Below are 57,671 nucleotides of genomic sequence, written 5' to 3' on the forward strand. Positions count from 1 at the left end.
AAGGCCAAAGCCCCAAGAACACGGACAACAAGCGCCAAGCAGACCAAAACCCTCGCCAAAAATCCGCCGAGCAGGCACCAAACCCCAAATCCCCGCCCATAAGGCGCAACTACTTTGACGTCGTCAACTCCCCCCATCAGCGGCCTTCAAACCAAAACAGAAACCACCTGCCGCGAACAGCACCCAACCCCATCGCCGAAGGCAAAAACCACCCCTCACCCCCTAGTGCACAGCGAGAAATAAACCGCTAATCTCGACCCCGCAAGCCTCCCCAAAGGCCGCGCGCAGCGCAAGAAACAACCCGCGCCGCGACTGAAATGGCCCTAAAAAAGCCAGCCGTGCAACGGCAAAAAAGCACCTCGGAGTACCTTTTGGAAAAGTCAGCATCCCCTGAAGACTGGATCACCCGCAGCCTGCGTGCCGTCTGGCACCCCTGCACCCAGATGAAACATCACGAACGTCTGCCGCTCATCCCGGTCGCGCGTGGTCAAGGCGCGTGGCTCTACGACCGCGCGAACAACCGTTATCTGGACGCGATCAGCTCCTGGTGGGTCAACCTGTTCGGCCACGCCAATCCGCGCATCAACGCGGCATTGAAAGATCAGCTCGATACCCTCGAACACGCAATGCTCGCCGGCTGCACGCACGAGCCAGCCATCGAACTCGCGGAGCGCCTCGGCGCGCTCACCAACAACACGCTCGGTCACGCGTTCTTCGCATCAGACGGCGCATCCGCCGTTGAAATCGCGCTGAAGATGAGCTTCCACTCGTGGCGCAATCGCGGCTTCGCGGACAAGCAGGAATTCGTCTGCATCGCCAACAGCTATCACGGCGAAACCATCGGCGCGCTCGGTGTCACCGATGTCGCGCTCTTCAAAGACGCCTACGACCCGCTCATCCGCAACGCGCATGTCGTCGCCTCGCCCGATGCGCGCCTCGCACAAGCAGGCGAAACCGCCGCCGACGTCGCGCGCCGCGCGCTCGATCAGGTTCGCTCGTTGTTCGAAGCACGCGCGACGAAAATCTCGGCGCTGATCGTCGAGCCGCTCGTGCAATGCGCGGCCGGCATGGCAATGCACGACGCCTCGTATATCGCCGGTTTGCGCGCGCTGTGCGATCAGTACGGCGTGCATCTGATCGCCGATGAAATCGCTGTGGGTTGCGGTCGCACCGGTACGTTCTTCGCGTGCGAACAGGCCGGCATCTGGCCGGACTTCCTGTGTCTGTCGAAAGGGATCAGCGGCGGCTATCTGCCGCTCTCGATCGTGTTGTCGCGCGATGAGATCTTCGACGCCTTCTATCACGACGATACCGCGCGCGGTTTTCTGCACTCGCATTCCTACACGGGCAATCCGCTCGCCTGCCGCGCGGCGCTCGCCACGCTCGATCTGTTCGCGAGCGACAACGTGCTCGCCGCAAACGTACAGAAATCCGCCAGGCTGAAGGCCGCGCTCGCGCCGCTCGCCGAACATAAGCACGTGCGCAATCTGCGTCAGTGCGGCACGATCTTCGCGTTCGATGCCGTGATCGACGATGCTCAGCAAGCCAAAACATTCTCGCGCCGTTTCTTCGAAAACGCGTTGCGGCGCGAACTGCTGCTGCGCCCTATTTCGACCACGGTGTATCTGATGCCCCCCTACATCCTCGACGACGAAGAAATCGCGCTGCTCGCCTCGCGCACACGCGAAACGTTTGAAGCCACGCTCGCGGAGACCCGCTAATGCATCTGCTCGACACACTCACCGAAGGTCTCAAGGAAATCGATGCGCGTGGTCTGCGCCGCCATCGTCGTACCGCTGACACGCCGTGCGCCGCGCACATGACAGTCGACGGCCGCGCGATCATCGGCTTCGCCAGCAACGACTATCTTGGCCTCGCCGCGCATCCGAAACTGATCGCCGCAATCGCTGAAGGCGCGGAACGTTATGGCGCCGGCAGCGGCGGTTCCCATCTGCTCGGTGGCCACTCGCGCGCGCACGCGCAACTCGAAGACGATCTGGCCGAATTCGTCGGCGGCTTCGTCGACAATGCGCGCGCGCTCTACTTCAGCACCGGCTACATGGCGAATCTCGCGACGCTCACTGCGCTCGCTGGCCGCGGCACGACGCTCTTCTCCGACGCGTTGAATCACGCGTCGCTGATCGACGGCGCGCGTTTGTCCCGCGCTGACGTGCAGATCTATCCGCACTGCGATACGGAAGCGCTAAGCGCGATGCTCGCTGCCTCGGACGCCGAAGTCAAAGTAATCGTCTCCGATACGGTCTTCAGCATGGACGGCGACATCGCGCCCCTGCCGCGTCTGCTTGAACTTGCTGAGCAGCACGGCGCATGGCTGATCGTCGACGACGCGCACGGTTTCGGCGTGCTCGGCCCGCAAGGCCGTGGCGCGATTGCAGAAGCCGCGCTGCGCTCGCCGAATCTGATTTCGATTGGCACGCTCGGCAAGGCCGCGGGTGTGTCGGGCGCATTCGTCGTCGCTCACGAAACCGTGATCGAATGGCTCGTGCAGCGCGCGCGTCCGTACATCTTCACGACTGCGTCGGTGCCGGCTGCAGCGCATGCGGTGTCGGCGAGCCTGCGCATCATCGGTGGCGCAGAAGGCGATGCGCGCCGTGCGCATCTCAAGAAACTGATCGAACGCACGCGCGCGATGCTCAAAGCGACGCCGTGGCTGCCGGTCGATTCGCACACTGCCGTGCAGCCGCTGATCATCGGCGCGAACGATGCCACGCTCGACATCGCGGCCACGCTCGATCGTGCAGGTCTCTGGGTGCCGGCGATCCGTCCGCCGACCGTGCCCGCGGGTACGTCGCGGCTGCGTATTTCGCTTTCCGCCGCGCATTCGCAAGCGGATCTGGATCGGCTCGAAGCAGGCTTGCAACAACTCGGGGCGAAGGCCGCATGAGTAGCTCGAGTCAAAGCGCCCTGTCTCTATTCGTCACCGGTACAGATACGGAAATCGGCAAGACCTTCGTCTCCGCAGCGCTGCTGCGCGGTTTCGTTCGCGAAGGCCTGCAAGCCGCCGCGATGAAGCCGATCGCCGCGGGCGCGTTCGAAGTGAACGGCGTGCTGCACAACGAAGACGCCGATCAACTCGACGCCGCGTCGAGCGTTCTGCTGCCGCCGGAGATTCGCACGCCGTATCTGCTGAAGGAACCGGCCGCGCCACACATCGCCGCCGCACTGGAAAACGTCACGTTCGATATCGATCACATCGTTGATTGCCATGCGCAGGCTTTGAAGCAAGCCGAGATCGTCGTGGTGGAAGGCGTCGGCGGTTTTCGCGTGCCGCTAACCGCAACGCAAGATACCGCCGACCTCGCCGTCGCGCTGAAGCTGCCGGTCGTGCTGGTGGTCGGCATGCGCCTCGGCTGCATCAGCCATGCACTGCTCGCTGCCGAAGCGATCGCCGCGCGTGGCCTCACGCTCGCCGGCTGGGTAGCGAACCGTATCGATCCGGACATGACGTTCCCCGACGAAAACATCGCTTCGATTCGCGAGCATCTTGCGCGTGAATACGATGCCCCCTTGCTCGGTATCGTGCCGCATTTGAGCCCAGCTTCGCCCGAGCTCGCGGCGGATCAACTCGACATCAACCGACTCCTGCAGACGCTGCGCCACGCGCAGCGCTGAAAACCCATTACATCCATCCATGAGGATTGACGACATGACGCAACTGAACATCGCTCCGACGCCAGCCGACACGGCCGCCGCCAACAACAACGCTGCAGCAGGCGCCAAGCCGATGGCCAAGTGGCGCGTCGCCGACATCGTCGCGTTGTATGAACTGCCGTTCAACGACCTGATGTTCCGCGCGCAACAAACTCATCGCGAACACTTCGACGCCAACACCGTGCAGCTGTCGACGCTGCTGTCGATCAAGACCGGCGGTTGCGAAGAAGATTGCGCGTACTGTCCGCAGTCGGTGCATCACGACACGGGCCTGCAAGCCGACAAGCTGATGCCGGTCGATGAAGTATTGGCCGCCGCCAAGGTCGCCAAGGAAAACGGCGCGACGCGCTTCTGCATGGGCGCGGCATGGCGCAACCCGAAGGACCGTCACCTCGAGCCGATCAAGGACATGATCCGCGGCGTGAAGGCGATGGGCCTCGAAACCTGCGTGACGCTCGGCATGCTGGAAACGCATCAGGCGCAAGGTCTGCGCGAAGCGGGCCTCGATTACTACAACCACAACCTCGATACGTCGCCGGAGTTCTACGGTCAGATCATTTCGACGCGCACGTATCAGGACCGTCTCGACACGCTGGAACGCGTCCGGGATGCGGGCATCAACGTATGCTGCGGCGGGATTGTCGGTTTGGGCGAATCGCGCCGTGAGCGCGCCGGCCTGATCGCGCAACTGGCGAACATGGAGCCGTATCCGGAATCGGTGCCTATTAACAACCTGGTGCAAGTGGAAGGCACGCCGCTGACCGGCACCGAAGCGATCGATCCGTTCGAATTCGTCCGTACGATTGCAGTTGCACGTATCACGATGCCGCGCGCGATGGTGCGTCTGTCGGCAGGCCGCGAGCAGATGGACGAAGCGTTGCAGGCGCTGTGCTTCCTCGCCGGCGCGAACTCGATTTTCTACGGTGACCAGTTGCTGACCACGAGCAACCCGCAAGCCGAAGCGGACCGCAAGCTGCTCGAACGCCTTGGCATTCGCGCAGAAGCAGCGCAGCAGATGCCGTTGGATCAGAGCGGTTGCGAGCATGGCTGCGCGCATGAGCAAAACGCGCACGCTGCGCCGAACTAAAGAACTACGCGTATGAAGCGCGTGCGATAAATCGCACGCAATTTAAAAAGGCCACCTCGTTTCCGAGGTGGCCTTTCTACTTCCGGGCAAAGATTTACTTCTTGTCGACGATGATCTGATCGAACGTCCCGCCATCGGAGAAATGCGTTTGCTGCGCTTTCTGCCAGCTACCGAACATCTCTTCAACGGTGAAGGTCTTGATCGGTTTGAACTCGCCCGCATGCTTCGCGAGCACATTCTTGTCACGCGGACGCAGGTGGTGTTGCGCAATGATTTCCTGCGCGGCCGGCGACCACAGATAGTCGAGGTACGCTTGCGCTTCCTTGCGCGTGCCGCGCTTGTCGACCACCTTGTCGACGATCGACACCGGCGGCGCAGCCAGCAGGCTCACCGACGGATACACCGCTTCGAAATTGCCCGCGCCCACGCCCGTGTCGATCAACGACACTTCGTTTTCGAATGTCACCAGCACGTCGCCGATACCGCGTTGCGTGAAAGTCGTCGTCGCACCGCGGCCGCCTGTGTCGAGAATCGGCACGTTCTTGAAGATGGCCTTTTCGAAATCGATCGCCTGCGCATCGGTGCCTCCGTGTTGTTTGCGATAACCCCATGCGGCCAGATACGCGTAGCGGCCGTTACCCGAAGTCTTCGGATTCGCGATCACCACTTGCACGCCGGGTTTGGCGAGGTCGTCCCAGTCCTTGATATGCTTCGGGTTGCCCTTGCGCACGAGGAACACCATCGTCGTGGTGTACGGAGCGCTGTCGTCCGGCAGGCGCGCACGCCAGTTGGCGGGCACCAGTTGGCCCTTTTCGGCGAGCAGGTCGATATCGTTCGGCTGGTTCATCGTCACGACGTCAGCCTGCAGTCCTTGCAGCACCGACAGCGCCTGCGCGCTTGACGCGCCATGCGACTGGCGAATCGACACGGTCTCGCCGCTCTTCTCTTTGTATGCCGTGATGAAGCCCGCGTTGATGTCCTTGTACAGCTCGCGCGTCACGTCGTACGACACGTTGAGCAGCGACGTGTCCGCGTGCGCCGTCGAGATGCCGCCGAGCGCGAGCGTCATTGCCGTCATGCCGGCTGCCAGCCAGCGCGATGTCCCCGTCTTGCCTGCCATCTTGTCCCCGCCTATCGATGATGAAAACCGGTGGCCGCACAAACGTGCAGCGTGAAGCGGGATTCTAACGGATCGCTTACTGGTTCACTCGCGCTCATCTGCGGGCTCAACTGCGCGCTCAACTACGTGTTCAAGTCCTCCCTCACTCAGACATACGCGTGCTGCGCGACCTCGAACGTCTCTTCACGAAACCGCAGCGGCGCCGCGCAATGCACCAGCGTATCGACGAAATACTTGGCACGTGGCCACGGGCCGAATCCCGCCGCCGTATTGATATGTCCCGCGTCGCCGAGATTGACGAACGCGCTGCCGAAACGCTGCGCGAGATCGCGCGAACCGGCGAGCGGCATCCACGGGTCGGTTTCACTGCCGATCAGAATCGACGGCACGCCGAGACGCCGCGCGTCGAACGGTCCGGCGAAGGCGAACTTCTCCGGGCTTGCAGGTGCGACGAACAGCACGCCGACCACATCGTTCGCATATGACGCCTGCTGCAACGCGTGCGCAGTCGCGAGGCAACCGAAGCTGTGGGCGGCCAGCACGAACGGCCCGCGTTCGCGCGCGAGCAGATCGCGCAGCGACTTCGCCCAGACGGCGACGTCCGGGGCGTCCCAGTCGGCCTGTTCGACGCGCAGCGAACGCGCGAATTGCCGTTCGAGCCATGTTTGCCAATGCGCGCCCTCGCTGCCGTGCAGGCCGGGAACGGTGACGAGCCGCGGCGGCCATGTCGATTTGGTGCATGAAAGCATGTCTGTCCCTCGCTGCCGGAATCCGGGAAATGATTGTCCCGCCGGGCGTCGCAAGGGCGAACCAAGTTTTTGTGCTTTGTTTATGGGGCAAACGCGCGGCCATGTAGTAGCGGCAAATCGCACGCCCGTGCGCAAACGCGCGCGATTCGCGGCGAAAAAGTAGAATGAAGCCTATCCGTAAAAGGAGGAGGCCCATGCCGCAAGCGTCGTGTGAAGTGCCGCGGGCGTTGCAGCCGTTCTACCGGGCCTCTCCCGTCATCCGACTCGACAAAGCACGCGCCTTCCGGACCGTATGAAAATCCTCTTCTACATGCCGCATTCCGACGCCGCCGCGTGGCTTCACGACTTCGCCCATGCGCTGCCGGAAGCCGATCTGCGCGAATGGCAGCCGGGCGACACCGACCCAGCCGATTTCGCGGTCGTGTGGCGCCCGCCGCGCGAGATGCTGGCCGGCCGCGACGGTCTGCGCGCGATCTTCAATCTCGGCGCGGGCGTCGATGCGATCCTCGGACTCGAACACGAGCAACCCGGCACGTTGCCGCGCAGCGCCCAGTTGATCCGGCTCGAAGACACCGGCATGGCCCTGCAGATGGCCGAGTATGTGACGCATGCGGTGCTGCGCTACCTGCGCCGTTTCGACGAATACCAGACGCTGCAAAACGAACGCCGCTGGGAAGTGCTCGATCCGCATCCGCGCGAGACCTTCACGGTTGGTGTGCTTGGCCTCGGCGTCCTCGGTACGCATGTCGCGCAAGCAGTCGCGGCGTTCGGCATGCCGGTGCGCGGGTATAGCCGCAGTGCGCGGCAAATCGACGGCATCACGACCTTCGCCGGCGAAGCACAGTTCGACGCGTTTCTCGACGACGTGAAAGTGCTGGTCAATTTGCTGCCGCATACGCCGGATACGGGCGACGTGCTGAACACCCGCACTTTCTCGAAGCTTGCGAAGGGTGCCTATCTGATCAACGTCGCACGCGGCGGGCATCTGGTCGAACAGGATCTGCTCGAAGCGCTGGCAAGCGGCCAGGTCGCCGCCGCGACGCTGGACGTGTTCCGCGAAGAACCGTTGCCGCCCGATCATCCGTTCTGGCAGGAGCCACGCATCACGATTACGCCGCATATTTCCGCGCTGACCTTGCGCGAAGAGAGCGTCGCGCAAGTCGCGCGGAAAATGACGGCGCTGATGCGTGGCGAAACGGTGAGCGGTGTGGTTGATATTGAGCGTGGGTACTGAGCGCGGATACTGAGCAAAATATCGAGCACGGGTTTTGCACACCGCCGAATTCATCTGAAGGAGCGCCGCCACGCGCGGGCTCGTTGCATGGGAGACACATCATGGCCTTGCCCCAACGCGTCAAAATCGTCGAAGTCGGTCCGCGTGACGGACTGCAGAACGAGAAAGAATTCGTCCCCACCGCGATCAAGATCGAGTTGATCAATCGCTTGTCGGCAGCCGGCTTTCGCAACGTCGAATCCGCCTCGTTCGTCTCGCCGAAATGGGTGCCGCAGATGGCCGACGGCGCCGAGGTGATGGCCGGCATCGAGCGCCGCGCCGGCACGATCTACTCCGTGCTGACGCCGAATCTGCGCGGTTTCGAAGGCGCACTCGCCGCACGGGCGGACGAGATCGTGATTTTCGGCGCCGCCAGCGAAGCGTTCTCGCAGAAGAACATCAATTGCAGCATCGCGGAAAGCATCGATCGATTCGCGCCCGTCGCGCAGGCGGCGAAGGAACATGGTCTGCGGATTCGCGGCAGCGTGTCGTGTGCGCTCGGCTGTCCGTATCAAGGCGAAGTGCCGGTGGCGTCGGTGGTCGATGTGGTCGAACGTTTCGCGGCGCTCGGTTGCGACGAGATCGATATCGCCGACACCATCGGCGTCGGCACGCCGAAGCGCACGCGCGAAGTGTTCGAGGCAGTCACCAAGGCGTTTCCGCGCGAACGTCTGTCGGGGCATTTCCACGATACCTACGGTCAGGCGCTCGCGAACATCTACGCGGCCTTGCAGGAAGGCATCGAGATCTATCACGCGTCGGTGGCGGGGCTCGGCGGCTGCCCGTATGCGAAGGGCGCAACCGGCAACGTCGCGACCGAAGACGTGCTGTATCTGATGAACGGCCTCGGCATCGAGACCGGCGTCGATCTCGCGCAAGTCGTCGCGATCGGTGATTTCATTTCGACGTCGATCGGCCGGCCCAATGTCTCGCGCGCCGGCAAGGCCTTGCTTGCCAAAGCACGCAGCGAACAGGCCAACTGCGTTTGACGCAGGCCACACACTTAGCCAAATCATTCAGGACCTGAAACAATGACGGATCACGCTTCCCTCGACGCCGACGATCTCGCCGCATTGCCTGACTCCGCACGCCGCGTCGCGCTTTTGTTGCGCGAACGCGGCCACGCTGGACGGATCGTGATGTTGCCGGAAACTGGCAAGACTTCCGCCGAAGCCGCAGCCGGCCTTGGCTGCTCGGTTGCGCAGATCGCCAAGTCGATCCTGTTTCGCCGCCGCGAAGACGACGCGCCGGTACTGGTGGTCGCGAGCGGCGCGAATCGCGTCGACGAAAAGAAGGTAGCGGCGCAAGTCGGCGAGATCGGCCGTGCGGATGCGAAGTTTGTCCGCGAGAAAACCGGTTATGCGATCGGCGGTGTCTGCCCGATCGGCCACGCTACGGCGCCCGTCACACTGATCGATGCCGACCTCCTGGAACTCGACAGCCTGTGGGCCGCCGCCGGTCATCCGCATGCGGTGTTCAATCTGACGGCGCAGGAACTGATTGCGTTGACGGGCGCGCCGGCGCTCGACGTGGCGCTGCGCGAGACAGTGTGAAGCAATGACAGCGGGCATCGATAACGAAGACGACGAGGCTGCCGTGCCGTCACCGTGCATCAGCGTGTGCAGGATGGACGCTTCGACCGGTTGGTGCGAAGGCTGTTTGCGCACGATCGACGAGATCGCCAGCTGGTCGTCGTTCGACGACGACGCGAAGCGCGCCGTCTGGGACGCGATCGAGGAACGCCACGCGGAGTTCATGGCCAGGCAGGCAAAGGTGCAGCGGTGAACGCCGCGCCGCGCATCGTAACGATCGGCGAGACGTTCAGCTCGACGCTCGAGCTATCGGCGGAATCGGTGAAGTCGTTCGCCACGCTCGTCAACGACTTCAACCCGCTACATCACGACGACGCCTACGCCGCGCAAAGCCGCTTCGGCGGATTGATCGCGTCCGGTACGCAACCCACCGCACATTTCATGGCGCTACTGGCGACCTATTTTTCGACGTACGCGCAGCCGCTCGGCCTCGAGTTCGATATCAAGCTGAAGAAAGCCGTCCACGCGAACGATACGCTGACGATCACGTGGCGCGTGCGCGACGCGTACTGGAAGCCGAGTCTGAACGGCGATCTGACGCATCTCGAAGGAAGCGTGGTGAATCAGCGCGGCGACACCATGTTGATCGGCACGTCGACAATCCTGGTGATGCCGAAACCCGAAGCATCGGCGATTGCCAACGCGAGCACAAACTCGGACACAGGCGCACCATGATCAACCTACCGGCATCGGTCAGAGTGTTCGAACGCGGCTGGCTTTCGTCGAACAATGTGCTGCTGGTCGACGACACATGTGCCGCTCTTGTCGATACCGGCTACGCGACACACGCGCCGCAAACGGTCGCGCTCGTGCGGCAAGCGCTCGGCGCGCGACCGCTCGATCTGATCGTCAACACGCATCTGCATTCGGATCACTGCGGCGGCAACGCGCTGTTGCAGTCGACGTGGCCGTGCCGTACCGCGATTCCCGCATCCGAAGCCGACGCGGTGCGCGATTGGGACGAAACCCGTCTGACGTTTCGCGCCACCGGCCAGACCTGCGAACGTTTCACCTTCACCGAGACAATCGCGCCCGGCGCGCAACTGCGGCTCGGTGCGCTCGATTGGCAAGTGCTCGGCGCGCCCGGTCACGATCCGCATTCGCTGATGCTGTATTGCCAGGATGAACGCATCCTGATCAGCGCGGACGCGCTGTGGGAAAACGGCTTTGGCGTGATCTTTCCCGAACTGGAAGGTGAAAGTGGCTTCGCTGAAGAACAGGCGGTACTTGAAGCCATTACGAAGCTCGACGTGCGACTCGTGATTCCCGGCCACGGCTCACCCTTCACGAATGTCGAGCAGGCGCTGGAACGGGCATTTTCACGCGTCGCCTGGCTACGGGCCGATCCGGCACGTAATGCGAAGAATGCGTTGAAGGTGCTGATCGTGTTCAAGCTGCTCGAAGTCCGCGCGATGAGCTTCGACACCTTGCTGCGGATGCTCGACGATGCCGCGGCAATGCGCGCCGCCGCGACCATGCTCAAGCCGCGTGGCGAATGGTCCACGTTGGTGCACACGATCGTCGAGGAGTTGGCGGCCAAAAACGGGCCATTGGAGATCGATGGCGAGCGCATCATCGCCCGCCAGGCTTGATGTACAGGGGCCCGTGGCCGCGCGGCAAGCACAACACCAAAACCGTCGCCCCAAAAAGAAAGCCGCTCGACCATTACGGCGAGCGGCGGAAATTCTGTCGGACGTGATCAGCGTCGATATGAATGATACGCGTGCCGGTTTTTTGACCGCATCAGTGATTTCCCTACAGAAGCTTGACACTGCCTTTTAAACCCGCATACAGACAGCATTACGAAGCTTCGTAGCCGCGCGCGTTGGGCGTCATTGGTCCGTCCATATGAACAATTGAACGCGCCGATTGCTCCGGAATCCGTACTATTGCCGGCTGATCCATCGGCATCTCAGCCATTCCATCAGGTCGAAGACAGGCGTTTCTGCGGCACGATCCGCCAGCCGAGATTCACACCGGCGGCCGCGAGCAGGATCAGCACCGCACCGAGCACCTGAATCCACGCGAGTGTCTGCCCGAACGCAACCCGGTCGACGATGATCGCCACCACCGGATAGATGAACGACAACGCGCCGGTCATCGAAGTCGGCAGCTTCTGGATTGCGCCGTAGAGCAGCACGTACATGAGCCCCGTGTTGACGATACCGAGCACGATCAATTCGAGCCACTGCACGCCGTTGGTCGGTAGCGCATCGAAGCGCACGAACGGCGCCAGCATCACGACGCCGAGCGACACCTGGATCAGCGCAATCAGATGCGGCGGCGTACCCTTCAGGCGCTTCGTGATAATCGACGAGACCGCGTACATTGCCGCTGCGCCCACGGCATAGGCGACCCCGACCAGATACTGGCCCGGCACCGCCAATACCGCGGGCTCGACCTTCACCACGAACACGAGGCCGATAAACGCGACCACCAGCCAGGCCACCGCCGACGCGCTGATGCGCTCGCGAAACACCAGCGCGCCAAGCGCGACCAGCATGAACGGCTGCGTGTTGTAGACGGCCGTCGCCATCGAGATCGACGCGCGTGAATAGGCCGCGAACAGCAGCACCCAGTTAATGACGATCGCCGCGCCGCCCAGCAGCGCGAGGCCGAGCATCTTCCAGGAAAAGAGCTTGCGTCTGAACAGGCCGAGCACGGCGCACACGAGCGCCAGCGTCGCGCCACCAAAAATACAGCGAAAGAACACCACGTTGAACGGACTCTGCTGCGACGACACCACCAGCCAGCCGATGGTGCCGGACATCAGCATGGCCATGGTCATTTCCGCCGCGCCGCGGCGAATCTCATTTGACGCCATGATTCGATCCTCGAATTGATTCCTGCATGAGAAGCAGTGTAATTAATCCGATCGCCCGAATACAGGGCTAAACTTAAGTCTTCCCGCGAAGAAACCTAATAATCGAAGGCCGTCATGACGAAACGCCTTGCTCCTGCCACACCCGCGACACTCGATGAAACCGACCGCGCGCTACTCGCCGCGCTGGCGGCGGACGCCCGCCAGCCGGTCAGCGAACTGGCGCGCCGGGTTGGCCTCTCGGCGCCAAGTACGGCCGAGCGCGTCCGCAGGCTCGAAGCGCAAGGCGTGATCGAGCGCTTCACCGTGCAGATCGATCCGCGCGCGCTCGGCTTCACGCTGCAGGCAATCGTGCGCGTGAAGCCCCTGCCCGGGCAGCTGCATCTGGTGGAAGACGTGATCCGGCGAATTCCGGAGTTTGTCGAATGCGACAAGGTGACCGGCGACGACTGCTTCATCTGCCGCCTCTACCTGCATTCGATCGAGCAGCTCGACGAGATTCTCTCGAAGGTGACCGAGCGCGCGGAGACCAGCACCGCCATCGTCAAGTCGACGCCGGTCGCGCGCCGCTTGCCGCCGCTAGGCTGAGCGGAGCGCGCGGCGGTGCCGCGCGCTGAACGAAACCACTTACTGCTCAACCGCCTCGAAGAACGACAGCATTTCCGTGACCAATTCCTCCGACGCCTCTTCGGGAATGTAATGGCCGCACGGCAGTGAGCGCCCGCTCACGTCCCGCGCAACGTGACGCCATTCCGCCAGCGCGTCGAAGCACTTCTCGATCACCCCCTGCTCGCCCCACAACACACGCAGCGGACAGCCGATCTTGTGGCCGCGCTCGATGTCGGCACGGTCGTGTTCAAGATCGATGCTCGCCGACGCCCGGTAGTCCTCGCACATCGCATGCACGGCGCCGGGCTGCGCCAGCGCGCTGCGATACGCGTCAAGCGCTTCGGGCGCGAACGGCGCAAGGCCCGCGTGACGGCTCCCCATCACCGCATCGACATAGGCGGCCGGGTTCGCGCCGATCAGCGTTTCCGGCAGCGGCTCCGGCTGGATCAGGAAGAACCAGTGGAAGTAATGGGTCGCAAAGGCGCGGTCGGTGGCTTCGTACATCGCGAGCGTCGGCGCGATGTCGAGCAGCATCAAACGCTCGACGGCGTCGGGATGATCGAGCGCCATCCGGTGCGCGACGCGGGCGCCGCGATCATGAGCGCACACGAGAAATCGTTCGAAGCCGAAGTGGCGCATCACGGCGACCTGGTCGGCCGCCATCGCGCGTTTGGAATACGGCCTGTGGTCGGCGTCGCTGGGCGGTTTGCCCGAGGCGCCGTAGCCGCGCAGATCGGTGGCAATGACGGTGAAGTGCTCCGCCAGTTGCGCCGCGCACCGCTGCCAGATCAGATGCGACTGCGGGTGACCGTGCAACAACAGCAGGGGCGGCCCTGACCCGCCCTTCACTCCGAAAATATCGACGTCGCCCACGGCGACACGAAAGGGCGTGAAATCCTCGAAGGCCATAGCGGGTCTCTTGTCGTTTGGGAGTCAAACCATTGTAGAAGCGCAATGTGTCGATGCGGGGTGGGATAGCCCACGCAGGCATAGAACCTGAACACTCCTTCCAACTGTTCTAAACGGACACGATGCGGCCGCTTCGCCTATAATCGAACGATCGTTCTTAAATTTTTGAGCGGTCATGACAAACGCATGGCAAATGCGGAGCGGGGTCGTGGCGGCAGCACGGCTGCTGGCCAGTCTCGACGCACCACAGGTCATGTGCCGCTAAACTCATTATCGCCGGGCGCTCTACACCGCACCGGCCCGTTTATCAGGAGACTCGCACCATGGCATTGCCCGCCGTCCTGCAAAAACTCGCGCTGCCCGTCGTCGCTTCGCCGATGTTCATCGTCAGCTATCCCGAACTCGTGTTGGCTCAATGTAAGGCTGGCATCGTCGGCTCGTTCCCCGCGCTGAACGCTCGCCCGGCCGAACTGCTCGACGAATGGCTCACGCAGATTCAGGCGCAGCTCGCCGAGCACAAGGCGGCCAATCCCGATGCGATCATCGGGCCGATCGCCGTCAACCAGATCGTCCATCAGTCGAATACGCGGCTCGAGCACGACGTGCGTGTGTGCGTCGAACACAAGGTGCCGATTTTCATCACCAGCCTGCGCGCACCGGCGCGTGAGATTGTCGACGCGGTGCATAGCTACGGCGGCATCGTGCTGCATGACGTGATCAACCTGCGGCATGCGCAGAAGGCCCTGGAAGCAGGCGTCGACGGGCTGATCCTGGTGGCGTCGGGCGCCGGCGGCCATGCGGGCACGACCTCGCCGTTCGCGCTGGTCGGCGAAGTGCGGCGCATGTTCGACGGCCCGATCGTGCTGTCCGGTTCGATCGCCAACGGCGGCTCGATCCTCGCCGCGCAGGCCATGGGCGCGGATCTCGCCTACATGGGCACGCGTTTCATCGCGACCAAAGAAGCACATGCGGTCGACAGCTATAAGCAGGCGATCGTCAATTCCACGGCCTCGGACATCATCTACACGAACCTGTTCACCGGCGTGCATGGCAACTACATCCGCGAAAGTATCCTGAACGCGGGGCTGGATCCGGATGCGTTGCCGGAATCGGACAAGACCGCGATGAACTTCGGCAGCGACAAGGCGAAGGCGTGGAAAGACATCTGGGGTGCAGGCCAGGGCGTCGGCCTGATGGACGACGTGCCGAGCGTTGGTGAGCTGGTTCAGCGTCTGACGAAGGAATATGACGACGCGAAAGCGCGGCTGGGGATCGCCCGGTAAGTGGCTGGTTAAGGTGTTTTGCTGCGGCTCCCGGTTTTGGAGCCGCAGCATGTCCGGCCCCTACATATTGCGGCGGTATTGCCCGCCCACTTCAAACAACGCGTGCGTGATTTGCCCTAGCGAGCAGACGCGCACGACGTCCATCAGCACCGCGAACACGTTGTCATCGTCGATCACTGCGCGCTTCAGGCGTTCAAGCGCCGCGGGTGCGTCGTCACGATGCTGTGCCTGAAAATCGCGCAGACGCTTCAACTGGCTCTGTTTTTCTTCGTCGGTGGAACGGGCGAGCGCGATCGGCTGCGGCGCTTCATGCGGATGCGCGCTCAAGAACGTATTCACGCCCACGATCGGATATGAGCCATCGTGCTTGCAGTGCTCGTACAGCATCGACTCGTCCTGAATGCGCCCACGCTGATAGCCCGTTTCCATCGCGCCTAGCACGCCGCCGCGCTCAGTCAATCGATCGAATTCCGCCAGCACCGCCTCTTCCACCAGATCCGTCAGTTCCTCGATCACGAAGCTGCCCTGATTCGGATTCTGATTCTTCGCGAGCCCCCATTCACGGTTGATGATCAACTGGATTGCCACCGCACGGCGCACCGAATCCTCCGTGGGCGTGGTGATCGCTTCGTCGAATGCGTTGGTGTGCAACGAATTGCAGTTGTCGTAGATCGCGATCAGCGCTTGCAGCGTGGTGCGGATATCGTTGAAGTCGATTTCCTGCGCATGCAGGCTGCGGCCTGAGGTTTGCACGTGGTACTTGAGCTTCTGGCTGCGTTCGTTCGCGCCGTAACGCTCGCGCATTGCAATGGCCCAGATGCGTCGCGCGACACGGCCGAGCACTGTGTACTCCGGGTCCATACCGTTCGAAAAGAAGAACGAGAGATTCGGCGCGAAGTCGTCGATCGACATGCCGCGCGCGAGGTAGGCCTCGACATAGGTGAAGCCATTCGCGAGCGTGTAGGCCAACTGCGAGATCGGATTCGCGCCCGCCTCGGCGATGTGATAGCCGGAGATCGACACCGAATAGAAATTGCGCACGCCGTGGTCGACAAAGTACGCCTGAATATCGCCCATGACTTTCAGGCTGAACTCGGTTGAAAAGATGCACGTGTTCTGGCCTTGGTCTTCCTTCAGGATGTCGGCCTGCACCGTGCCGCGCACGTTTTCCAGGGCTGTGCGGCGCGCGGCGGCGAGTTCTTCGCTGGTGGGTTGGCGTCCTGCCTGTTGCAGCCTGTCATTTAAACGCGCGATCTGCTGATCGATCGCGACGTTGAAGAACATCGCGAGAATCGTCGGCGCCGGGCCGTTGATCGTCATCGATACCGACGTCTCTGGCGCGCACAGATCGAAGCCGTCGTAGAGCGTTTTCATGTCGTCGAGCGTCGCGACGGAGACGCCTGAATTGCCCACCTTGCCGTAGATGTCGGGGCGCTCGTGCGGCTCTTCGCCGTAGAGCGTGACCGAATCGAAAGCAGTCGAAAGACGTTTGGCCGGCATGCCTTCGGAGAGCAATTTGAAACGGCGGTTGGTGCGGAACGGATCGCCTTCGCCGGCGAACATCCGTGTCGGGTCTTCGTTTTCGCGGCGGAACGGAAACACGCCGGCGGTGAACGGGAAGTAGCCGGGGAGATTGTCGAGCATCAGCCAACGCAGGATCTCTCCATGGTCGATGAATTTCGGCAGCGCGACTTTGCGGACTTCGGATCCGGATAGTGTCGTGACGGTGAGTGCGGTGCGAATTTCGCGGTCGCGTATGCGGACGATGTGTTCGTCCCCGGAATAGGCGGCCACGGTTTGCGGCCAGGCATCGAGGAGTTTGCGTTCACGTTCGCCGAGGGCGGCGGTGCGTTGGGTGATGAGGGTGTCGAGTTGGGTTTGGGGTGTGTTGGCGGAGTTTGCCGCGACACTTGAGTCTGAACCTGTGGAGGCAGTGGCATCGGCATCAAATGATGCGCCTGTGCCTGCATCACCTTCAGCGAGCATACGGCGCGCTTCTGTAAGTTGCCAGCGCTCACGCGCCACCCGCGCTTGCGCGTCGGCACGCTCACGATACGCGTGAACAGTCTGCGCGACATCGGCCAGATAGCGCACGCGTGCCGGCGGCACGATGGCATTGCGGCCGCTCGAAAAGCGCAACTCATCAAGCACCGGCAGACGGCCACCGCCTGAACGCAGACCATGCGTGCGCAGCGACTCGGCCACATGCTGATACAGCGCGGTCACCCCGTCGTCGTTAAAGCGCGAGGCTATCGTGCCGAACACCGGCATCGCGTCGGGCGCCTTCGCGAAGTCGCCACGGTTGCGCTGCACCTGCTTCGCGACATCGCGCAACGCGTCCGGCGCACCTTTGCGGTCGAACTTGTTGATCGCGACGAAGCTGGCGAAGTCGAGCATGTCGATCTTTTCCAGCTGACTCGCCGCGCCGAATTCCGGCGTCATCACATACAGCGATTCGTCGACGAACGGCACGATCGCCGCATTGCCCTGCCCGATCCCGGACGTCTCGACGATGATCAGATCGAAACCCGCGGCCTTGCACAACGTGAGCACATCAGGCAACGAATCGGTGATTTCGCTTGATGCGTCGCGCGTCGCCATCGAACGCATATAGACGCGCGCGCCGCCGCCCCAATCACCGATCGCGTTCATGCGGATGCGGTCGCCGAGCAGCGCGCCGCCGGATTTGCGACGCGACGGATCGATGGCCAGCACGGCAATCGTGAGGGCGTCGCCGTAGTCGAGCCGGAAACGGCGGATCAGTTCGTCGGTGAGCGAGGATTTACCGGCGCCGCCGGTGCCGGTGATGCCGAGGACGGGGACATCGATCGCTTCGGCGAGGACCGATAGTATTTCCTGCTCGGCTGATTTGACGCGGCCTGCTTCGTACGCGCTGATCAGTTGCGCGAGTCTGCGAAAGGTGAAGGCTGCAGGGTCGGGTTGTTCGGCTGCGTTCGTGGTGCCAGCGATCTCGCTGCCTTGGAGCGCTCCACCTGCCTGCCGTGCCTTCCCGGAAACATCGCGCGCGTTGACGTGATCTTCAGCCCGCGTCTCAACGTGCGACGCAGCACGCGGCTCGAAACGCGGCAGCCCACTCGCCGACAGATCGGCCACCCACTCGCCAACCGGACTCTCCCGAACGGCGGCAGCGGCGCGCGCCACTTCAGCGCAGCGCGAAATCATATCGTCGATCATGCCTTGGAGGCCAAGCCGCTGGCCGTCATGCGGCGAATAGATCTTCTCGACACCATAACGCTCGAGCTCGGCAATCTCGTCAGGAACGATCACGCCCCCACCGCCGCCGAACACCTTGATGCGTTCGCCGCCACGCGCACGCAGCAGGTCGACCAGATAGCGGAAGTATTCGTTATGGCCGCCCTGATAGCTGGACACGGCGACGCCGTCGGCGTCTTCGTGCAGCGCGGCGGTGGCCACTTCATCGACGGAACGGTTGTGGCCAAGGTGAATCACCTCGACGCCGCTCGCTTGCAGGATGCGCCGCATGATGTTGATCGACGCATCGTGGCCGTCGAACAGGGCAGCAGCGGTGACGAAACGCAGGCGCCGGCCCGCAGGCAGCTTGTGGCCACCGGCGCGCTGCGGCGTGGACAGATCGGTCATGTCTCCCCCAGATCGTTACGCGTATGGGTGCTGGCAACCAGTATAGCTAAACGGGTAGGAGCGGCTCGACCGGGCCGCCTATCGCACCGCGAGCGCCTTGATCTGCTCGAGCGAAGGCCACAGCGATTCGTTCGCGAACCGCTCGGCCAGGAAGTCGACAAACGAACGCACCTTGGCCGACAGATGCCGGCGGCTCGCGTAGACGACATGGATCGGCAACTCGCGCGGCGGCACGTCGTCCACCAGCAGCGGCACGAGACGCCCCGTGGCCAGATCGTCGCCGATCACCTCGGTGCCGAGCATCGCGATGCCCGCGCCTTGCAGCACGATCACGCGCTGCGCCTCCAGGTGGTTGACGATCAGATTGCCGGACAGACGCACACGCGGCGAGCTATCGCCTGTCGTAGGCGCGATTTCGAGTGCGGACACGCCCGCGTACTGCAGGTAATTGTGGCGCGCCAGATCGGCGACGGTCTTCGGCGTACCGTGCCGGCGCAGATAGGCGGGCGACGCGCATAGCACCAGATGGGCGGTCGCAATCTGCCGCGCGATCAGTGAGGACGACTTCAGTCCGTTCGGCGAAGCCCGGATCGCGACGTCAAAGCCTTCGTCGATCAGTTCGACGACACGGTCGGACAGGGTCATGTCGACGGTGACCTGCGGATACTGCGCGGCGTAGTCGGCCACCGCGGCCATCACGTGGCTCAAACCGAATGCCGATAGCGACGACACCCGCAAGCGCCCTTGCGGCACGACGCTCGCCGCGCCGACCACCTGCTCGGCTTCTTCGAGTTCGCTGAGCACCTGGCTCAAGCGCTCGTAGTATTCGCGGCCCGCCTCGGTCGGTGCGACACGGCGCGTGGTGCGGTTCAGCAAACGCGCGCCGAGCTGCTGCTCAAGGTGCATCACGTGCTTGCTCGCCATTGCCGCCGACATCTCCATCCGTTCGGCCGCGCCGACGAAGCTGCCGACTTCGACCACATGGCGAAACACTTTCATGCTGACCAGGGTATCCATCTCAATCGCTCGCCTCAGGAATCAATCGACGCCATTTTGCCGGGTTTATCAAAGACTGGGCGGCAAATCGGACGAACGCGGGCACCAGAAACGGACGTCAGAAGCAGCAAAGCCCACCTTCCGGGGAAGGTGGGCTTTGCAGGTATTGCCTGGTCCGACAGGGTTGGCATCACGCGGCACCCGCTCAGAGGCGCCGCTCGCCTTGGCTCCAGACGCTTAGAACTTCGCGCGGAGGCCCACGCCGTACGTGTCGCCGCTCGACTGGCTGCTGATCTTGTCGTACATGTAAGCCGCGTAGATGTCCGTGCGCTTGGACAGCGGATAGTCATAGCCGACCGAAGCCGTTTGACGGGTCTGGTTGAAGCCGCCGCCATCACGCGAATAGGCGTACGAAGCCATCACCGAGCCCGGGCCGGCCGGGACCGTCACGCCGCCCTGCCCCGTATTCACGTGCCAGCTCGAAACGGTCTGCTGGTTATACGTGTACATGTACTGGCCATAGAACTTCACGAATTTCAGGTCGTACGACGCGCCGACTTGCGCGACGCTCTGGCTCTTCAGGCCCGGAACGCCCGACGTACTGAAGCTGCCGAGGTCGCCCGGCACGCTGTTGAAGTTCACGTACTGGTAGACCGCGGTCGCCGCAAACGGGCCGTGGAAATACAGCACCTGGCCGCTCCACTTCTTCGAGCCGTTCTCGCCGGCCGTGTTGCCGAGCGCGTACATCGCCGTTGCGGACAGGCCGTTGAAGTTCGGCGACGAGTACGACACCGCGTTACTCCAGCCCGAATCGCCCGTCACGCCCATATCGGTCGAGTAGGTCGGGAATGTGCCGAGACCGAGATAGGTGTGCCATACCATCGGCGAGAACTGGTACGAGTCGACGAACGGGTTGAACAGAATCGTCGACACGAACAGCGGCGTGGTTAGACGGCCTGCTGTCACCGTGCCGTACGGCGACTCGATACCGACGTAGGCGTTACGCGAGAACATCGTGTCGCCCGTGAAGCGGCCGTACTGGCCGTTCTGCGCGAGGAAGAAGCCTTCAATCGTGAAGATCGCCTTGTAGCCGTTGCCCAGATCCTCGGCCCCCTTCAAGCCCCAGTACGACGTCGACATACCGCCACCGGACACCTCAGCAGCCGACTTGCCGCCCGGGAATTTCTGCGCGCCAACCCATTCGTCGACCTGACCGTAGAGTTGTACGCTCGATTGCGCAAAAGCAGACGATGCACTGGCCAGCAGGGCGGCACACGCGGTTACCTTGAGGGTGGTCTTCAGCGCACTGCTGATGCTTGTTTTCATGGGTTCTCCTGTCTTTGTCAAAAAGGTAAGGCTGTGCGAAAGGGGGAGCTCGCGCGAATGATTGTTGTTGTCCGTTCGATCATCGAGCCAATCTGGGCGGGACCATCTTTGCGGACCATTTTTATGGACAAAAATATCGTGGGTTATTGCGGGTATAGCGATCTGATTAGTTTTGTCACTTATCGGCCTGATAAAGCAGAGGCCTTGTACGTCCTCACTGCATCGCCGCGGACTTCGCGGTCCGGCGCAAAGCGTTACTGACATTGCGCCCGACTGGGTGATAACGGTTCAGATGACAGGCGGATGACGCGCCGCGGCGAAAACGACCAAATTTGACGACGGGAGAGGGTTTGCTGCCGAATGTTTTCAAAAAAGTGTGGCGTCGAAACGTCACATTGACAGGGGCTTTTTAGACAGCAGCGACGCGCAATACCGCAGCAATCGATTTGAAAGCCGGCAAAGCGGATTTGACGAAGCGTGGGAGAGGAGTTCGGTGAAACGAGCGGTAAGGCGAGGAGCGATGTCAGACCGCGTTGGCCGGGAGCAAGACTCCCGTACTGCCGTTAGTTACGGTAAGGCGAACCTTCCTGCTGACGCGGGTCGTCCCCCGGGCGCTGCATTGCACGCGAGGCGCCGCGCTCTTCGTTGTAGCGGGCGACATCGGCGCGAATCGAACCGGTGCGAACCGGCGCGTTGGGCGGCGGACGCGGTACCGCGCGCGATTCGGCGCTGACAGGCGTGATAGCGCCAGCGTACTGCATGCCGCCGCGGCCGTCGTTTGGATATCCGGCCGGCCCAGCAGCGCGACGCATGCCTGGGTTGTAAGCGCCAAAACCGTTGGCGTAGCCGCCGGTAGCGAAGTTCGCGCCGCCACGGGGCAAGCGCGCGTTGTTGTCGGCGACGTTGTTGCGAGCTGGTCTTGTATTGGCGGCGCCGTAGTAATAGCCGTTGTTGCGCGCATCGCCACGCATTGCGTGGCCCGCGGGAGCATGCGAATAACCGCCACCACCACCGTGCGGTACGCCCGGCACTTTTGCATAGGCGAACGAGCACAGCGCAGCGATAACCGCGCCCAACGCCCAGTGCTTCGTTCTCGACAACCCGTCCACCAAGTGACTCACATGCCCGAAGACCTGCCTGAAGCCCACCGTTCGAGCTGCGATGGACTTGTTCTGGGACCGGCGCGAGCGCTGCGTATCTTTCGCGGCGCGGGGCATCCCGATGGCCTTTGAGCAGTAATTTATGGGTCCCGGCAAAGGGTGTCGAGCCAAAAAGTGTTAGGCCCGGACCGCTGTTGTAACACCTTGTTACTGCGACGTTTTTCTGCGACAGAGCCCTTGCGCGAAAGCCTTGAAACAGCTTGGTTGAGCGGCTTTTGCGAGATTAGTTGAAGGCGCTTGCGTATGACAAATCCAGGCCGGTTTTTTCGCTGGATTGTCAAAACGGCAGTGGACCAAACAGATACGGTCGCCAATACTGGAACTGCCTGTGGGGCGCCACGTGAGATCGTCATGGCAGCGAATCTGATGCGTGATGCTCATTAATCGATTCGGCAAATGAATTTGCGTATTTAATCAATTTTCGACAACAATAGGCGTTTTCCATAGCCTGAGTCGGGCGCCTTCGTGCGCGCCCTGCTTTCCGCATCACCGAATCGAGATTCCGCCATGGCTCGCCCGAAACTGCTTCCCGACAATTTCACCTTGTGCCTCGTAGGCACCGTGATCCTTGCCAGCTTCCTGCCGGTTCATGGGCAGGCCGCCGTCGGGTTCAACTGGGTGACGAACGTTGCGGTCGGCCTGCTGTTTTTCCTGCACGGCGCCAAGCTCTCACGCGAAGCGATCGTGGCCGGCGCGACGCACTGGCGTTTGCATCTGGTAGTGCTGCTCAGCACGTTCGCGCTGTTTCCGCTGCTCGGCCTCGCGCTTAAGCCGCTCCTTTCGCCACTTGTCACGCCGGCGCTCTATGCGGGGGTCCTCTTCCTCTGCACGCTGCCGTCGACGGTTCAATCGTCGATCGCGTTCACCTCCATTGCCAAAGGCAACGTGCCGGCCGCCGTATGCAGCGCGTCGGCCTCGAGCCTGCTGGGCATCTTCATTACCCCCGCCCTCGTCAGCCTCGTCGTCACCAACCAGGCGGCGAGCGGCGGCGCCTCGCCGTGGCATACGGTGGGCAACATCGTTTTGCAGCTGCTGGTGCCGTTCGTGGCCGGGCAGTTGCTGCGCCCGCTGGTCGGCAAATGGATCGAGCGTAATCGCGGCGTGCTGAAGTTCGTCGACCAGGGCTCGATCCTGCTGGTGGTGTACGGCGCATTCAGCGAGGCCGTTGACGAAGGCCTGTGGCACCAGATCCCGCTGTCCGCGCTTGGCGGCCTGCTGTTGATCAGCGTTGTGCTGCTCGCGCTCGCACTGGCCGTGACGATCCTGGTCAGCAAGCGGCTCGGCTTCAACCGCGCCGACCAGATCACGATCATCTTCTGCGGTTCGAAGAAAAGCCTCGCCGCCGGCGTGCCGATGGCCAAGGTAATTTTCGCCTCGCATGCGGTGGGCGCCGTGGTCTTGCCGCTGATGCTGTTCCACCAGATCCAGCTGATGGTCTGCGCCGCGCTCGCGCAGCGCTGGGGCGCGCGCGACACCAGCGGCGAAACTCGCGTGGCTTCGCGCGAGCGGCCCGCCGCCGCTGTCGCGCGCCGTTGAATACGCGCGCAATGCAAACAGGACATTCATAAGCGCCCTCCCTGAGCGTCATTTGAAGAAAGCCGCCTCGTGCGGCTTTTTTGTTATTTCACGCTCAAACGCCTTTGCTGTCGCCTCAGCCGGATGGCATAGGCAAAGTCCTGGCCGTGGCAACACCCGCCGGCAGCGGGCCCGAGCCGCGACGCACCACCCCGGTGCAACGCTTCACTAAAACTTCACTTAACTCCTGGCTGGATGAGTCGATAAGACGAAGGTCGATCGCTACGCCTAACTGCCATGCAACCTCGTTCGCCCTCCCGATCCGCTACGCCGCGCATCGAGGAGTTGATCGCCCGGCGTGACTTGTCCGCCGTATTCCAGCCGATCATCGATTTCGACGACGGTGCGATCCTCGGCTACGAAGGTCTGATCCGCGGCCCCGCCGGCACACCGCTCGAAACGCCGTTCGCCCTGTTTTCGCAAGCGCTCGCCGAGGGCTGCGCGCTTGAACTCGAGCAGGCCGCCGCGCGCACCTGCATCAACGCGTTCGCGAAGCTCGATTTCGACGGCAAGCTGTTTCTCAATTTCAGCGCGGGCGCGATCCTTCAGTTGGCCGACGCGCAAGAAGACACACTCGCGCTGCTGCGTCATCGCGGCGTCGATCCGCAACGGATCGTGATCGAGCTGACCGAGCAAAGCACGATTCTGGATGTCGCCAGTTTCCTGCCGGTGATTTCGACGTTGCGCGCGGCCGGCGCGCAGTTCGCGCTCGACGATTACGGCACCGCGAACGCCAGCATGAATCTTTGGGTGCGCCTGCAACCGGACGTCGTGAAGATCGATCGCTTCTTCATCCACGGCATCGCCAGCGACTCGCTGAAATTCGAGGCCGTGCGCGCGATGCAGCACTTCGCCAACGCAAGCGGCGCGCGGCTGGTGGCCGAAGGCATTGAAGACGAAGCGGATCTGATCGTGGTGCGCGACATGGGGATCGGCTGCGGGCAGGGGTTTTTCTTCGGCCGGCCGCATGCCCAGCCGGCCAGCAGCGTCACCGACGACGCCCGCGACGCACTACGCGCCGGTCACATCGCCGTATTTCCGGAAACCACGCGCACAGCAAGCAGCGCGTCACCGTCGGGCGGCATGGCATCGGCGAAGATGATGGTGCATGCGCCCGCGCTGCCGCGTCACGCGACCAACAACGACGTGCTCGAACTGTTCAACCGCCTCCCCGATCTGCATGCGGTAGCGGTGGTCGAAAACGACGAGCCGGTTGCACTCATCAACCGCCGCAGCTTCATGGACCGCTACGCGCTGCCTTATCACCGCGAGCTGTTCGGCAAGCGGCCGTGCCTGCAGTTTGCAAACGCGTCGCCGGTGATCATCGAGCAATCGATGACCGTCGAACAGATGGCCAAGCTTCTCGCCAGCGACGACCAGCGCTATCTCGCCGACGGCTTCGTCATCACCGACAACCACGGCAAGTACGCCGGTCTCGGCACCGGCGAGAAGCTGGTGCGCGCGGTGACCGAAGTGCGCATCGAAGCCGCGCGCTACGCGAACCCACTGACCTTCCTGCCGGGCAACATCCCGATCAGCTCGCACATCGCCCGCCTGTTGGGTCACGACGCGGGCTTCTACGCGTGCTATGTCGACCTGAACCACTTCAAGCCCTTCAACGACCAGTACGGCTACTGGCAAGGCGACGAAGTGCTGAAATTCGCCGCCGCCGTCCTCGCCGACGTCTGCGACCCGACCCGCGATTTCCTGGGTCACGTCGGCGGCGACGATTTCCTGATCCTGTTCCAGAGCGAGGACTGGAAGGAGCGCGTACTGCGCGCGATCCACCTGTTCAACGAAGGCGCGCAACGCTTCTACGCGCCCACGGACCGGCTGGCCGGCGGCATCCACGGTGAAGACCGGCGTGGCAATCCGACCTTCTTCGGCTTCGTGACGATGGCGATCGGCTGTGTGCGCGTCGAGTCGGACGGCGGGCCGTCGTTTTACAGCAGCGAGGAAATTGCCTCCGTCGCAGCGCTGGCGAAGCGGCGCGCGAAGCACGAGACAAGCGGCTTCGTGCTGATCGATGCGGATGAGAGCGTGGCGCTGTTACGAGGGCAAGCCGACATGGCGGCGCTGCCCGTCGACTGAGTGCACTGGCGCGCCGAGGGCAACGTCCACGCTTTGTTTAGTTTATTTTACTAAACAACATAAATCAGGCCAGCGGCGCTTCCTACGGGTATTTCCGGGTATGGATCACACGTTTCCGAGACTGGTTTAGCGACGTTTTACTATACAATCGGCCGAACCCAAACACCGTGCGGCCGCCCCACTTGCGGCCGCTTCATTCGATGGCCACAACCATCCGCGACGTCGCCCGCGCGGCCAGCGTGTCGATCGGCACCGTCTCACGCGCGTTGAAGAACCAGCCCGGCCTTTCCGAGGCCACCCGCGAACGCGTGGTCGAAGCGGCGCGGCAACTCGGCTATGACGCAGCCCAATTGCGTCCGCGCATCCGCCGCCTCACCTTTCTGTTGCACCGTCAGCACAACAACTTCGCTGTCAGCCCGTTCTTTTCGCACGTGCTGCACGGCGTGGAAGACGCGTGCCGCGAACGCGGCATCGTGCCTTCCGTGCTGACCGCCGGTCCGACCGAAGACGTAATCCAGCAGATGCGCCTGCATGCGCCGGACGCGGTAGCGATCGCCGGTTTCGTGGAGCCCGAGACGCTGACCACGCTGGTGGCGATGCAGCGCCCGCTCGTACTGATCGACCTGTGGGCACCGGGCCTGCGCTCGGTGAATCTCGACAACGCCGCGGGCGCCACGCTCGCCATGCGGCATCTGTTCGAACAGCAGCGCAAGCGCGTCGCCTTCATCGGCGGCTCGCTTGCGCACTTCAGCATCGCCCAGCGCGCGCTCGGTTACCGGCGCGCGTTTTTCGAAGCAGGCCTGCTGTTCGACCCCTCGCTGGAACTCACGATCGACGCCGGTCTCGATCCCGACAGCGGCGCCGCGCGCGCGATGCACCAGTTGCTCGACGCGCCCGGCCCGCGACCCGACGCCGTATTCGCCTACAACGACGCCGCCGCGCTCGCCGCGCTGCGCGCGTGCCTCGCACGCGGCGTCCGCGTGCCCGAGGACATCGCGATCATCGGCTTCGACGACATTCCCGCCGCCGCTCATGCCACGCCGCCGCTGTCGACCATTTCGGTCGACAAGGAAGCGCTCGGCCGGCGCGGCGTCGAGTTGCTGCTTGAAGACACACCCGCTGAACTCGAAGTCCGCTTGCCCGTCCATCTCATTGCCCGTGCCAGTACTTTGGTAAAAACGCCATGACGCAATCCGATCCGCTTCACCCCGCTAACGGCGCCGCCGCGGCGCCGCCCGTCGACAGCTTTCGCAGCCGCGACTTCCTGCTCTCTCATGTGCAGGACACGCTGAAGTTTTACGCGCCGAACGTGCTCGATCCGAGCGGCGGCTTCTTCCATTTCTTCCGCGACGACGGCTCGGTCTACGACAAGACCACGCGGCATCTGGTGAGCACGTGCCGCTACGTTTTCAACTACGCGATGGCGTATCGCCAGTTCGGCGACCCGCAGCATCTCGAGTACGCGCGCCACGGTTTGCGCTTCCTGCGCGACGCGCATTGGGACGCTGAGCACCAGGGCTACGACTGGGAGCTCGAATGGCACGACGGCCGCAAACGCACGCTCGACGCGACGCGTCACTGCTACGGCCTCGCGTTCGTGCTGCTCGCGTATTCGCATGCGGCGATGGCCGGCATCGAGGAAGCGAAGCCGATGATCGGCGCGACCTTCGAGTTGATGGAACATCGCTTCTGGGACGCCGCCGCCGGCCTCTACGCCGACGAAGCGACGCCCGACTGGCGTGTCAGTTCGTACCGCGGTCAGAACGCGAACATGCACACCACCGAGGCACTGCTGACCGCCCACGAGGCAACCGGACACCTGGTCTATCTCGATCGCGCGGAACGGGTGGCGTCGAACATCACGCTGCGCCAGGCGAAGCTGTCGCAAGGTCTCGTGTGGGAGCACTTTCACGCGGACTGGTCGGTCGACTGGCATTACAACGAGGAAGACAGTTCGAACATCTTCCGTCCGTGGGGTTTCCAGCCGGGACACCAGACCGAGTGGGCCAAGCTGCTGCTGATTCTGGAACGCTATCGCCCGTTGCCGTGGCTGCTGCCGCGCGCGATCGAACTATTCGACGCTGCGATGACGCATGCGTGGGACGAAGACCACGGCGGCCTCTACTACGGCTTCGGCCCCGATGGCACCGTGTGCGACCACGACAAGTATTTCTGGGTTCAGGCAGAGACGTTCGCCACCGCGGCGCTGCTTGCCAAGCGCACTGGCAACGAACGCTTCTGGGACTGGTACGACGAGATCTGGCGCTACAGCTGGGCGCATTTCGTCGATCACAAGTACGGCGCGTGGTACCGCATTCTCACGTGCGACAACCGTAAATACAGCGACGAAAAGAGTCCCGCCGGCAAGACCGACTATCACACGATGGGCGCGTGCTACGAAGTGCTGGCGCACGCACTGCCTGACGGCGCGGCCGCTGCGTCCGAATCCGCGGAGTAAGCAAAATGAGCAACTTGAACGCGAACACCGAATTCCCCTTCTTCGTCTCGGCCGGCGACATCCTCACCGATCTCGTGCGGACCGGCGCCTCGCAATGGCTCTCGCGTCCTGGCGGCGCCGGCTGGAACGTCGCACGCTGCGTGGCGCGACTCGGCTTGCCGACTGCGTGCGCCGGCTCACTGGGCGTCGACAATTTTTCCGATGAGTTGTGGAACGCGAGCATCGCCGCAGGACTCGACATGCGCTTCATGCAGCGCGTGGAGCGTCCGCCGCTGCTGGCAATCGTTCATCAAACGCATCCGCCTGCGTACTTTTTCATGGGTGAGAACGGCGCCGATCTGGCGTTCGATCCGGCACGCTTGCCGGCTGGCTGGATCGGCCAGGTGAAGTGGGCGCATTTTGGCTGCATCAGCCTGGTGCGTCAGCCGCTTGGCGACACGCTGGCCGCGTTGGCCGCCGAGTTGCGCTCGCGGGGAGTGAAGATCAGTTTCGATCCGAATTACCGGAATCTGATGGAGCACGACTACGAGCCCACGTTGCGGAAGATGGCCGCGCTGGCCGATCTGATCAAGGTGTCGGACGAAGATTTGCGCATGCTGTTCAAGACAGACGACGAGGCCGGCGCGCTTGCACAGCTGCGTGCGATGAATCCGGCCGCCACCGTGCTGGTCACGCGTGGGCCGGAGACGTCCATGTTGATCGACGGCGCCATGGTGGTGGAGGCTCGGCCGCCACGGGTGGAAGTAGTCGATACGGTTGGAGCTGGGGATGCGTCGATTGGCGGTTTGCTGTTCAGCTTGATGACGGCGCCGCAGCGAGCGTGGCCGGAGCACCTGGCCTTTTCTCTGGCCGCCGGCGCCGCGGCGTGCCGCCATGCCGGCGCGCATGCACCTTCTTTGGATGAGGTGGTGGCGCTCCTGTAGTTTTTTTGCCTTGTGCGGCGCGTATTGTTGTCGACACCGGTTGCCAACATCGGGCGCCGCGCAGGCGAAAAACCGAAGCCCGGTCATCGTGCTAGGATGAAAAAATCCAACCCTTTGGAACAAGGAGCGTCGCCATGGATGACATCACCTACACCAAAGGCATCTACACGGCCACCGCGTCGATAAGAGAAGTACAAAGCGACACGTGGCAGGGCACGGTCACCCTTTCCCGCGACGACGGCGACGCAAGCACCGACCAGGAAACCACGGTCTACGAAGTCGAAGCCACTTCGTCCACGCCCGAGGAGGCGCTCGAGGAAGCCAAGGCGCTCGCCCACCGCATCCTCGGGGAAATCGAACTCTAGGCAACCCGGCGCCGCGCCCATCACGCTGCGCCACTCCTGAATCAACCGGCTGGAGGCGATCATGGCTGAACAGCTCTTCCTCTACGGCGTGTATTCGATTCACGTCCGCCCTATCGAACTCAACGGTGCACGCTGGGACGCGGAATACGAGATCCGGCATCGTGAGAAAGCGGTGAAGTCGTGGACTACCGTCGGCGGCGACAACGGCTACGCGGACGAAACCGAAGCCGTCGCCGCAGCGCACCAACAAGCGGTCGACGACATCGAACACGGCGCCGGCATTCCGAAGCCACGAGCCTTTCCGTAACCGCAAAACAGGCGCATCAGGCGGCGCGCACGCGCGAAGCGCGCTTAGCAGCGGCACACGCTGGGCGCAACCCGAATCGCGCTAAACGCCCGGTCCGGACGCCGCCTTCACCGCCTGCGCGGCACGCCGAAAATCACCTTTAGCACGCGAGGCGGCGTGCTACGCTTTGCGCGTTTTCATCCTCACGAGCACGCGATGGCTACCGAACCGTCAGACCGCTTTTCCGCCATCGGCGACACCGAAACGGAAGCCGAGGCACAAGCGCGAAAACATCGCCCGCGCGGTAGCCGCGAGATGCGCCTGGATGATCGCGTGGTCATTGCCCACGGCATGCCGACGCCGCTCTGGCAGGATCTCTATCACCGTGCGCTCGTCGTCCGCTGGCCGATGTTTTTTATCTCGCTCGGCGTCCTGTTCCTGCTGCTCAATATCTTTTTTGCCGCGCTCTACATGCTCGGCAACGCGCCGATCGCCAATCAGTTTCCGTCGGGCTTCGGCGGCGCATTTTTCTTTAGCGTCGAAACACTCGCGACGGTCGGCTATGGCGACATGCATCCGCAAACCGTCTACGCGCACTGGGTCGCGACGTTTGAAATCTTTGTCGGCATGTCCAGCATCGCCTTGGCGACGGGGCTGATTTTCGCGCGCTTCTCCCGACCTCACGCAAAGATCATGTTTGCCCGCTACGCGGTCGTGCGGCCGCTCGACGGCCGTATGACGCTGATGGTGCGCGCGGCCAACGCGCGCCAGAATGTGATCGCCGAAGCGCGTGCGAGGCTGCGCATCATGCGTCTGGACACCACCGTCGAAGGTTTTACGCTGCGCAAGCTCTACGATCTGACGCTGGTACGCGACCAGCATCCCGTGTTCAAGCTGGGCTGGGTCCTGATGCACGTCATCGACGAAAACAGTCCGCTGTTCGGCGAGAACGCCGAAACGCTCAAAGGGCGCGACGCGTCGCTGCTGCTTACGCTTGAAGGCGTCGACGAATCGACCTCGCAGACCATGCAGGCGCGTCACATGTGGCCCTGCGAGCAGATTCTCTGGCAACACCGCTTCGTCGACGTCATGCGTGAGGAGAACGGCGTGAGCCACATCGACTACTCGCATTTCGACGAGGTCGTACCGCTCGATTCGACGCCTGTTGCCGCGTCTGTGGCGAAGGCGCCCGCGCCGTAAAAACAGGACTGAAACGCACCAGGGCATACCCGAATCCGTCCGTCGCGTGGCAGATCCATCTCAAAACTTCATTAAAACGCGCGAGCCGTCGCGCTGTTTCGCTGAACGCGTCGCCAAGTAGAAAAAATTCACTCCAATTGGCGCTAAAAAATAGAGTCTCTTTCGCCGCGCCGCCTTTTGTGGCCCCCACCCCACGGCGCGCGGACGCAAAATTAGGAGACTCACCCATGACCGCTCGCCTGCCCATCGACGGCACGCCCGCTCTCGCCGACTACAAGCTGTCCGATAACCTCACCGCCACGCGCGGCCGGATCTTCCTGACCGGCACGCAGGCGCTGGTGCGCCTTGCGCTGATGCAGCGCGCCGCAGACCGCGCGCAGGGCCTGAACACGGCCGGCTTCATCAGCGGCTATCGCGGCTCGCCGCTCGGCATGGTCGACCAGCAGTTGTGGAAAGCGAAGAAACTGCTCACGGCGAGTGATATTCGTTTTTTGCCGGCAATCAACGAAGAACTGGGTGGCACCGCGGTGCTCGGTACGCAGCGGGTGGAATCGGACCCGGAGCGCACCGTCGAAGGCGTGTTCGCGATGTGGTACGGCAAGGGCCCTGGCGTGGATCGCGCGGGCGATGCGCTGAAGCATGGCAACGCGTACGGCTCGTCGCCGCACGGCGGCGTGCTGGTGGTGGCGGGCGATGACCACGGCTGCGTGTCGTCGTCGATGCCGCATCAGAGCGACTTCGCGTTGATGGCCTGGCATATGCCGGTGGTGAATCCGTCGAACATTGCCGACATGCTCGAGTTCGGCCTGTACGGCTGGGCGCTGTCGCGTTTCTCGGGGGCGTGGGTCGGCTATAAGGCGATTTCGGAAACGGTCGAATCCGGTTCGACGGTGGACCTCGATGCGCTGCAGACTGAATGGGCCACCCCACAGGACTTTCAGGAACCGGCTGGTGGCCTGCACAATCGCTGGCCCGATCTGCCGAGTCTGACGATCGAAGCACGGATGCACGCGAAGCTCGACGCCGTTCGTCATTTCGCACGCACCAACAGCATCGACAAATGGATCGCGCCGAGTCCGCATGCGAATGTCGGCATCGTCACGTGCGGCAAAGCGCATCTGGACTTGATGGAAACGCTGCGCCGGCTCCATCTGACGGTCGCCGATCTGGAAGCGGCCGGCGTACGGATCTACAAGGTCGGCTTGTCGTTCCCGCTGGAAATGACGCGCATCGACGCGTTCGTGTCCGGTTTGTCCGAAGTGCTGGTGATCGAGGAGAAAGGCCCGGTCATCGAGCAGCAGATCAAGGATTATCTGTACAACCGCACGCAAGGCACGCGGCCGATCGTGGTCGGCAAGAATGCCGAAGACGGCACGCTGCTGCTCTCGTCGCTGGGTGAATTGCGGCCGTCGCGCATTCTGCCGGTGTTCGCGAACTGGCTCGCGAAGCACAAGCCGGCGCTCGATCGTCGCGAGCGCGTGGTCGATCTGGTGGCGCCGCAAATCCTCTCGAATGCGGCGGATAGCGTGAAACGTACGCCGTATTTCTGCTCGGGCTGCCCGCACAACACGTCGACCAAAGTGCCTGAAGGTTCGATCGCGCATGCGGGGATCGGCTGCCACTTCATGGCGTCGTGGATGGAGCGCGACACCACCGGCCTGATTCAGATGGGCGGCGAAGGCGTCGATTGGGCCTCGCATTCGATGTTCACGAAAACGCGCCACGTTTTCCAGAATCTCGGCGACGGCACCTACTTTCACTCCGGCATTCTCGCGATCCGCCAGGCGGTGGCCGCGAACACCACCATCACCTACAAGATCCTCTATAACGATGCCGTCGCGATGACGGGCGGCCAGCCGGTCGACGGCAGCATCTCGGTGCCGCAGATCGCACGTCAGGTGGAAGCCGAAGGCGTGTCGCGTTTCGTCGTGGTCAGCGATGAGCCGGAGAAATACGACGGCCATCACGACCTCTTCCCGAAAGGCACGACGTTCCACCATCGCAGCGAAATGGACACGGTGCAGCGCGCGTTGCGCGATATCGACGGCGTGACCGTGCTGATCTATGACCAGACCTGTGCGGCTGAAAAACGGCGTCGCCGGAAAAAAGGCGAATTTCCCGATCCGGACAAGCGTCTCTTCATCAACGAAGAAGTTTGCGAAGGCTGCGGCGATTGCGGCGTGCAATCGAATTGTTTGTCGGTCGAGCCGCTTGAGACTGCGTTGGGACGCAAGCGCCGTATCGATCAATCGTCGTGCAATAAAGACTATTCCTGCGTGAATGGTTTCTGCCCGAGCTTCGTCACAGTGGAAGGCGGCAAATTGAAGAAAGCCGCGGGCGCCGCGTTCGATCCGGCCGCGCTCGCCGCACGTGTCGACGCCTTGCCGATTCCCGCGACGCATCTCGATGCCGCGCCTTACGACATTCTGGTGACGGGTGTTGGCGGCACTGGCGTCGTGACGGTCGGCGCCTTGATCAGCATGGCCGCGCATCTGGAAGGCAAGAGCGCGTCGGTGCTCGACTTCATGGGCTTCGCGCAAAAGGGCGGCTCGGTGTTGTCGTTCGTGCGCTTCGCCGCGCGCGACGAGTGGCTCAATCAGGTTCGCATCGACACGCAACAGGCCGACGTGCTGCTCGCCTGCGATATGGTGGTGGGCGCGAGCGCCGATGCCTTGCAAACGGTGCGTCACGGCCGTACGCGTATCGTCGTCAATACGCATGCAATCCCGAACGCGACCTTCGTGCAGAACCCTGATGCGACGCTGCATGCCGACGCGTTGATCGACAAGATGCGCCATGCGGCAGGCGACGATCGCATGGCGACGTGCGACGCCCAGGCGCTCGCCACGCGTTTTCTCGGCGACACCATCGGCGCGAACATTCTGATGCTCGGTTATGCCTGGCAACTTGGCCTCGTGCCGGTGTCGTTCGCCGCGATGATGCGCGCGATCGAACTGAACAACGTCGCGGTGCAGATGAATCAACTGGCGTTTTCGATCGGACGCGTTGCTGCGGAAGACCCCGCTGCGCTCGAATCGTTGTGGCAAGCGCGGCATCTGGCGAAGCAGGCGGTGCGCGTCGATACGCTCGACGAACTGATCGCGCATCGCGAGGGCCGTCTCCAGACGTACGGTGGCGCGAGTTATGTGAAGCGCTATCGCGCGCTGGTCGATGCGGCGCGCCGTGCCGAAACCGCGGTCGATGCAAAGAGCGAGAGCATCACGCGTGCAGTGGCGACGACGTTCTATCGTCTGCTCGCTGTGAAAGACGAATACGAAGTAGCGCGCCTGCATACGGATGCGGCCTTCCGCGAAGCACTGGAAGCGCAATTCGAAGGTGTCGCGGGCAAGGACTTCGGCATCAAGTTCAACCTCGCGCCACCGACGCTCACACGTCCTCAACCGGGCGTGAATCCGACCAAGAAGACTTTCGGTCAGTGGATGTGGCCGGTTTTGGGTGTGATAGCGAAATTCAGCGGCTTGCGTGGCACGAAGCTCGATCCGTTCGGCCGCACGCTCGAACGCAAGATGGAGCGCGAACTCGCCAGCGACTATGAAACCACCTTGCAACGCGCGTTCGCGAAGCTCAACGCGAACAATCTGGAAGACGTCGCGAAGCTCGCCGATCTGCATGCACGTGTACGCGGTTATGGTCACGTGAAGCTCGCGAATCTGGCGGGCGTGAAGCGCGGCGAACGCGATCTCGCGGCACGCTTGCAGATTGAAGCAGCGACGAGCGTGTCGGTGAAGAAGTCGCTGGAAGAGATGAAGGGCGCCGGGCAGTTGCGCGGGATTCCGGTGGTCGTCGCGAAGTAATTCTTTCGCTTTGTGGATGAAAAATGCCGCTTCGGGTTGAACCTCGAAGCGGCATTTTTTTGCCTGGTGGTTTAGCAGCGTTCAGCTACGCGTTACGTCCAGCAGCGCTCTCACCTGCGCGACTTTCGCCGCATCGACGGGAGCAAGACCATTGCCGCCAACGCGCACACCCGAACCGAAGTGAACCGCTTGAACTTGCGTCGCACTCACGAAGCCAGCTACTGCATCGATGGTCAAACCCGCGCCCGCCAGCACCGTGCAATGTGAGCCCGACGCTTGCCGTACCAGCTCACGCACGATCAACTCCGCCTGCAGCACAGAAGGTTTTCCGCCCGAGGTCAGCACATTCGTCACGGCATCGAAACCGAGCAGCACGTCGAGCGCTTTCTGCAGATCACGCGTCTCGTCGAACGCACGATGGAAGGTGATCGCCAAACCATCCGCCGCATCGATCGCACGTGTGAGGCCTTCGCGGTCGATCTCGCCATCCGCCGTCAGCATGCCGATCACCACGCCGTTCGCGCCGGCCGCCTTGACTGCGCGCACGTCGCGCAGCATCACGGCGTAGTCATCGGCGTCGTACACGAACGAGCGGCTATGCGGTCGCACGATCACGTTGACGGGCACGGCGCTCGCGGCAACCACTGCTTCGATCAAGCCAAGGCTCGGCGTCAAACCGCCCTCGCCCATCGCGGTGACGAGTTCGAGACGGTTCGCACCGGCCTGCGCGGCAAGCCGGGCGTCGGCAACGGTCGTGGCGATGACTTCGAGTAGGACTGACATGAGCGCGGCCGTAGGTCGTTAAAAACGACATGATCTCAGAACCGCCGCGCGCCCTGCCAATCGAAGCATCCGAATCGCTATTCCTCGACCCAATCGATATCGCCGCACAGCACGCACGTCTGATCACCGACGCGCGTCGCCACCGACAGCGTCACGCACGGCAACGCCTCGTTGATCGACAGATACGGACGCGTCACATGCACGCGCTCCGGCGCATTGATCGCCGCACGGAAATACGGACGACGCAGCCAATTCGCCCCTTGCGCGTCGGCAAGCGGCAAAAAGCGCGTCTCATGCGCCGCGCGATCGGCGCGCAACACGACGTTGCGGCCCGCCTGCTTGCCCTTCGCATCGAGCAGGAAACAGCGCGCGGCATGGTCGAGCGCGAGGAAATTCCAGCACACTTCCTCGAGCGGTTCGCCGGCGGCGAGCCGTTCCGCGGCGCGCTCGAACGCCCGCAGATACGGTGTGAGACGGCTCGCATTGCGGCGCTCGCGCGCTTCGGCCTGGTCGCGATAACGGTCGGTGACTTCGCTGATGCAAGTCGCGGCGTGCGCCGCGTCGGCTGCCCCTGGATTCGGCCGGCCGAAGAAAAACCCCTGCACGAAGTCCGCATCGCAAGCGAGCGCCATCTGCGCTTCATGCTCCGTCTCGACGCCTTCGATCAGCACGAGCTTGCCCGCTTCGTGCAGCAGCGCCACCAGCCCCGGCAGAATCGTCGCCATGTCAGCGCGATGCGCTGCGTGCGACAGCATGATGCGGTCGAGCTTCACGATGTCGGGATTCAATTGCCAGATCCGTTCGACGTTGGAATGGCCCGCGCCGAAGTCGTCGAGTGCAATCAGGAAACCACGCTCGCGGAACTGACGCACCGCGTCGGCAAGACGTTCGAGATCTTCCGCGCGTTGTTCGAGCACCTCGAGCACGATTCGCCGTGGCGAAAGATCGAGCCGCTTGAGATTGGCCAGCAAGGCAGCGGCGAGATACGGATCGGTGAGCGCACCGGGATGGACATTCAGAAACAGCCATTCGCGCTCTGCGCCGAGTACCTTGAAGTTCTCCAGATGCAGGGTCTGGGCGAGCCGGTCGACTTGCAGCACGTCGCCCAGACGCGCCGCCTCGCCGAAGACGTCGAGCGGCGACACGGGCCGGTCGAGCGCATCGTGCGCGCGCAGCAGCCCCTCGTAGCCCACTGCCCGCATATGCGACAGGCTGAAAATGGGTTGAAACACGCTAGTCAACGTCAGCTCGCCATGCTGCACCGAAAAACGTTCGAGCCCCGACGTCACCTCGACGTCGAAGCCGTGCGGCGCGCTGGCCGTCCTTTCCTGTTGCGCAATCGTCATGCAATCCTCTCACGCGAGAGCCGGGCCGGTCCGAACGCGGAAGCGAACAACCTCGGCACCGTTTCTCAAAATGTGCGTCATCGATATTCCTTAAGCAAGCTCCATGCGCACGCTGGCGCACATTCGAATGAAATTTGCATGAAAGATTGCACCGATGAACGAGCCGATGCGCCGCGCGTGGGCGCAGAACGCACCGTTAAGGTGCATTGCCTTACCTGGACGCTTGCCGACCGCTCTCGCGGGACCTTGCGGGGTTAACAATGACGTGACGCTGCAGCGGGCTAAACTTCTGCCTTGTGCCTCACGCGCGCCTCGTGATCGATATGCGGCCGCATCGTCGACGATCGCAGAGGACGCACCGCTATATCTCCAGAAATAGACCGATGGATATTGTCTTTACCGTACTGATTCTTTTGCTCGCCGTCGCCGCATCCGGCATCGTGACCCGGATGATGCGGGTCGCGTTGCCGCTGCCGCTGGTCCAGATCGCGATTGGCGCATTGCTCGCATGGCCGAAGCTAGGGCTGCACGTCACCTTCGATCCGGAAATTTTCATGATGCTGTTCATTCCGCCGCTGCTGTTCGCGGATGGATGGCGAATCCCTAAGCGCGAATTGTTCATGGCGCGCCGCTCCATCCTGATGCTCGCGCTCGGGCTGGTTTTCATGACGGTGCTGGCGGTCGGCTACTTCATCCATGCGCTGGTGCCGTCGATCTCGCTGCCGGTCGCGTTCGCGCTTGCCGCGGTGCTGTCGCCAACCGATGCGGTAGCGCTGAGCGGTATCGCCGGCAAGGGCAAGATTCCTGGGCGGTTGATGCATATCCTCGAAGGTGAGGCGTTGATGAATGACGCGTCGGGCCTTGTCGCGTTGAAGTTCGCGATTGCCGCGGCGCTGACGGGAGTATTTTCGCTGCGCGACGCGTCGATCAGCTTCGTGATCATCGCGGTGGGCGGTCTCGCGACGGGCGCAGCGGTGAGCTGGCTGTTCAGCTTTGTGTCCGCGCATTTTCTGAGTCTTAACGAAGAAGGTGATCCGGCGCCCGGCGTAGTAATGACGCTGCTGATTCCGTTCGCCGCGTATCTGATCGCCGAGCGCTTCGAGTTCTCGGGCATTCTGGCCGCGGTCTCGGCCGGGATGATGATGAACTACGCGAACATTGCGAACGCCGGCCCCGTGTCGTCGCGCGTGCGTGGGAACAGCACGTGGACGATGATCGAATTCGTCTTCAACGGCATGGTGTTCATTCTGTTGGGGCTGCAGTTTCCGCACATTCTCGGCCGCGCGCTGCTCGACGCGCACGAGACCAGCGATGTGGAGGTGTGGCGCTTGATCGGCTACATCGCTGCGGTGGCGGCGGCGCTCTACGCAATGCGCTTCGTGTGGGTGTGGTTGCTGCGCTGGTTCGCGAGCCGTGGCGCTGCGAAGCACGGCATGGCGAGTGCCGTGCCGGGGTTGCGCACGGTCACGGTGACGACGGTGGCCGGCGTGCGTGGCGCGGTGACGCTGGCGGGCGTGTTGTCGTTGCCCGAGATGTTGCCGAACGGTACGCCGTTGCCGGGGCGAGACCTGGCGATCTTCATTGCCTCGGGCGTGATTCTGCTATCGCTGCTGGTGGCAGTCGTGGCGTTGCCGCTGTTGTTGAGCGGCTGGCGGCGGGGTAAGGATCCGCATGCCGCGGAGGAGGCGATGGCGCGCACGATGGCGGCACAAGCCGCGATTCGCGCGGTAGACGAGGTGCACGATAGAGATTGCGCGGATCTGGATGAGTCGGCCTCGGCATACGCGGCGGATGTCACCGCGCGAGTCATGGACATTTATCGACGACGGCTCGCCACACTGGAAGACGAACAGGAGCCACGTGAAATGGCGCGCCGTGCCGATGCGCTTGAATTCCGGATGAAGTTGGCGGCGATGCGAGCCGAGCGGAAGGTGCTGCTTGCGCTGCGCAATAGTCAGGCAATCAATGACGAGACTTTGAACAAGCTCATGCGCGAGGTGGATCTGTCGGAGACGGCGCTGACCGTGCGGAAGCGATAGAGGTAGCGGTCAGCGTTACAACGTGGCGATGGCCTTTTTCTTGATCGCTTGAACTCTCAATCGCAAAAGAAAAAGACCGTCGCCCAGGCCAATCAGGCCACCGGCCCCTGCGCCGGCTTCCTTCTCAAAAGCGCGTACAAAATGATCGCGCCAAAGGTCGCGGTACCGATCCCGCCGAGTCCAAAACCACCGAGCTTCAACGAAAAATCACCGGCGCCCAGGACAAGCGTCACCGCCGCCACGATCAGATTCCGGTTGTCGGAGAAATCGACTTTATTCACGACCCAGATGCGCGCGCCAGTCACCGCGATCAGACCGAACACAACGATCGATACGCCGCCCAGCACCGGCCCCGGAATGGTCTGAATCACCGCGCCGAACTTTGGCGAAAAGCCCAAAACCAGCGCAATCACCGCGGCAATCACAAACACCAGCGTCGAATAGATTTTGGTCACGGCCATCACGCCGATGTTCTCTGCGTACGTCGTCACCCCGGTGCCGCCAGCGAAGCCAGACAGAATCGTTGCGAGTCCGTCGCCGATAAATGCACGGCCGACATAACGGTCGAGGTTCTGACCGGTCATCGCGCTCACCGCCTTGATGTGCCCAAGATTCTCAGCAACAAGAATCACCGCGATCGGCGCAAGCAGGGTCATCGCCTGCATGTTGAAAACCGGCGCCGTGAACTGCGGCATACCGAACCACGCAGCGTTCGCCACAATCGCAAAGTCGATCGGCTTACCCATGCCGAGACCATTCGTTACGATCGCGTAAATCACGTATGCCATCAGCAAGCCGACCAGAATCAGCAAACGCTGCAGCATGCCGCGCGCAAACACCGCGACCGCGCCGACGCATAGCACCGTCACCAGCGCCATCCACGAGTCGAAGTTGCTGCCGCTCACGCCATGCACTGCGATCGGCGCGAGATTCAAGCCGATCACGCAGACGATCGCGCCTGTCACCACCGGCGGCATCAGCGTTTCAATCCATCGTGTGCCGACCGCCGACACGATCAGGCCAATGATCGCGTACACCACCCCGCACGCGATGATCCCGCCCAACGCCACCGGAATGTTCATGTTCGGACCGTGGCCGCCATACCCCGTCACCGCGATCACCAGACCGATGAACGCGAAGCTCGAACCGAGATAGCTCGGCACGCGCCCGCCCACGAGCACGAAGAACAACAGCGTGCCAATCCCGGACATGAAGATGCACAGGTTCGGATCGAAGCCCATCAACAACGGCGCAAGCACGGTCGAGCCGAACATCGCGACCACGTGCTGGATACCCATTGCAAACATCTGCGGCCACGCGAGACGCTCGTCGGTGCCGACAATGCGGCCCTCGGCAGCGTTGGGCTGGGCGCGCCAGCGTGGGAAATAGGAATCTGCCATGGCGGGGGTTCTCCTCTGTCGGCGTTTTAGTGGACGACGCAGCGGAACTGCGCCATCTGGGAATTACGCGCGAGTGTACGGAGAGCCACCAGGCCTGGCAAGGGCGGTAAAACGCGTGTGAAGAGTGCTACGCGTGCCGCGCGTCCAACGAGAACACCGTGACCGCCGCTTGCAGTTGCCTCGCCTGGTCCGCCATCGACGCCGCCGCGGCCGCCGCCTGCTCGACCAGCGCCGCGTTCTGTTGGGTCACGTCGTCCATCTGTGCGACCGCGCGGTTTACCTCTTCGATGCCGGTGCTTTGCTCCTGCGACGCCGACGAAATCTCACCCATGATGTCGGTCACGCGTTTCACCGCATGTGTGACTTCCGCCATCGTCTGACCGGCCCGCTCGGCCAGTTCGGCGCCACTGCCCACACGCGCCGTCGAACTTTCGATCAGCTCCTTGATCTCCTTGGCGGACACCGCGCTGCGCTGCGCGAGCGAGCGCACTTCGCCCGCCACCACCGCAAAGCCACGGCCTTGCTCGCCAGCTCGCGCCGCTTCCACGGCTGCGTTCAGCGCGAGAATGTTAGTCTGGAACGCGATCCCTTCGATCACCGCGATGATGTCGGTCATGCGCTTCGAGCCAGCCGCCAACTCGCGCATCGTTTCAACCACATCGCCGACGAGGTGGCTACCGCGCGCCGCCACTTCCGACGCACCGTGCGCAACACCACCCGCCTGCTGCGCGTTCTCGGCATTCATCTTCACGGTCGACGTCAATTCCTGCATGCTCGATGCGGTCTCCTGCAGCGCGGCCGCCTGCTCTTCGGTGCGTTGCGACAGATCGGTGTTGCCCTGCGCGATCTCGCCGGAAGCCATCAGGATCGATTCGCTCGACTCGCTGATGCCCGAGACAATGCCGGCCAACCGCTCACGCATGTTGCGTAGCGCGAACAGCATGCTTTGGGTATCGCCCGCACGGGTATCGACGCGCACGCTCAGATCGCCATCGGCGATACGGTTGGCGATGTGCATGGCGTAAGCGGGTTCGCCGCCGAGCTGACGCGCGAGGCGCCGTGCGATCACCGTCGCGAGCAACGTGCCCGCCGCGATCGCGCCTAACACCAGCGCGAGCATCGCGATGCGCATGTGCTGATAGTTGGCGCTCGCCTCCTGCTGGGCTTCGTTGGCTTGCTGACGGCGATAGTCGATCAACGCCGTGATGCGATCGCGCAGCGCCTCGCTCGACGCAATCGCGCGGCGCACGAGTTCGTTGTTGTCGACGCCGGCCGGAATCGGTTCGAGACCGATCTGCTGATGCACGATGCCCTCCCACACCGCCGACTTGCGCAGCACCTCGTCGAACATCTCCTGACCCTTGGCTGTCGCGATGGTCGCGCGATACTGATCGTAGGCGCCGTGCATCTCCTTGAGCGAGGCGACGATGCTGTCCTTCAACTTTTGACGGCCGGCGTCGTCAGCGGCGTAGCCGAGATTCGCGGCGGCAAGATCGGAATCGATCTTGTGGCGGTTCGCCTCTTCCATCCAGTAGAGGCCGTTCATGTGCTGGTCGCAGATGGCGTCGGTAATGGCGTGCATCGACGACAACGTCTTCAGCGAAGTCCCGCCGATCACGACGCAGAACCCGATTACAACGGCAAACGCCAACAGCAGCTTCCTGAATACGGTCATGCGGTCGAACCACTTCATCTCACCATCCTTCATAAGTCCTGAGGGGACGCTCGCGTCGCTGCGGCATGGCAAACCGTTTCGCCATTTTTCAGATACTTGGCGACGCCGCCACCTCTTTTACGGCGTGCGTAGCAGAGACTTGATGCGATAAATGGTGGGCATAACCGGGACAGGATGATGTAAGGAATGCCTGGCACACAGGGGCCGGATCGCTACGTCAACGTGCTTTGCACGTCGAGGCAATGATTGGGATTTGTCTGATATTTGGGAATGGGCTGGGCTTTTAGACTTTGTTTGTTGCGTTCACCCCCCATGAGCGCACGTGATGTTGATGTAACTCTCCGACTTACCGCTCACGCTCCCCGGCGTGAGCGGCTTTTTTTTGTCTATACGTTTAGTTGGCCGGTGCACTCGCCGCTGTGTCCGGTGCCAACCGAACTCAGCGCGATTCGCGGGCCGGCACACCTGTGAAATTGTCCTGCCTCACTGCGCCGGCGACGCCACGGCACTCCGTCGATCCGCCCGTGCCGCCACCGGGTAGCAAAGCACCTGGTTGCGGCCGGCGTCCTTGGCCTCGTAGAGCGCCTCGTCCGCCGCAATGGCGAGTGCGCGGCTCGTAGCGAATACCTGGCGGCTGGTGCACGCAATGCCAATGCTGACGGTCAGCACATGGTGCGAGCTCGCGACATGGCGAAGCTCGAGCGCCTGAACCGCTGCGCGAATTTTCTCGGCGATGGTCGCCGCCCCGGCTTCGTCGGTATCCGGCAGAAGCACGGCGAATTCCTCGCCACCGTAGCGCGCAGCGGTATCGCCCGGGCGCCGTACGCTCTGCCCAATGCAACGCGCGACGGCAATGAGCGCATCGTCGCCGGCCGAGTGGCCGTAGAGATCGTTGAAGCCCTTGAACGTATCGACATCGATCAGCAGCATCGACAACGGCCAGCCGTTACGCTGCGCACGGCGCCATTCCTCTTCCGCATGTTCTTCGAACGTGCGGCGATTGTTCAGGCCAGTCAAGCCGTCGGTACGCGCGAGCACGCGCAACTCTTCTTCGGCCGCGCGACGCTGCCGCAGTTGCTGCGAGAACAGGAGCGCAAGCGCAATGATCACCACGTCGAGCGCCGCAATCAGCGAGCCGATGAGCCACGCGCGATGCCGCCACTCCACGTAGATATCGCGCGTAGAGAGCGCCACGTCGAGAATCAACGGGTACATATCGATGTGGCGGAATGCATACCAGCGCTCGACCCCGTCGATCGCCGCCGTGCCGAAGAAGTCCCCGCTCGGCTGCTGGAGGAAGCGCGAATAGTTCGAGGTGCCAGTCAGACTCCGGCCGATGATTTTCGGATCGTAGGGGCGCCGCATCAGCATCGTGCCGTCGTTCAGCATCAGCGCCATCGAGCCGCCCGAACCGAGATTCATGCCGGCGAAGAGATGCCTGAAGTAAGTAAGGCGCATCGTGCCGACCACCACGCCGCCGAAGCTGCCGTCCGGCCGCGAGATCCGGCGGCTCAACGCAATGCTCACGTCCTTGCCGGTCAGCTTGGGCATGAACGGCTGGCTAACGTACAGGCCGACATCGGGGGAATCGCGCTGAACCTTGAAATAGTCGCGCTCGGCGAGATTGACGGGACGCGGAGGCGAGGATTGCGAATCGAAGATGATGTTGCCGGCTGTGTCGAGTACGAAAATCGAACCCATGTCTTTCGCGCTGGCGGAGCCGTCGAACAGCACCATCTGGCGGATCTTCGGCGGCAGTTCCAGCACGCCGGGTTGTTTCAGCCCGTCGATTACCGCCCGCAGCGACAGATCGTAGATCTCGAGATTGCGTGACACGTCGCGCTCGACCAGCAGCGAGACGTTGAAGACCGAATCCTGGGCGCGCCGCAGCGCATCGTCGCGCATCTGTGCCAATACCCACACCGCGATCGCAAGGATCGCGCTGGCCAGCACGATACTGATGGCAATCACGATGTTCGGTCGGCGCGTCACCATGAACGTTTCATTCGAGCATGCGCTGACCTACGCGCGTGGAGAAGTTGGCGCGTCAGGAAGGCGCGTCTCGTGAAACGGTAGCCTACCAGACGCCGAGGCGCGTCGAATCAGGGAAAAGACAGGTTTTTGGCGGATTAAACGAATTTTTTCGACTAGGGGACGTCTCGGGCCGCGGCGCGGCGCGCGGACGTCACCCCGTCCGGGCGCTCAGCCCGCGTGCAGATCGAGCGCCGGCTCGGCTGCGGCGCGGCTGAGCGCCCTGATGTCCGCGACCTCGAGCACCGCTTTGGCGGCGCCATGACGCGCAACTTCCAGCATCGCCTGGCCAATGTCTTCGGTGCTCAGAATGTGATTGGGAAAGAGCGCGCGCAGCGTCGACAGAAGCGGCCTCGCCACCGTGTAAAACAACCGGTACGAGCGCGTTTTCGAAACGGCTCCGTTCAGCGGCTCGATCACACCGGGTCGGAACAGATAGACGGCCTTGAACGGCAGCCGTAGCAGCGCATTCTCCGTCCGGCCCTTGACCCGCGCCCACATAGTGCGGCCGTGTTCAGTGCTGTCGGTGCCCGCGCCTGACACGTAGACGAAAGTCATTTGCGGATTGAGACGGGCCAGCGTCTGCGCGGCGGCCAGCGTCAGGTCGTAGGTAAGGCGCACATACTCGGCCTCCTGCAGACCTGCCGACGAGACGCCCAGACAGAAAAAGCACGCGTCGAAACCCGTCAGCGAGTCTTCCACCGCCCGGTAGTCCATCAGGTCCGGCTGAATCAGCTCGTTCAGACGCGGATCGAGCTGACCGGTGCGCGTGCGGCCAACTGTCTGGACTACCTCGACGTCAGGCGCCCGCAGGCATTCTCGCAATACGCCCTGCCCGACCATGCCGGTCGCGCCGAAAATCAGAACCTTCATGATGCGTGCTCCATGATTGCGCCCGGCCAGCGCGCATTGTTCGAACCTTCAGATATGTCCTACAAGCGGGCGGCGACCGCTTTGTCCTGAGTGTGGCGGGCGATCTGGGTGCCGCCCGGCGGCCGCATGCGTGCTCAGGCTTTCGCCGGTGCGCCCGGAAATTCCGGCAGTGGCGTCGGCGCGGAGAAATCGGTGGCCGCGCTGACCGCTCGCCACGCTTCGGCCGCTGCAGCGCGCGCCTTGTCGCCTTCGCCGGCGAAATGCAATGCGTCACTACCGAGCAGAAGATGCGGCGGCAACGAATCGTGATACGCGAGCTTCAGCACCACTTGCGCAACCTTGGCGGGATCGCCGGCTTCCTTGCCGACGTACTGGGACAGCATATCCGCGACGGCGCCAACCGACGGCACATAGTCCGGCAGCAATTCCGGCGCCTCACCCATCGCGCCCGTGCCCCACTCCGTTTTCATACCGCCCGGCTCGAGCGCAGTGACGTGGACGCCAAACGGCGCGAGTTCCTGGCTGATCACCTCAGTGAAGCCGCCTACCGCCCACTTTGCAGCCTGATACGCGCTCAAGCCGGCGATCCCGACACGGCCGCCCACCGACGAAATCTGGATCACGTGGCCAGATCGCTGTTTCCGAAGTACCGGAAGCGCCGCACGCGTGACGTTAACCACACCATAGAAGTTGGTGTCGATCTGCGCACGGAAATCGTCTTCGGTAGTTTGCTCGAACGGCGCCAGATGACCGAAGCCCGCGTTGTTGACGACCACATCGAGCCGGCCGAAAGCATCGACTGCGGCCTGCACGGCCGCGCGTGCCGCCGCCGGATCCGTGACATCTAGCGCGACCGCGCGAACCTGCTCGCCGTAGCGTGTCACCAGATCCGCCAACTGCCGCGGATCGCGCGCCGTAGCCACCACCCGCTCACCGGCACGCAACGCCGTTTCGACGATATCGCGCCCAAGCCCGCGGGCGCTTCCCGTAACCAACCAGACCTTCGACATAATGTGCTCCTTTCGATTAATTGAGCGTGTGCGCGCTCATTAATAAGGTAAAAAAATTAGTTCTGGGCAATCGCGTGCCAGAACGCCTCAAAGCCGGCCTTGCGATAACGGTCGGCGTTACCCGGTTCGCGAGCGATGAAATCCATGGTGGTTTCGGCCAATGCCGCCATGATTGCCGACAGGAAAGCCGGCGGATGATCACGCAAGGCGCCGCTCGCCACGCTTGCCTGAATGATTGTGTTGATGTCTGCGAAAGACTCCATGCCAGTTGCACGCGTGCAGTCGGACAGACGCTCCGACACGGACAGTTGCGCCACGGCCCGGCGTTTTTGCGGCTGCGCCACGCCCCAGTCGACAAACCTGTTCCACACGTGCTGGATGCGCTCGCGCACGCTGGCTTGCTTCGGATAGGTCGTCATCATCACTTCGCGCAGCTCCGCCTTGATGTCCAGGTAGAGCTGGTTCAGCAGCTCGTCCTTATTGTCGAAATACGTGAACAACGTTCCTTCAGCCACGCCCGCGAGTTTTGCGATGCGCGCGGTGGGTGCGCTCAAACCCTGCTCGGCAATGACCTCCGTTGCGGCAGCAAGGATGGCGTTGCGTTTGTCTTCGCTTTTCGGACGGGCCATGCAGGTCGTTTCGACTACAAACAATTAATGAGTGATTGCTCAATCATATCCATCTGTGGCCGCTAGTTCAAGCCATTTTTTGTTGCCTGATGTTCGCCAGTAGGTTATTTGCCCGGACGCACGTCGGAAAATGAAATGAATATGTAAGTTTCATGCTTTCACCGCGCACCTAAATATATTCAAATCAATCGAAAACGATGCGTTCTTCGCGCATCGTGCGCAAGCTTTGTAGAGGAATACCCGGGATTTCTTAAGTCCGTAAGAATTCGATCCGATAACCAGTAAATGGGATACCCATTTATCGCCTGACGTTCGACGCACCTTCGGACGCGTCCTGCGAAAGGCACGAAGGGTAAACCGCGCGGGGCGGCCACGATGATCGGCTGCCAGATAGACGCTCCCATGCCCGGACCTGAGAGTCCACTGCGAACGCTTCAACGTTTCGTTATTGGAGAATAAAAAATCGTGACCCTCAAAAACCTCACCATCAAAACCAAACTCATCGCCGGTTTCGGCATGCTGTCTGTCGTTGTCGTCGCGGTTTCCGGCCTTTCCCTGAAGGCGCTGAGCGATTCGACCGATGGGTTTTCCAACTTCGTACACGGCATCAACGCACGCGCCGATATGGCGGTGCAGGTTCGAACCGCCGTGGATCGTAGAGCAATCGCGGCGCGCAACCTTGTGCTCGTGAGCAAACCCCAGGACCTCGAAGTAGAGAAAGCTGACGTAACGCGTGCGCACGAAGACGTGCAAACCGACCTGAAAAAGCTCAACGACATGATCGCCAGCGCGACCGACACGTCGGAGAAAGCACGCAGTCTCGTCGCCGAGATCAACCGGGTCGAGTCGGCTTATGGCCCGGTTGCCCTCAACATCGTCAATCTCGCGCTCACTAACAAGAGAGATGAAGCGATCGCCGAGATGGACGAGCATTGCCGGCCGCTGCTCGCCGCGCTGATTCGTGCGACCAACGCGTACGCTGACTACACGCGCTCACGCCAGGAACAACTGGTCAACGAGTACACGGCGCATTACGAAAGCCAGCGCAATCTGCTGATCGCGATCTGCCTTATCGCGCTGGGGCTCGCCGTCGGCGCATGCGTGGTGATCACGCGTGCCGTGACCGGACCGCTGCGTTTTGCGATCGACGTCGCGCGCACGGTGTCGGCAGGCGATCTGCGCACGCGCATCACGGTCGAGGGTCGCGACGAAACCAGCAAACTGCTGACCGCCCTGCGTGAGATGAATGAACGGCTGACGGTGACCGTCGGACGGGTGCGCGACAGCAGCACCAGCATCGCCGGCGCGGCACGCCAGATCGCGGCGGGCAATATGGACCTGAGCCAACGTACCGAGCAGCAGGCTGCTTCGTTGCAGGAAACGGCTTCCAGCATGGAAGAACTCACCTCCACGGTTAAGCAGAACGCCGACAACGCGCAGCAGGGCAGCATGCTGGCTGCGAACGCATCGTCGGTGGCGCAGAAGGGGAGCGAGGTCGTCGGTCAGGTGGTGAACACCATGCACGACATCAGCGACAGCTCGACGAAGATCGCGGACATCACGGGCATCATCGAAGGCATTGCGTTCCAGACGAACATCCTCGCGTTGAACGCGGCCGTCGAAGCCGCGCGTGCGGGCGAACAGGGGCGGGGTTTCGCGGTGGTGGCAAGCGAAGTCAGAAGCCTGGCTCAACGTTCATCGAGTGCGGCCAAGGAGATCAAGGATCTGATCGCCACTTCCGTGGACAAGATCCGTGACGGGTCCGCGCTTGCCGGCGAGGCGGGCAAGACGATGACCGAGGTGACTCAGGCAGTCGCACGAGTCACCGACATCATGTCGGAAATCGCGGCGGCATCGACCGAACAAAGCCGTGGCATCGAGCAGGTCAATCTTGCGATTACGCAGATGGACAACGTCACGCAGCAGAATGCGGCTTTGGTGGAAGAGGCGGCTGCGGCTTCGCGGTCGATGGAAGACCAGGGGGAACAACTGACTGACGCCGTGGCGTTTTTTCAGGTGAAGGATTCGGCGGCTGCGGTAGCGGTAGCTCCGGTTCCTGCTCGACGGGAGGCGCAGCGACGCGAGGTTGCGGTTGCTGCTGCTCCTAAGCGCGTTGTGCGGGCTACGGCCGCTGCGCCGGTTGCTGCGCTTGCTACTGCAACCGTAGATGAAGGGTGGGATAAGTTCTGATTCAGGAAAGCGCCACGCTCCCGCATGACAAGCATGCGGGAGCGCAGTCAATCACGACGCGGCGCGTCGTCTTAGGTCAGCCCGTCAGGCGGTCTTTTCCGAAGCGGCAGGAAACGGCAGCGAGTGAATCCGCCTGCCGGTGGCCGCGAAGATCGCGTTCGCGACCGCCGGCCCGACCGGTGCGACACCCGGCTCGCCGACACCCGTCGGCGCTTCGCCGGACTGCACGATATGCACCTCGACCTTGGGCATCTCCGCGAACCGCAGCACCTGGTAGCCGTCGAAGTTGTTCTGCTCGACCTTGCCGTCCTTTAACGTGATCGCGCTGTGCAACGCCGCGCCGAGACCGAAGCCGATGCCGCCTTCCATCTGTGCGGCGATGACGTCCGGATTGATCGGCGTGCCGCAATCCACCGCACACACGACGCGCTCCACTTTCACGTTACCGTCCTTGTCGACGGAGACTTCCGCGACTTGCGCGACAAACGTCTTGAACGCCTCGGCTACCGCGATGCCGCGCCCGCGGCCTTTGGGCAACGGTTTGGCCGGGTCCCAGCCCGCTTTCTGCGCAGCGAGTTCGAGCACGCCCCGCATACGCGGTTCATGCGCGAGCAGATCGCGGCGGAAAACGAACGGGTCCATGCGTGCGGCGTGCGCGGCTTCGTCCATGAACGCCTCGACCGCGAATGCCGTATGCGAGCTGCCGACCACCCGCCACCACAACACAGGCACGCCGGTCTGCGTGGTCGTCAGTTCGACCGAGACGTTCGGAATCGCGTAGGCCACGTTAGCGGCGCCCTCGATGGACGTCCCGTCGATCCCGTTCTTGACCATCACGCTGGCGAACGGCGTGCCGGCAAGAATCGACTGACCGACGATGCGATGCCGCCAGCCGACGAGCTTGCCGTCTGCGCTCAGGCCCGCGTCGAGCTTGTGGAAGTACATCGGCCGGTAGAGGCCGCCGTGGATGTCGTCCTCGCGGGTCCACTGCAGCTTGACCGGCGTGCCGTTCGCACCCAGCGCCTTCGCGATCGACACGGCCTCGACGATATAGTCCGACTGGGTGTTCGCGCGCCTGCCGAAGCTGCCACCCGCATACAGCGTGTGGATCTTGACCTGCTGCGGATCGAGTCCCGCCGTATGTGCGGCGTTGGCCTGATCGACGGTCTGAAACTGGTCGCCGGCCCAGATTTCGCAACTGTCAGCGGTGAGTTTGACAACCGCGTCGAGCGGTTCCATCGGCGCGTGAGCGAGATACGGGAACGCATAGCTGGCGGAGATTTTCTTCACCGCGCCTGCGAGCGCCTTCGTCGCATCACCGTCTTTTCGGGCGGACATGCCTGGCTGCTCGGCGAGCTGCCGGTATTCAGCCATGATCGCGTCCGAGCTGCGCTTTTCGGCCTTTGAATCGTCCCAATCGACCTTCAACGCATCGCGGCCCTGCTTCGCCGCCCAGAAACCCTTCGCGACCACCGCGACGCCACCCGGCACCTGCACGACCGAGACGACGCCGGGCACTGCTTTCGCGGCCGACGCATCGAACGATTTGACCGTCGCGCCGAAGAGCGGCGGACGCTGCAGCAGCGCGACCAGCATGCCGGGGAACGTCACATCGAGCGTGAACTGCGCGGTGCCGTTGGTTTTCGGCGGCACGTCGACACGCGGCAGCTGATGGCCGATCAAACGAAAATCCTTCGGCGACTTGAGCGTGACCGTATCCGGCACCGGCAAGCGGGCCGCGGCCGACGCGAGCGAACCGTAGGTCGCGGTCCGGTTCGTGGCCGCGTGATGAACGCTGCCGTCGAGCGTCGTCAGCTCGGATGCGGGCACCTGCCACTGCGCAGCGGCGGCGGAGACCAGCATCGCGCGCGCTTTCGCGCCGGCTTCGCGCAATTGCATCCACGAGTTGGCCATCGCCGAACTGCCGCCCGTGCCCTGGATCGTGCCGAACGCGAGATTCGCGTAGCGTTTCGCATCGGCGGGCGCGCTTTCGACACGCACGTCCTGCCAGTTCGCATCCAGCTCTTCCGCGACGATCGTCGCGATGCCGGTGTACGCGCCCTGGCCCATCTCGACATGCTTCGCAATGACCGTGACGCTGTTGTCCGGCGCGACGCGCAGGAATGCATTGGGCGCGAACGTCGCGTCGGGCATCGTGGCGGCGAGCGCGCGGCGGCCCGTGCCCGCCCATTCGAAACCGATGGTGAGACCGACTGCCGCGAGGGCGCCGGCTGCTTTCAGAAAGGTTCGGCGCGACGGGCGTACCGCATCCTTGAGATCGAGATCGGTCGTCATGGTCAGGCCTTCAGGGTGGCAGCGGCTTCGTGGATGGCCGCGCGAATGCGGGTATAGGTCGCACACCGGCAGATGTTGCCGTTCATCGCGGCATCGATGTCGGCGTCGGTGGGCGTGGCGTTATGTTCGAGCAAGGCTGTCGCGGACATGATCTGTCCGGACTGACAGTACCCGCACTGCGGCACCTGCAGCTTGACCCATGCAGCCTGGATGGCTTTCGCGGGCCGGCTTTCGATGCCTTCGATAGTCGTGATGCGCTTACCCGCGATAGCCGCAAGCGGCAGCACGCACGAGCGGGTGGCCTCGCCTTCCAGATGAACCGTGCAGGCGCCGCATTGCGCCATGCCGCAGCCGAACTTCGTGCCGTGCAGGCCCGCGTCCTCGCGGATTGCCCAAAGGAGCGGCGTGGTGGGATCGGCGTCGAGCGTAACGTTCTTGCCGTTGAGGACAAACGATGTGGACATGGAACCTCTCCGTGGGGAAAGCCCGGACTTGGCGCCGGGTGTACGCGGCAGTGTGTACCGACTGCCTGCGGTTGCGCTTACACAATCCTGCAAATTTATTGAACAATGCTGCAAATCGAGCAGGCCAGCCGCGCTTGTCCGGCAGCGGTTGGGTATGCTCAATTCCGTTCACGGAGTTCCATGCGCATGAAACAGCATTCCTCCCGGCCCGATCCTTCGGCGGAACGCGAAACCGCGCGCCGGGAACTCGCCGCGCTCATCAGCCGCTTCGCGCCGACGGACGGCACCCATCAGACGGCGATCCCGTCGCTCACGTTTTATCGCTACTCGCAGCCCGTGGATCTCGGCTGCGGCGTGACGAGCTCCGCATTCGTGTTCGCGGCGCAGGGCGCCAAGCGGGTCATGGTCGCGGGGCAGGCGTACGTCTACGATCATCTGCATTGCCTCGTGACATCCGTCGATCTGCCGGTGATGTCGCGGGTGACGCGGGCCTCACCCGACGCGCCTTATCTGTGTGTGAAGTTCACGCTCGATCCGCAGCGGATCGTCGAACTGGCGACGCAGTTGCGCCTGCCAGAACCGGATGCCGCGTCGGCAGGCGAAGGCATCGCCGTGGCCACGCTCTCGGCACCGGTTTTCGATACCGCGCTGCGACTCGTACGATTGCTCGATACTCCGGGTGACATTCCCGTACTCGCACCGCTCATCGAAAAGGAATTGCTCTACCGGCTGATGACGAGCGAGCAAGGGAAACGGCTGCGGCAGGTCGCGGTGAACGGGAGTCAGACGTACCGGATCGCGCGGGCAATCGAGTGGATCCAGAATCACTACACCGAGCTTTTGCGGATGGAGACGCTGGCACATGCGGTGAACATGAGCGTGTCGTCGCTCCATCATCACTTCAAGAACGTCACGACACTGACTCCGCTGCAGTATCAGAAGCAACTGCGGCTACACGAGGCGCGCAGATTACTGCTCAGGCATAGCGGAGATGTCGGGTCGGTCGCGGTCCGGGTCGGGTATGACAGCCCTTCGCAGTTCAGTCGCGAATATAGCCGGCACTTCGGCGCGCCGCCGCTTCGCGACATCGCGCAGTTGAGGCGTTTGGACGGGGTGGAGTTTCGGGAGTAGACGTAAGTCGCATTCGCGACATCTCCCTTTGGGGGTGACGGGGCGATTGGATTTCGTTAGAAACAGAAAACCCCGCAAGCCTTTCGGCTGCGGGGTTTTCGGACAATCTCGGACAACTTTCGATGTGATCTTTGGTGGAGAGGAGGAGGATCGAACTCCCGACCTTCGCATTGCGAACGCGACGCTCTCCCAGCTGAGCTACCCCCCCAACGTGCAAACAATTCTAGCACAGGCATTTTGCGTTTTGCCAAGCCCCCGCGGCGGTAAAACCCGGAGGCAAAAGGGGCGGCAAAACATCACCTGGACGGCGCGCCAGCCAGCACCCAATCGACCACTGTGCGAATATCCGCATCGCTCATCGACTGATGCGCCGGCATCGGAATCATCCCCCATACGCCGGAGCCCCCGTCCTTCACCTTGCGCGACAATTTTGCCGGCGCTTGCGCATCGCCCTTGTACTTCGTAGCGATCTGCTGGAACGACGGGCCGACCAGTTTGCGGTCTACCGCGTGACATCCCATGCAGGCATTCGAGTTAGCAACGATCTGACCACGCGGTGCATCGGCCGCACGTGCTGAAGAGGTAAAAGCGCCGGCCAACGCGCCAGCCATCAACATCGCTACAGCGAAAGCAACGCCCCGCGTCATGGCGTCGTCGCCTTCGGATTACCCGGATGCACGGCGTTCGAATTGGTGACCGGCGCCGGTGCCTGCTGATCGAGCGGACGCGAACTCACCGATGAATCGGGGATCGCGCCGACAGTCGGCGTGTTCGCGTCCGGCTGCGAAGCGGCAACCGGTGCGGTCGCCGCTGCAGCGGCCGCCGCCGCGGCTTCCTGCGGCTGAATGTACTGGAACACCTTCACGACCTGCACCACGCCCGGCACACGGCTCGCAACATCGGCGCCGCGATTGCCTTCGTCCATCGTGACAAGGCCCATCAGATACACCGAGCCGCGCTCGGCCACGACCTTGAAGTTGTTCGCCGAAATGTTCTTCTCGGCAATCAACGCGGTCTTCACGCGCGTCTCGAGGTAAGTGTCATTCGTGCGCGACGAGAACGAGCTGGCCGGCATGATCGCCAGTTCGTTGACGATCGTGTTGACGTTGTTCAAGCCACGCACGATGGACTCCGCGCGCTGCTTCGAGACGTCACCCGCCACTTCGCCGGTCAGCAGCACGCGGCGGTTGAACACCGTCACGTTGACGTGCGCGTTGTCGGGCAAGTTCTGGCTGATCTGCGACAGCGCCTTCACCTGCATCTCGCGATCCTCGGTCTGCGCGCCGAGCGTGCGCCGGTCGGTCGCCACCAGCGCGCCGCCGCCCGCCGCGCCGGCAACGGCGAGAAAGCAACCCTGCAACGTCGCGGACAGTCCCGCGGCGAACCCGACCACCAGCACGGTTCTCACCAGTGTCTTCTTGACGCGGAATACGCTCATCAACTAGCTCTCCTTCGGAATCAATCTCAGTCTTCGCCCAGCAACATGGCATCGATGCCGTCGCACAGACAATGGATGGTCAGCAAATGCACTTCCTGAATACGCGCGGTGCGATCGGACGGCACACAAATGTGGATATCGGTATCGCTCAGCACTTCCTGCATACGACCGCCGCCCTTGCCGGTCAGCGCGACCACGATCATTTCGCGCTCATGCGCGGCCTCGATCGCGGCCAGCACATTGGCGGAATTGCCGGACGTGGTGACGGCCAGCAGCACATCGCCGGGCTGGCCGAGGGCCCAAACCTGCTTCGAAAAAATCTGCTCGAACGAGTAGTCGTTGGCGATGGCGGTGAGCACGGAGGTGTCGGTGGTCAGCGCAATCGCCGGCAAGCCCGGGCGCTCACGCTCGAAGCGGCCGATCAGTTCGGCGGCGAAATGTTGCGCGTCGGCCGCCGAGCCGCCGTTGCCGCACGCAAGAATGCGGCTGCCGTTGGCAAGCGCGGCGAACATCGTGTCAATCGCTGCGGCGATCGGCATCGACAGGGATTCGAGGGCTTCGAGTTTGACTGCCGCGCTGTCGCGGAAGTGTTGTTGAATGCGTTCGACTGACATCGAGTCTCTAGTTTCTACCGCGAATAGACCGCAGTACGCGGCCGTGTTGTGAAGTCGTATTGCGAAGTCGTGCCGCTCTGATGAACCGTGCCGGCAACACAGTGTAGATGCGCAAAAACATCGCGAAATGCGCTATCCCGTCGCTGCTTTCCATACACCGGTGTGGTTCACGAGGTCCGCACGCGAGCGCAAGTTTATCGCACTCACGCCTGTTCTCCCCGCACTGCATCAGACTTCGTCGGCGCGAAACGCATCGCGCAGCCACACGAGCCGACCGGCTTCGAACGCAATTACGTCGAAACGGCACGCGGGCTCATCATGCGAACGCCTGCTGCGGGTTGCCAGGTAATGCCGCGCGGCACGCACGATCCGCTGCTTCTTTTGCCAGCCGATGCTCGCTGCCGCGCCGCCATAATGCTGCTGGGCACGCGCGCGAACTTCGACGAACACCAACGAACCGTCGCGGTCGCGCATCACCAGATCGATCTCGCCGCCCCGGCACAGCACGTTGCGCGCGACGAAACGCAAACGCTGCCGCTGCAAAAACTCCATCGCACGCGCCTCGAAAGCCGCGCCGACGAGTTTGGACCCGGTTGGTCTCGAAAAGTTGTGGCCGCCGGCCCGCGCACTCGCCTGCCCACCATCCGGTTCACGCGCCGCTGCGTGGCACAATGGCGGCCTCGTTCTGTCTGTCTGCGTCTTCTGCCTCATGACTCCTCTCTCCGAACTCGCGCAAGGGCAGCAGTACCCTGCCGCCGCGCTCTATGTGGTGGCCACGCCGATCGGCAATATCGCCGACGTCACGCTGCGCGCGTTGCATGTGCTCGGACTGGTGGACCGCATTGCCGCCGAAGACACCCGCAACACCGGCCAACTGCTCGCGCGCTACGGCATCTCGAAGCCGCTCGTCGCGGTTCATCAGCACAACGAGCGGGCCGCGGCGCTGCGCCTGATTGAGCATCTGCAAGCGGGCGAGCGCGTGGCCTACGTATCCGATGCGGGCACGCCCGGCATCTCGGACCCCGGTGCGAAACTCGTCGACGCGGTGCGCGAAGCCGGTTTCCCGGTCATTCCGCTGCCCGGCGCAAGCGCGCTCGCCACTGCCTTGAGCGCGGCCGGCGACTGGGTCGCGACGTTCTCGTTCCTCGGCTTCCTGCCGCCGAAGGCAAAAGCACGCGCCGCCGCACTGCAAGCGCTCGCGAACCATGCGCACGCGATGGTGTTCTACGAAGCGCCGCACCGGATCGTCGAAACGGTGCAGGCCATGGCGGACGCATTCGGCGGCGAGCGCAAACTGCTGATCGCACGGGAATTGACGAAGTTACATGAAGCGCTGCACCGCGGCACCCTGGCCGAAGGGCCAACGTGGCTCGCAGCCGATCCGAACCGGCAACGCGGTGAGTTCGTCCTGGTGGTGGAAGGCGCGCAGCCGGAAGCCGCGGGCGAACACGATCACGACGCGTTGCTGGGCATCCTGCTGGAAGAATTGACGGTGAGCAGCGCGGCAAAAGTTGCCGCGACCCTCACCGGCGCGTCGCGCAATGCGCTCTACACGCGCGCTTTGGCGTTGAAGAAAGACGAGGAATAAGGCGGACGAGAAGGGAGGTCCGCCAGCGGATCAGGCTCGCAGCACAAGCCAGGACCGAAAGGGATGAGCGGCTGCGTGCAGCCACGGTGGATGAGTAAAAGAAAAGGGCCGCGCGAAGCGGCCCTTTGTCTTTTGGCGAACAACGGCGCGAGTAGGCGCCACGTTGCCCGGCGTCACAAGCGCGTCAGAGACGCGCCCGCGGCCATTTCATTACTTCTCTGAGTTCGACGCCAGCGTTTCATTCATCTCAGCGCGTGCTTCCTGTCGCGTCAATCCTTCGATCTGAACGCGCGCGGTACCGGCGTGGCGCATGTCGAGCGCGGCGGCGGCGGCCATTGACAGATCGATGATCCGGCCACGCGCATACGGGCCACGATCGTTGATGCGCACGACAACCGAGCGCGAGGTGGCCGGATTGGTCACGCGAACATACGAGCCGAGCGGCAACGTGCGATGTGCCGCAGTCAGCGCGTGCATGTCGAAACGTTCGCCGTTGGCGGTACGGCGGCCATGGAACCCGCGGCCGTACCACGAGGCGCGACCGATCTGATGAAAGTCCGAAACGCTGGGACTGTCGTCAGTAAGCGGCTGCGCATCGGCCAGCGACGAGCCTTTGGCGGCTGCGCCGGATGCCGGCGCGCTACCGAAAGCTTGCGGGCCGAAGGAACCTGCCTGCGCATTCTTCGTGCTCAGCGGCGCGCCGCTGTCAGACGTGCTGCTCGCGCCCGGAGGCGTGGCACAGCCGGCTAGCACAAAAAAGGCAAAAAGAGTCCCCAGACCACGGGATAACCGAGTTTTCATAAGACGTGCAATCAAATTGTCGAGCCGCATCACGCGAAAAGTTGAGCGTGTTGCCTGCGACTCCGGCGGCAATGGACGACAACGCGCCGCGCAGAAAAGCGCAGTACGTCAAAGCCCGGATGCGGCTACCCAGCCGCTACCGCACGGTTAATTTTCACGTCTGGCGCAACCTGTCCCCGGCAGCCTGACCAGACCCCACATGCCGCCATCGAACGTGGCAAACACGTTCTTGCGCGCGGAACTCAGCGCGCAGGAACAGCGGCGTAGGCCCCACCCAGCGTCACGGCATTTAAGTCCGTTGCAGGCGCGCGGCGCCTGGCTGGGTAAGACGTGTGCATCGAATGCATCGATACCTGATGGCCGCCCAAAACCGCGACAGCCCATACTTGAGTGGCAATCCGCGTGCCCATTTTTGATGGGGACGCATCGCCGT

The 57,671-nt window shown here is 62.9% G+C and carries 49 protein-coding genes and 1 tRNA gene; 26 read left to right on the top strand and 24 right to left on the bottom strand.

Annotation, left to right across the window (positions count from 1 at the left end; translation table 11 throughout):
- The 5 genes from KHO30_RS37370 to bioB form a co-directional block, all read left to right on the top strand.
- A partial coding sequence (locus tag KHO30_RS37370) for a hypothetical protein (RefSeq protein WP_211703927.1) occupies positions 1-251 on the top strand: 251 nt, incomplete at its 5' end.
- Positions 252-371: 120 nt separating this feature from the next.
- Complete coding sequence (bioA, locus tag KHO30_RS37375) at positions 372-1,721, top strand: adenosylmethionine--8-amino-7-oxononanoate transaminase (RefSeq protein ID WP_211703928.1); 1,350 nt, start codon at positions 372-374, stop codon at positions 1,719-1,721.
- Positions 1,721-2,905 carry an 8-amino-7-oxononanoate synthase gene (bioF, locus tag KHO30_RS37380; protein ID WP_211703929.1) on the top strand — a complete coding sequence of 395 codons (1,185 nt, stop codon included), beginning with the start codon at positions 1,721-1,723 and terminating at the stop codon, positions 2,903-2,905. Before bioA ends, bioF begins: the two co-directional genes overlap by 1 nt.
- Entirely contained in the window at positions 2,902-3,633 is a 732-nt protein-coding gene (gene bioD, locus KHO30_RS37385) for a dethiobiotin synthase (protein WP_211703930.1), read from the top strand. The genes bioF and bioD overlap by 4 nt, the downstream gene beginning before the upstream one ends.
- Before the next feature lie 34 nt (positions 3,634-3,667).
- Positions 3,668-4,759, top strand: coding sequence for a biotin synthase BioB (gene bioB, locus KHO30_RS37390; RefSeq protein ID WP_211703931.1), 1,092 nt, complete (start codon positions 3,668-3,670; stop codon positions 4,757-4,759).
- 94 nt (positions 4,760-4,853) lie between these two features.
- Here bioB and KHO30_RS37395 read toward each other — a convergent pair whose 3' ends face one another.
- The gene (locus KHO30_RS37395) at positions 4,854-5,879 is read right to left on the bottom strand and encodes a sulfate ABC transporter substrate-binding protein (RefSeq protein WP_093644752.1); all 1,026 of its coding nucleotides are present in this window, start codon (positions 5,877-5,879) and stop codon (positions 4,854-4,856) included.
- 146 nt (positions 5,880-6,025) lie between these two features.
- Positions 6,026-6,628, bottom strand: a complete 603-nt coding sequence (locus KHO30_RS37400) for an RBBP9/YdeN family alpha/beta hydrolase (RefSeq protein ID WP_093644754.1) — start codon at positions 6,626-6,628, stop codon at positions 6,026-6,028.
- A 292-nt stretch (positions 6,629-6,920) separates the two neighbouring features.
- On the opposite strand from KHO30_RS37400, the gene KHO30_RS37405 reads away from it, so the two are divergent.
- The 6 genes from KHO30_RS37405 (at position 6,921) to KHO30_RS37430 (ending at position 11,085) form a co-directional block, all read left to right on the top strand.
- The gene (locus KHO30_RS37405; RefSeq protein ID WP_200652542.1) at positions 6,921-7,862 is read left to right on the top strand and encodes a 2-hydroxyacid dehydrogenase; all 942 of its coding nucleotides are present in this window, start codon (positions 6,921-6,923) and stop codon (positions 7,860-7,862) included.
- A 101-nt stretch (positions 7,863-7,963) separates the two neighbouring features.
- The gene (locus KHO30_RS37410) at positions 7,964-8,890 is read left to right on the top strand and encodes a hydroxymethylglutaryl-CoA lyase (RefSeq protein ID WP_211703932.1); all 927 of its coding nucleotides are present in this window, start codon (positions 7,964-7,966) and stop codon (positions 8,888-8,890) included.
- Between the two features lie 42 nt (positions 8,891-8,932).
- On the top strand, positions 8,933-9,454 hold the full coding sequence (locus KHO30_RS37415; protein WP_093644760.1) for a YbaK/EbsC family protein: 522 nt from the start codon (positions 8,933-8,935) through the stop codon (positions 9,452-9,454).
- 4 nt (positions 9,455-9,458) lie between these two features.
- Positions 9,459-9,686: a DUF1289 domain-containing protein gene (locus KHO30_RS37420; RefSeq protein WP_054037809.1), complete on the top strand. Its 228-nt coding sequence runs from the start codon at positions 9,459-9,461 to the stop codon at positions 9,684-9,686.
- Positions 9,683-10,168 carry a MaoC family dehydratase gene (locus KHO30_RS37425; RefSeq protein ID WP_211703933.1) on the top strand — a complete coding sequence of 162 codons (486 nt, stop codon included), beginning with the start codon at positions 9,683-9,685 and terminating at the stop codon, positions 10,166-10,168. The genes KHO30_RS37420 and KHO30_RS37425 overlap by 4 nt, the downstream gene beginning before the upstream one ends.
- Positions 10,165-11,085: an MBL fold metallo-hydrolase gene (locus KHO30_RS37430; protein ID WP_211703934.1), complete on the top strand. Its 921-nt coding sequence runs from the start codon at positions 10,165-10,167 to the stop codon at positions 11,083-11,085. The genes KHO30_RS37425 and KHO30_RS37430 overlap by 4 nt, the downstream gene beginning before the upstream one ends.
- A 332-nt stretch (positions 11,086-11,417) precedes the next feature.
- Here the strand turns inward: KHO30_RS37430 and KHO30_RS37435 are convergent, their stop codons facing one another.
- Positions 11,418-12,317, bottom strand: coding sequence for a DMT family transporter (locus KHO30_RS37435; protein ID WP_211703935.1), 900 nt, complete (start codon positions 12,315-12,317; stop codon positions 11,418-11,420).
- Positions 12,318-12,431: 114 nt separating this feature from the next.
- Between KHO30_RS37435 and KHO30_RS37440 the strand changes: the two genes are divergently transcribed.
- A complete protein-coding gene (locus KHO30_RS37440; protein ID WP_093644768.1) occupies positions 12,432-12,902 on the top strand; it encodes an Lrp/AsnC family transcriptional regulator in 471 nt (156 codons plus the stop codon).
- Positions 12,903-12,941: 39 nt separating this feature from the next.
- Here the strand turns inward: KHO30_RS37440 and KHO30_RS37445 are convergent, their stop codons facing one another.
- Positions 12,942-13,832: an alpha/beta fold hydrolase gene (locus tag KHO30_RS37445; protein ID WP_200652535.1), complete on the bottom strand. Its 891-nt coding sequence runs from the start codon at positions 13,830-13,832 to the stop codon at positions 12,942-12,944.
- Between the two features lie 323 nt (positions 13,833-14,155).
- On the opposite strand from KHO30_RS37445, the gene KHO30_RS37450 reads away from it, so the two are divergent.
- A complete protein-coding gene (locus KHO30_RS37450; protein ID WP_201129319.1) occupies positions 14,156-15,115 on the top strand; it encodes an NAD(P)H-dependent flavin oxidoreductase in 960 nt (319 codons plus the stop codon).
- A 60-nt stretch (positions 15,116-15,175) separates the two neighbouring features.
- Here KHO30_RS37450 and icmF read toward each other — a convergent pair whose 3' ends face one another.
- The 4 genes from icmF to KHO30_RS37470 all read right to left on the bottom strand — a co-directional run bounded on the left by icmF (position 15,176) and on the right by KHO30_RS37470 (position 22,167).
- A complete protein-coding gene (icmF, locus tag KHO30_RS37455; RefSeq protein ID WP_211703936.1) occupies positions 15,176-18,736 on the bottom strand; it encodes a fused isobutyryl-CoA mutase/GTPase IcmF in 3,561 nt (1,186 codons plus the stop codon).
- 78 nt (positions 18,737-18,814) lie between these two features.
- The gene (locus tag KHO30_RS37460; RefSeq protein ID WP_093644775.1) at positions 18,815-19,753 is read right to left on the bottom strand and encodes a LysR family transcriptional regulator; all 939 of its coding nucleotides are present in this window, start codon (positions 19,751-19,753) and stop codon (positions 18,815-18,817) included.
- A 216-nt stretch (positions 19,754-19,969) separates the two neighbouring features.
- On the bottom strand, positions 19,970-21,058 hold the full coding sequence (locus tag KHO30_RS37465; RefSeq protein ID WP_093644785.1) for a porin: 1,089 nt from the start codon (positions 21,056-21,058) through the stop codon (positions 19,970-19,972).
- A gap of 563 nt (positions 21,059-21,621) precedes the next feature.
- On the bottom strand, positions 21,622-22,167 hold the full coding sequence (locus KHO30_RS37470) for a hypothetical protein (protein WP_093644887.1): 546 nt from the start codon (positions 22,165-22,167) through the stop codon (positions 21,622-21,624).
- 558 nt (positions 22,168-22,725) lie between these two features.
- Between KHO30_RS37470 and KHO30_RS37475 the strand changes: the two genes are divergently transcribed.
- From KHO30_RS37475 to KHO30_RS37515, 9 genes are all read left to right on the top strand, one after another.
- Complete coding sequence (locus tag KHO30_RS37475) at positions 22,726-23,754, top strand: bile acid:sodium symporter family protein (RefSeq protein ID WP_211703937.1); 1,029 nt, start codon at positions 22,726-22,728, stop codon at positions 23,752-23,754.
- Between the two features lie 276 nt (positions 23,755-24,030).
- Complete coding sequence (locus KHO30_RS37480) at positions 24,031-25,884, top strand: EAL domain-containing protein (protein WP_211703938.1); 1,854 nt, start codon at positions 24,031-24,033, stop codon at positions 25,882-25,884.
- Between the two features lie 200 nt (positions 25,885-26,084).
- Positions 26,085-27,071: a LacI family DNA-binding transcriptional regulator gene (locus KHO30_RS37485; RefSeq protein ID WP_054037826.1), complete on the top strand. Its 987-nt coding sequence runs from the start codon at positions 26,085-26,087 to the stop codon at positions 27,069-27,071.
- Positions 27,068-28,342: an AGE family epimerase/isomerase gene (locus KHO30_RS37490; protein ID WP_054037828.1), complete on the top strand. Its 1,275-nt coding sequence runs from the start codon at positions 27,068-27,070 to the stop codon at positions 28,340-28,342. The genes KHO30_RS37485 and KHO30_RS37490 overlap by 4 nt, the downstream gene beginning before the upstream one ends.
- A 5-nt stretch (positions 28,343-28,347) precedes the next feature.
- The gene (locus tag KHO30_RS37495; protein WP_093644791.1) at positions 28,348-29,265 is read left to right on the top strand and encodes a carbohydrate kinase family protein; all 918 of its coding nucleotides are present in this window, start codon (positions 28,348-28,350) and stop codon (positions 29,263-29,265) included.
- A gap of 134 nt (positions 29,266-29,399) precedes the next feature.
- On the top strand, positions 29,400-29,630 hold the full coding sequence (locus tag KHO30_RS37500) for a hypothetical protein (RefSeq protein WP_093644793.1): 231 nt from the start codon (positions 29,400-29,402) through the stop codon (positions 29,628-29,630).
- Between the two features lie 61 nt (positions 29,631-29,691).
- Positions 29,692-29,937: a hypothetical protein gene (locus KHO30_RS37505; RefSeq protein ID WP_054037832.1), complete on the top strand. Its 246-nt coding sequence runs from the start codon at positions 29,692-29,694 to the stop codon at positions 29,935-29,937.
- A 195-nt stretch (positions 29,938-30,132) separates the two neighbouring features.
- Entirely contained in the window at positions 30,133-31,116 is a 984-nt protein-coding gene (locus KHO30_RS37510; protein WP_211703939.1) for an ion channel, read from the top strand.
- A gap of 227 nt (positions 31,117-31,343) precedes the next feature.
- On the top strand, positions 31,344-34,931 hold the full coding sequence (locus tag KHO30_RS37515; RefSeq protein ID WP_211703940.1) for an indolepyruvate ferredoxin oxidoreductase family protein: 3,588 nt from the start codon (positions 31,344-31,346) through the stop codon (positions 34,929-34,931).
- A gap of 81 nt (positions 34,932-35,012) precedes the next feature.
- On the opposite strand, the gene KHO30_RS37520 is transcribed toward KHO30_RS37515, so the two are convergent.
- Together KHO30_RS37520 and KHO30_RS37525 are read right to left on the bottom strand one after the other, a co-directional pair.
- Positions 35,013-35,714, bottom strand: coding sequence for a copper homeostasis protein CutC (locus KHO30_RS37520; RefSeq protein WP_211703941.1), 702 nt, complete (start codon positions 35,712-35,714; stop codon positions 35,013-35,015).
- 77 nt (positions 35,715-35,791) lie between these two features.
- Positions 35,792-37,060 carry a sensor domain-containing phosphodiesterase gene (locus KHO30_RS37525; RefSeq protein WP_093644803.1) on the bottom strand — a complete coding sequence of 423 codons (1,269 nt, stop codon included), beginning with the start codon at positions 37,058-37,060 and terminating at the stop codon, positions 35,792-35,794.
- A gap of 383 nt (positions 37,061-37,443) precedes the next feature.
- Between KHO30_RS37525 and KHO30_RS37530 the strand changes: the two genes are divergently transcribed.
- A complete protein-coding gene (locus KHO30_RS37530) occupies positions 37,444-39,099 on the top strand; it encodes a Na+/H+ antiporter (RefSeq protein WP_200651896.1) in 1,656 nt (551 codons plus the stop codon).
- A 92-nt stretch (positions 39,100-39,191) separates the two neighbouring features.
- Here KHO30_RS37530 and KHO30_RS37535 read toward each other — a convergent pair whose 3' ends face one another.
- From KHO30_RS37535 to KHO30_RS37560, 6 genes are all read right to left on the bottom strand, one after another.
- Positions 39,192-40,499 (bottom strand): solute carrier family 23 protein, encoded by a 1,308-nt coding sequence (locus KHO30_RS37535; RefSeq protein WP_054037841.1) that lies wholly within the window; start codon positions 40,497-40,499, stop codon positions 39,192-39,194.
- Between the two features lie 127 nt (positions 40,500-40,626).
- Positions 40,627-42,192 carry a methyl-accepting chemotaxis protein gene (locus KHO30_RS37540; RefSeq protein WP_211703942.1) on the bottom strand — a complete coding sequence of 522 codons (1,566 nt, stop codon included), beginning with the start codon at positions 42,190-42,192 and terminating at the stop codon, positions 40,627-40,629.
- Between the two features lie 465 nt (positions 42,193-42,657).
- Positions 42,658-44,169 (bottom strand): sensor domain-containing diguanylate cyclase, encoded by a 1,512-nt coding sequence (locus tag KHO30_RS37545; RefSeq protein ID WP_093644809.1) that lies wholly within the window; start codon positions 44,167-44,169, stop codon positions 42,658-42,660.
- A gap of 207 nt (positions 44,170-44,376) precedes the next feature.
- Entirely contained in the window at positions 44,377-45,078 is a 702-nt protein-coding gene (locus KHO30_RS37550) for an NAD(P)H-binding protein (protein ID WP_200651899.1), read from the bottom strand.
- Between the two features lie 134 nt (positions 45,079-45,212).
- Complete coding sequence (locus KHO30_RS37555; protein ID WP_200651900.1) at positions 45,213-46,088, bottom strand: SDR family NAD(P)-dependent oxidoreductase; 876 nt, start codon at positions 46,086-46,088, stop codon at positions 45,213-45,215.
- A gap of 56 nt (positions 46,089-46,144) precedes the next feature.
- A complete protein-coding gene (locus KHO30_RS37560) occupies positions 46,145-46,717 on the bottom strand; it encodes a TetR/AcrR family transcriptional regulator (protein WP_211703943.1) in 573 nt (190 codons plus the stop codon).
- A 516-nt stretch (positions 46,718-47,233) separates the two neighbouring features.
- Here KHO30_RS37560 and KHO30_RS37565 point away from each other — a divergent pair.
- Positions 47,234-48,907: a methyl-accepting chemotaxis protein gene (locus tag KHO30_RS37565; protein ID WP_244864237.1), complete on the top strand. Its 1,674-nt coding sequence runs from the start codon at positions 47,234-47,236 to the stop codon at positions 48,905-48,907.
- Between the two features lie 84 nt (positions 48,908-48,991).
- Here the strand turns inward: KHO30_RS37565 and KHO30_RS37570 are convergent, their stop codons facing one another.
- The gene (locus tag KHO30_RS37570; RefSeq protein WP_211703945.1) at positions 48,992-51,202 is read right to left on the bottom strand and encodes a xanthine dehydrogenase family protein molybdopterin-binding subunit; all 2,211 of its coding nucleotides are present in this window, start codon (positions 51,200-51,202) and stop codon (positions 48,992-48,994) included.
- A gap of 2 nt (positions 51,203-51,204) precedes the next feature.
- Complete coding sequence (locus KHO30_RS37575) at positions 51,205-51,666, bottom strand: (2Fe-2S)-binding protein (RefSeq protein WP_093644821.1); 462 nt, start codon at positions 51,664-51,666, stop codon at positions 51,205-51,207.
- A gap of 186 nt (positions 51,667-51,852) precedes the next feature.
- Between KHO30_RS37575 and KHO30_RS37580 the strand changes: the two genes are divergently transcribed.
- Positions 51,853-52,797 (top strand): AraC family transcriptional regulator, encoded by a 945-nt coding sequence (locus tag KHO30_RS37580; protein WP_093644889.1) that lies wholly within the window; start codon positions 51,853-51,855, stop codon positions 52,795-52,797.
- Between the two features lie 132 nt (positions 52,798-52,929).
- On the opposite strand, the gene KHO30_RS37585 is transcribed toward KHO30_RS37580, so the two are convergent.
- The 5 genes from KHO30_RS37585 to KHO30_RS37605 form a co-directional block, all read right to left on the bottom strand.
- Positions 52,930-53,005: transfer RNA gene (locus KHO30_RS37585), tRNA-Ala, on the bottom strand.
- A gap of 88 nt (positions 53,006-53,093) precedes the next feature.
- Complete coding sequence (locus KHO30_RS37590; protein ID WP_200651905.1) at positions 53,094-53,444, bottom strand: c-type cytochrome; 351 nt, start codon at positions 53,442-53,444, stop codon at positions 53,094-53,096.
- A complete protein-coding gene (locus tag KHO30_RS37595; protein WP_200621021.1) occupies positions 53,441-54,235 on the bottom strand; it encodes a BON domain-containing protein in 795 nt (264 codons plus the stop codon). The genes KHO30_RS37590 and KHO30_RS37595 overlap by 4 nt, the downstream gene beginning before the upstream one ends.
- A gap of 26 nt (positions 54,236-54,261) precedes the next feature.
- Positions 54,262-54,849: a phosphoheptose isomerase gene (locus tag KHO30_RS37600; protein WP_211703946.1), complete on the bottom strand. Its 588-nt coding sequence runs from the start codon at positions 54,847-54,849 to the stop codon at positions 54,262-54,264.
- 228 nt (positions 54,850-55,077) lie between these two features.
- Complete coding sequence (locus tag KHO30_RS37605; protein WP_425312942.1) at positions 55,078-55,521, bottom strand: YraN family protein; 444 nt, start codon at positions 55,519-55,521, stop codon at positions 55,078-55,080.
- Positions 55,522-55,558: 37 nt separating this feature from the next.
- On the opposite strand from KHO30_RS37605, the gene rsmI reads away from it, so the two are divergent.
- Positions 55,559-56,437, top strand: coding sequence for a 16S rRNA (cytidine(1402)-2'-O)-methyltransferase (gene rsmI / locus KHO30_RS37610; protein ID WP_200651907.1), 879 nt, complete (start codon positions 55,559-55,561; stop codon positions 56,435-56,437).
- 210 nt (positions 56,438-56,647) lie between these two features.
- On the opposite strand, the gene KHO30_RS37615 is transcribed toward rsmI, so the two are convergent.
- Positions 56,648-57,238 carry a septal ring lytic transglycosylase RlpA family protein gene (locus KHO30_RS37615; RefSeq protein WP_372450125.1) on the bottom strand — a complete coding sequence of 197 codons (591 nt, stop codon included), beginning with the start codon at positions 57,236-57,238 and terminating at the stop codon, positions 56,648-56,650.
- Between the last annotated feature and the right edge of the window lie 433 nt (positions 57,239-57,671).

Source organism: Paraburkholderia aspalathi (genome assembly GCF_905220735.1).
In the GTDB taxonomy this organism is placed as follows: domain Bacteria; phylum Pseudomonadota; class Gammaproteobacteria; order Burkholderiales; family Burkholderiaceae; genus Paraburkholderia; species Paraburkholderia aspalathi.

Coding starts and splice junctions, on each gene's coding strand:
- KHO30_RS37460 (WP_093644775.1), bottom strand. CDS start 19,753: ATGGATACCCTGGTCAGCATGAAAGTGTTTCGCCATGTGGTCGAAGTC.
- KHO30_RS37420 (WP_054037809.1), top strand. CDS start 9,459: ATGACAGCGGGCATCGATAACGAAGACGACGAGGCTGCCGTGCCGTCA.
- KHO30_RS37570 (WP_211703945.1), bottom strand. CDS start 51,202: ATGACGACCGATCTCGATCTCAAGGATGCGGTACGCCCGTCGCGCCGA.
- KHO30_RS37450 (WP_201129319.1), top strand. CDS start 14,156: ATGGCATTGCCCGCCGTCCTGCAAAAACTCGCGCTGCCCGTCGTCGCT.
- KHO30_RS37415 (WP_093644760.1), top strand. CDS start 8,933: ATGACGGATCACGCTTCCCTCGACGCCGACGATCTCGCCGCATTGCCT.
- KHO30_RS37445 (WP_200652535.1), bottom strand. CDS start 13,832: ATGGCCTTCGAGGATTTCACGCCCTTTCGTGTCGCCGTGGGCGACGTC.
- KHO30_RS37495 (WP_093644791.1), top strand. CDS start 28,348: ATGAGCAACTTGAACGCGAACACCGAATTCCCCTTCTTCGTCTCGGCC.
- KHO30_RS37525 (WP_093644803.1), bottom strand. CDS start 37,060: ATGACGATTGCGCAACAGGAAAGGACGGCCAGCGCGCCGCACGGCTTC.
- KHO30_RS37580 (WP_093644889.1), top strand. CDS start 51,853: ATGAAACAGCATTCCTCCCGGCCCGATCCTTCGGCGGAACGCGAAACC.
- KHO30_RS37590 (WP_200651905.1), bottom strand. CDS start 53,444: ATGACGCGGGGCGTTGCTTTCGCTGTAGCGATGTTGATGGCTGGCGCG.
- KHO30_RS37565 (WP_244864237.1), top strand. CDS start 47,234: ATGCTGTCTGTCGTTGTCGTCGCGGTTTCCGGCCTTTCCCTGAAGGCG.
- icmF (WP_211703936.1), bottom strand. CDS start 18,736: ATGACCGATCTGTCCACGCCGCAGCGCGCCGGTGGCCACAAGCTGCCT.
- KHO30_RS37520 (WP_211703941.1), bottom strand. CDS start 35,714: ATGTCAGTCCTACTCGAAGTCATCGCCACGACCGTTGCCGACGCCCGG.
- KHO30_RS37395 (WP_093644752.1), bottom strand. CDS start 5,879: ATGGCAGGCAAGACGGGGACATCGCGCTGGCTGGCAGCCGGCATGACG.
- KHO30_RS37615 (WP_372450125.1), bottom strand. CDS start 57,238: ATGAAAACTCGGTTATCCCGTGGTCTGGGGACTCTTTTTGCCTTTTTT.
- bioD (WP_211703930.1), top strand. CDS start 2,902: ATGAGTAGCTCGAGTCAAAGCGCCCTGTCTCTATTCGTCACCGGTACA.
- KHO30_RS37560 (WP_211703943.1), bottom strand. CDS start 46,717: ATGGCCCGTCCGAAAAGCGAAGACAAACGCAACGCCATCCTTGCTGCC.
- KHO30_RS37465 (WP_093644785.1), bottom strand. CDS start 21,058: ATGAAAACAAGCATCAGCAGTGCGCTGAAGACCACCCTCAAGGTAACC.
- KHO30_RS37490 (WP_054037828.1), top strand. CDS start 27,068: ATGACGCAATCCGATCCGCTTCACCCCGCTAACGGCGCCGCCGCGGCG.
- KHO30_RS37475 (WP_211703937.1), top strand. CDS start 22,726: ATGGCTCGCCCGAAACTGCTTCCCGACAATTTCACCTTGTGCCTCGTA.
- KHO30_RS37575 (WP_093644821.1), bottom strand. CDS start 51,666: ATGTCCACATCGTTTGTCCTCAACGGCAAGAACGTTACGCTCGACGCC.
- KHO30_RS37530 (WP_200651896.1), top strand. CDS start 37,444: ATGGATATTGTCTTTACCGTACTGATTCTTTTGCTCGCCGTCGCCGCA.
- KHO30_RS37400 (WP_093644754.1), bottom strand. CDS start 6,628: ATGCTTTCATGCACCAAATCGACATGGCCGCCGCGGCTCGTCACCGTT.
- bioB (WP_211703931.1), top strand. CDS start 3,668: ATGACGCAACTGAACATCGCTCCGACGCCAGCCGACACGGCCGCCGCC.
- KHO30_RS37515 (WP_211703940.1), top strand. CDS start 31,344: ATGACCGCTCGCCTGCCCATCGACGGCACGCCCGCTCTCGCCGACTAC.
- KHO30_RS37435 (WP_211703935.1), bottom strand. CDS start 12,317: ATGGCGTCAAATGAGATTCGCCGCGGCGCGGCGGAAATGACCATGGCC.
- KHO30_RS37485 (WP_054037826.1), top strand. CDS start 26,085: ATGGCCACAACCATCCGCGACGTCGCCCGCGCGGCCAGCGTGTCGATC.
- KHO30_RS37595 (WP_200621021.1), bottom strand. CDS start 54,235: ATGAGCGTATTCCGCGTCAAGAAGACACTGGTGAGAACCGTGCTGGTG.
- KHO30_RS37540 (WP_211703942.1), bottom strand. CDS start 42,192: ATGAAGTGGTTCGACCGCATGACCGTATTCAGGAAGCTGCTGTTGGCG.
- KHO30_RS37510 (WP_211703939.1), top strand. CDS start 30,133: ATGGCTACCGAACCGTCAGACCGCTTTTCCGCCATCGGCGACACCGAA.
- KHO30_RS37550 (WP_200651899.1), bottom strand. CDS start 45,078: ATGAAGGTTCTGATTTTCGGCGCGACCGGCATGGTCGGGCAGGGCGTA.
- KHO30_RS37500 (WP_093644793.1), top strand. CDS start 29,400: ATGGATGACATCACCTACACCAAAGGCATCTACACGGCCACCGCGTCG.
- KHO30_RS37505 (WP_054037832.1), top strand. CDS start 29,692: ATGGCTGAACAGCTCTTCCTCTACGGCGTGTATTCGATTCACGTCCGC.
- KHO30_RS37405 (WP_200652542.1), top strand. CDS start 6,921: ATGAAAATCCTCTTCTACATGCCGCATTCCGACGCCGCCGCGTGGCTT.
- KHO30_RS37440 (WP_093644768.1), top strand. CDS start 12,432: ATGACGAAACGCCTTGCTCCTGCCACACCCGCGACACTCGATGAAACC.
- KHO30_RS37600 (WP_211703946.1), bottom strand. CDS start 54,849: ATGTCAGTCGAACGCATTCAACAACACTTCCGCGACAGCGCGGCAGTC.
- bioF (WP_211703929.1), top strand. CDS start 1,721: ATGCATCTGCTCGACACACTCACCGAAGGTCTCAAGGAAATCGATGCG.
- rsmI (WP_200651907.1), top strand. CDS start 55,559: ATGACTCCTCTCTCCGAACTCGCGCAAGGGCAGCAGTACCCTGCCGCC.
- KHO30_RS37410 (WP_211703932.1), top strand. CDS start 7,964: ATGGCCTTGCCCCAACGCGTCAAAATCGTCGAAGTCGGTCCGCGTGAC.
- KHO30_RS37430 (WP_211703934.1), top strand. CDS start 10,165: ATGATCAACCTACCGGCATCGGTCAGAGTGTTCGAACGCGGCTGGCTT.
- KHO30_RS37535 (WP_054037841.1), bottom strand. CDS start 40,499: ATGGCAGATTCCTATTTCCCACGCTGGCGCGCCCAGCCCAACGCTGCC.
- KHO30_RS37545 (WP_093644809.1), bottom strand. CDS start 44,169: ATGGTGACGCGCCGACCGAACATCGTGATTGCCATCAGTATCGTGCTG.
- KHO30_RS37555 (WP_200651900.1), bottom strand. CDS start 46,088: ATGTCGAAGGTCTGGTTGGTTACGGGAAGCGCCCGCGGGCTTGGGCGC.
- KHO30_RS37480 (WP_211703938.1), top strand. CDS start 24,031: ATGCAACCTCGTTCGCCCTCCCGATCCGCTACGCCGCGCATCGAGGAG.